This is a genomic window from Tamaricihabitans halophyticus (assembly GCF_004340875.1).
In the GTDB taxonomy this organism is placed as follows: domain Bacteria; phylum Actinomycetota; class Actinomycetes; order Mycobacteriales; family Pseudonocardiaceae; genus Tamaricihabitans; species Tamaricihabitans halophyticus.
On record NZ_SLXQ01000008.1, the window covers coordinates 170,907 to 228,577 of the forward strand.

General features: G+C 66.2%; 55 protein-coding genes (2 of these 55 cut by a window edge). 27 read left to right on the top strand and 28 right to left on the bottom strand.

The window, feature by feature from the left end; genetic code table 11:
* Positions 1–33 carry the final stretch of an enoyl-CoA hydratase-related protein gene (locus EV191_RS18660; RefSeq protein WP_132878383.1) on the top strand. Its footprint begins 873 nt before the window's first position, so only the last 33 of its 906 coding nucleotides appear in the window; the start codon falls outside the window, past its left edge; the stop codon is at positions 31–33.
* A 51-nt stretch (positions 34–84) separates the two neighbouring features.
* Here the strand turns inward: EV191_RS18660 and EV191_RS18665 are convergent, their stop codons facing one another.
* Both EV191_RS18665 and EV191_RS18670 read right to left on the bottom strand, forming a co-directional pair.
* Positions 85–858: an SDR family NAD(P)-dependent oxidoreductase gene (locus EV191_RS18665; protein ID WP_243659048.1), complete on the bottom strand. Its 774-nt coding sequence runs from the start codon at positions 856–858 to the stop codon at positions 85–87.
* Between the two features lie 49 nt (positions 859–907).
* On the bottom strand, positions 908–1,744 hold the full coding sequence (locus tag EV191_RS18670) for a crotonase/enoyl-CoA hydratase family protein (RefSeq protein WP_132878384.1): 837 nt from the start codon (positions 1,742–1,744) through the stop codon (positions 908–910).
* A 353-nt stretch (positions 1,745–2,097) separates the two neighbouring features.
* Between EV191_RS18670 and EV191_RS18675 the strand changes: the two genes are divergently transcribed.
* The 5 genes from EV191_RS18675 to EV191_RS18695 all read left to right on the top strand — a co-directional run bounded on the left by EV191_RS18675 (position 2,098) and on the right by EV191_RS18695 (position 7,712).
* Positions 2,098–2,742, top strand: coding sequence for a TetR/AcrR family transcriptional regulator (locus EV191_RS18675; RefSeq protein WP_132878385.1), 645 nt, complete (start codon positions 2,098–2,100; stop codon positions 2,740–2,742).
* 64 nt (positions 2,743–2,806) lie between these two features.
* Positions 2,807–4,564, top strand: a complete 1,758-nt coding sequence (locus tag EV191_RS18680; protein WP_207894577.1) for a class I adenylate-forming enzyme family protein — start codon at positions 2,807–2,809, stop codon at positions 4,562–4,564.
* The gene (locus EV191_RS18685; protein ID WP_132878386.1) at positions 4,554–5,597 is read left to right on the top strand and encodes a phosphotransferase family protein; all 1,044 of its coding nucleotides are present in this window, start codon (positions 4,554–4,556) and stop codon (positions 5,595–5,597) included. Before EV191_RS18680 ends, EV191_RS18685 begins: the two co-directional genes overlap by 11 nt.
* 20 nt (positions 5,598–5,617) lie before the next feature.
* Entirely contained in the window at positions 5,618–6,904 is a 1,287-nt protein-coding gene (locus EV191_RS18690; protein WP_132878387.1) for an acyl-CoA dehydrogenase family protein, read from the top strand.
* A 298-nt stretch (positions 6,905–7,202) separates the two neighbouring features.
* Positions 7,203–7,712, top strand: coding sequence for a tetratricopeptide repeat protein (locus EV191_RS18695; protein WP_132878388.1), 510 nt, complete (start codon positions 7,203–7,205; stop codon positions 7,710–7,712).
* A gap of 213 nt (positions 7,713–7,925) precedes the next feature.
* On the opposite strand, the gene EV191_RS18700 is transcribed toward EV191_RS18695, so the two are convergent.
* The 4 genes from EV191_RS18700 to EV191_RS18715 form a co-directional block, all read right to left on the bottom strand.
* On the bottom strand, positions 7,926–8,555 hold the full coding sequence (locus EV191_RS18700) for a TetR/AcrR family transcriptional regulator (RefSeq protein WP_243659049.1): 630 nt from the start codon (positions 8,553–8,555) through the stop codon (positions 7,926–7,928).
* A gap of 47 nt (positions 8,556–8,602) precedes the next feature.
* Complete coding sequence (eutH, locus tag EV191_RS18705) at positions 8,603–9,838, bottom strand: ethanolamine utilization protein EutH (protein ID WP_132878390.1); 1,236 nt, start codon at positions 9,836–9,838, stop codon at positions 8,603–8,605.
* Between the two features lie 234 nt (positions 9,839–10,072).
* The gene (locus tag EV191_RS18710; protein ID WP_132878391.1) at positions 10,073–10,561 is read right to left on the bottom strand and encodes a CHAP domain-containing protein; all 489 of its coding nucleotides are present in this window, start codon (positions 10,559–10,561) and stop codon (positions 10,073–10,075) included.
* A 191-nt stretch (positions 10,562–10,752) separates the two neighbouring features.
* On the bottom strand, positions 10,753–11,514 hold the full coding sequence (locus EV191_RS18715) for a TetR/AcrR family transcriptional regulator (protein WP_243659050.1): 762 nt from the start codon (positions 11,512–11,514) through the stop codon (positions 10,753–10,755).
* 75 nt (positions 11,515–11,589) lie between these two features.
* Here EV191_RS18715 and EV191_RS18720 point away from each other — a divergent pair, with 75 nt between their 5' ends.
* On the top strand, positions 11,590–12,999 hold the full coding sequence (locus tag EV191_RS18720) for an MFS transporter (protein WP_243659051.1): 1,410 nt from the start codon (positions 11,590–11,592) through the stop codon (positions 12,997–12,999).
* Between the two features lie 97 nt (positions 13,000–13,096).
* Positions 13,097–14,707, top strand: a complete 1,611-nt coding sequence (locus EV191_RS18725) for a hypothetical protein (protein WP_207894578.1) — start codon at positions 13,097–13,099, stop codon at positions 14,705–14,707.
* A 9-nt stretch (positions 14,708–14,716) separates the two neighbouring features.
* Here EV191_RS18725 and EV191_RS18730 read toward each other — a convergent pair whose 3' ends face one another.
* Genes EV191_RS18730 through EV191_RS18750 form a run of 5 tightly spaced genes read right to left on the bottom strand, consistent with a single transcriptional unit; the run spans position 14,717 to position 18,998 of the window.
* Positions 14,717–15,466: a sugar isomerase domain-containing protein gene (locus tag EV191_RS18730; protein WP_132878393.1), complete on the bottom strand. Its 750-nt coding sequence runs from the start codon at positions 15,464–15,466 to the stop codon at positions 14,717–14,719.
* Positions 15,459–15,896 (bottom strand): PTS sugar transporter subunit IIA, encoded by a 438-nt coding sequence (locus EV191_RS18735; protein ID WP_165913006.1) that lies wholly within the window; start codon positions 15,894–15,896, stop codon positions 15,459–15,461. The genes EV191_RS18730 and EV191_RS18735 overlap by 8 nt, the downstream gene beginning before the upstream one ends.
* Complete coding sequence (locus EV191_RS18740) at positions 15,893–16,195, bottom strand: PTS sugar transporter subunit IIB (RefSeq protein WP_165913007.1); 303 nt, start codon at positions 16,193–16,195, stop codon at positions 15,893–15,895. The genes EV191_RS18735 and EV191_RS18740 overlap by 4 nt, the downstream gene beginning before the upstream one ends.
* Before the next feature lie 5 nt (positions 16,196–16,200).
* Positions 16,201–17,610, bottom strand: a complete 1,410-nt coding sequence (locus tag EV191_RS18745) for a PTS ascorbate transporter subunit IIC (RefSeq protein WP_132878395.1) — start codon at positions 17,608–17,610, stop codon at positions 16,201–16,203.
* Between the two features lie 26 nt (positions 17,611–17,636).
* Positions 17,637–18,998 (bottom strand): hypothetical protein, encoded by a 1,362-nt coding sequence (locus EV191_RS18750; protein ID WP_132878396.1) that lies wholly within the window; start codon positions 18,996–18,998, stop codon positions 17,637–17,639.
* Positions 18,999–19,292: 294 nt separating this feature from the next.
* Between EV191_RS18750 and EV191_RS18755 the strand changes: the two genes are divergently transcribed.
* A complete protein-coding gene (locus EV191_RS18755; RefSeq protein ID WP_132878397.1) occupies positions 19,293–20,183 on the top strand; it encodes a TetR/AcrR family transcriptional regulator in 891 nt (296 codons plus the stop codon).
* Here EV191_RS18755 and EV191_RS18760 read toward each other — a convergent pair.
* Positions 20,152–20,925, bottom strand: a complete 774-nt coding sequence (locus EV191_RS18760) for a tyrosine-protein phosphatase (protein ID WP_132878398.1) — start codon at positions 20,923–20,925, stop codon at positions 20,152–20,154. The genes EV191_RS18755 and EV191_RS18760 overlap by 32 nt on opposite strands.
* A 129-nt stretch (positions 20,926–21,054) precedes the next feature.
* Here EV191_RS18760 and EV191_RS18765 point away from each other — a divergent pair, with 129 nt between their 5' ends.
* From EV191_RS18765 to EV191_RS18775, 3 genes are all read left to right on the top strand, one after another.
* Positions 21,055–22,293 carry an SCP2 sterol-binding domain-containing protein gene (locus tag EV191_RS18765; protein WP_132878399.1) on the top strand — a complete coding sequence of 413 codons (1,239 nt, stop codon included), beginning with the start codon at positions 21,055–21,057 and terminating at the stop codon, positions 22,291–22,293.
* Between the two features lie 5 nt (positions 22,294–22,298).
* Positions 22,299–23,216, top strand: coding sequence for an alpha/beta fold hydrolase (locus EV191_RS18770; protein WP_243659052.1), 918 nt, complete (start codon positions 22,299–22,301; stop codon positions 23,214–23,216).
* Between the two features lie 222 nt (positions 23,217–23,438).
* The gene (locus EV191_RS18775) at positions 23,439–24,953 is read left to right on the top strand and encodes a hypothetical protein (RefSeq protein ID WP_132878400.1); all 1,515 of its coding nucleotides are present in this window, start codon (positions 23,439–23,441) and stop codon (positions 24,951–24,953) included.
* Here EV191_RS18775 and EV191_RS18780 read toward each other — a convergent pair.
* Positions 24,950–25,333 carry an ArsR/SmtB family transcription factor gene (locus EV191_RS18780; protein WP_132878401.1) on the bottom strand — a complete coding sequence of 128 codons (384 nt, stop codon included), beginning with the start codon at positions 25,331–25,333 and terminating at the stop codon, positions 24,950–24,952. The genes EV191_RS18775 and EV191_RS18780 overlap by 4 nt on opposite strands.
* 199 nt (positions 25,334–25,532) lie before the next feature.
* Here EV191_RS18780 and EV191_RS18785 point away from each other — a divergent pair, with 199 nt between their 5' ends.
* Complete coding sequence (locus EV191_RS18785) at positions 25,533–25,904, top strand: hypothetical protein (RefSeq protein WP_132878402.1); 372 nt, start codon at positions 25,533–25,535, stop codon at positions 25,902–25,904.
* 78 nt (positions 25,905–25,982) lie between these two features.
* On the opposite strand, the gene EV191_RS18790 is transcribed toward EV191_RS18785, so the two are convergent.
* On the bottom strand, positions 25,983–27,023 hold the full coding sequence (locus EV191_RS18790) for an LLM class F420-dependent oxidoreductase (protein WP_132878403.1): 1,041 nt from the start codon (positions 27,021–27,023) through the stop codon (positions 25,983–25,985).
* A 27-nt stretch (positions 27,024–27,050) separates the two neighbouring features.
* The gene (locus tag EV191_RS18795; RefSeq protein ID WP_132878404.1) at positions 27,051–27,659 is read right to left on the bottom strand and encodes a TetR/AcrR family transcriptional regulator; all 609 of its coding nucleotides are present in this window, start codon (positions 27,657–27,659) and stop codon (positions 27,051–27,053) included.
* Positions 27,660–27,782: 123 nt separating this feature from the next.
* On the opposite strand from EV191_RS18795, the gene EV191_RS18800 reads away from it, so the two are divergent.
* Positions 27,783–28,571: an SDR family oxidoreductase gene (locus tag EV191_RS18800; protein ID WP_132878485.1), complete on the top strand. Its 789-nt coding sequence runs from the start codon at positions 27,783–27,785 to the stop codon at positions 28,569–28,571.
* 44 nt (positions 28,572–28,615) lie between these two features.
* Here the strand turns inward: EV191_RS18800 and EV191_RS18805 are convergent, their stop codons facing one another.
* From EV191_RS18805 to EV191_RS18825, 5 genes are read right to left on the bottom strand one after another with little or no spacing between them, the layout of a single operon-like run.
* Complete coding sequence (locus EV191_RS18805; RefSeq protein ID WP_132878405.1) at positions 28,616–29,731, bottom strand: acyl-CoA dehydrogenase family protein; 1,116 nt, start codon at positions 29,729–29,731, stop codon at positions 28,616–28,618.
* Complete coding sequence (locus tag EV191_RS18810; RefSeq protein ID WP_132878486.1) at positions 29,728–30,906, bottom strand: acyl-CoA dehydrogenase family protein; 1,179 nt, start codon at positions 30,904–30,906, stop codon at positions 29,728–29,730. Before EV191_RS18810 ends, EV191_RS18805 begins: the two co-directional genes overlap by 4 nt.
* Before the next feature lie 33 nt (positions 30,907–30,939).
* Positions 30,940–32,154, bottom strand: coding sequence for an acyl-CoA dehydrogenase family protein (locus tag EV191_RS18815; protein ID WP_132878406.1), 1,215 nt, complete (start codon positions 32,152–32,154; stop codon positions 30,940–30,942).
* On the bottom strand, positions 32,154–33,206 hold the full coding sequence (locus tag EV191_RS18820) for a phosphotransferase family protein (RefSeq protein ID WP_132878407.1): 1,053 nt from the start codon (positions 33,204–33,206) through the stop codon (positions 32,154–32,156). Before EV191_RS18820 ends, EV191_RS18815 begins: the two co-directional genes overlap by 1 nt.
* Before the next feature lie 24 nt (positions 33,207–33,230).
* Entirely contained in the window at positions 33,231–33,689 is a 459-nt protein-coding gene (locus EV191_RS18825) for a MaoC family dehydratase (RefSeq protein WP_132878408.1), read from the bottom strand.
* Positions 33,690–34,060: 371 nt separating this feature from the next.
* Between EV191_RS18825 and EV191_RS18830 the strand changes: the two genes are divergently transcribed.
* Complete coding sequence (locus EV191_RS18830; protein ID WP_132878409.1) at positions 34,061–35,293, top strand: IS110 family RNA-guided transposase; 1,233 nt, start codon at positions 34,061–34,063, stop codon at positions 35,291–35,293.
* A gap of 71 nt (positions 35,294–35,364) precedes the next feature.
* Here EV191_RS18830 and fabG read toward each other — a convergent pair whose 3' ends face one another.
* Positions 35,365–36,126 (bottom strand): 3-oxoacyl-ACP reductase FabG, encoded by a 762-nt coding sequence (gene fabG / locus EV191_RS18835; RefSeq protein ID WP_132878410.1) that lies wholly within the window; start codon positions 36,124–36,126, stop codon positions 35,365–35,367.
* Between the two features lie 228 nt (positions 36,127–36,354).
* Between fabG and EV191_RS18840 the strand changes: the two genes are divergently transcribed.
* Entirely contained in the window at positions 36,355–36,612 is a 258-nt protein-coding gene (locus EV191_RS18840; RefSeq protein ID WP_132878411.1) for a WhiB family transcriptional regulator, read from the top strand.
* A gap of 28 nt (positions 36,613–36,640) precedes the next feature.
* Here the strand turns inward: EV191_RS18840 and EV191_RS18845 are convergent, their stop codons facing one another.
* Positions 36,641–36,895 carry a hypothetical protein gene (locus EV191_RS18845; RefSeq protein WP_132878412.1) on the bottom strand — a complete coding sequence of 85 codons (255 nt, stop codon included), beginning with the start codon at positions 36,893–36,895 and terminating at the stop codon, positions 36,641–36,643.
* 183 nt (positions 36,896–37,078) lie between these two features.
* Here EV191_RS18845 and EV191_RS18850 point away from each other — a divergent pair, with 183 nt between their 5' ends.
* Together EV191_RS18850 and EV191_RS18855 are read left to right on the top strand one after the other, a co-directional pair.
* Positions 37,079–37,612 (top strand): GntR family transcriptional regulator, encoded by a 534-nt coding sequence (locus EV191_RS18850; protein ID WP_132878413.1) that lies wholly within the window; start codon positions 37,079–37,081, stop codon positions 37,610–37,612.
* A gap of 30 nt (positions 37,613–37,642) precedes the next feature.
* The gene (locus EV191_RS18855; RefSeq protein WP_132878414.1) at positions 37,643–38,371 is read left to right on the top strand and encodes a GntR family transcriptional regulator; all 729 of its coding nucleotides are present in this window, start codon (positions 37,643–37,645) and stop codon (positions 38,369–38,371) included.
* 15 nt (positions 38,372–38,386) lie between these two features.
* Here EV191_RS18855 and EV191_RS18860 read toward each other — a convergent pair whose 3' ends face one another.
* Together EV191_RS18860 and EV191_RS18865 are read right to left on the bottom strand one after the other, a co-directional pair.
* Positions 38,387–39,154, bottom strand: coding sequence for a SigB/SigF/SigG family RNA polymerase sigma factor (locus EV191_RS18860; RefSeq protein WP_132878487.1), 768 nt, complete (start codon positions 39,152–39,154; stop codon positions 38,387–38,389).
* A 62-nt stretch (positions 39,155–39,216) separates the two neighbouring features.
* On the bottom strand, positions 39,217–40,125 hold the full coding sequence (locus EV191_RS18865; RefSeq protein WP_132878415.1) for an STAS domain-containing protein: 909 nt from the start codon (positions 40,123–40,125) through the stop codon (positions 39,217–39,219).
* A gap of 281 nt (positions 40,126–40,406) precedes the next feature.
* Between EV191_RS18865 and EV191_RS18870 the strand changes: the two genes are divergently transcribed.
* Positions 40,407–40,700 (top strand): iron-sulfur cluster biosynthesis family protein, encoded by a 294-nt coding sequence (locus EV191_RS18870; protein WP_132878416.1) that lies wholly within the window; start codon positions 40,407–40,409, stop codon positions 40,698–40,700.
* On the opposite strand, the gene EV191_RS18875 is transcribed toward EV191_RS18870, so the two are convergent.
* Positions 40,697–41,350, bottom strand: a complete 654-nt coding sequence (locus EV191_RS18875) for a phosphoribosyltransferase (protein ID WP_132878488.1) — start codon at positions 41,348–41,350, stop codon at positions 40,697–40,699. The two genes, EV191_RS18870 and EV191_RS18875, sit on opposite strands and share 4 nt — an antisense overlap.
* 136 nt (positions 41,351–41,486) lie before the next feature.
* Here EV191_RS18875 and EV191_RS18880 point away from each other — a divergent pair, with 136 nt between their 5' ends.
* On the top strand, positions 41,487–43,112 hold the full coding sequence (locus EV191_RS18880) for a phytoene desaturase family protein (protein ID WP_132878417.1): 1,626 nt from the start codon (positions 41,487–41,489) through the stop codon (positions 43,110–43,112).
* A gap of 54 nt (positions 43,113–43,166) precedes the next feature.
* A complete protein-coding gene (gene hrpA, locus EV191_RS18885) occupies positions 43,167–47,078 on the top strand; it encodes an ATP-dependent RNA helicase HrpA (RefSeq protein ID WP_132878418.1) in 3,912 nt (1,303 codons plus the stop codon).
* 8 nt (positions 47,079–47,086) lie between these two features.
* Here hrpA and EV191_RS18890 read toward each other — a convergent pair whose 3' ends face one another.
* Both EV191_RS18890 and EV191_RS18895 read right to left on the bottom strand, forming a co-directional pair.
* A complete protein-coding gene (locus EV191_RS18890; protein WP_132878419.1) occupies positions 47,087–47,719 on the bottom strand; it encodes a potassium channel family protein in 633 nt (210 codons plus the stop codon).
* A 31-nt stretch (positions 47,720–47,750) separates the two neighbouring features.
* Complete coding sequence (locus EV191_RS18895) at positions 47,751–49,133, bottom strand: TrkH family potassium uptake protein (protein ID WP_424565482.1); 1,383 nt, start codon at positions 49,131–49,133, stop codon at positions 47,751–47,753.
* Positions 49,134–49,370: 237 nt separating this feature from the next.
* Here EV191_RS18895 and EV191_RS18900 point away from each other — a divergent pair, with 237 nt between their 5' ends.
* Both EV191_RS18900 and EV191_RS18905 read left to right on the top strand, forming a co-directional pair.
* Positions 49,371–50,654: an acyl-CoA dehydrogenase family protein gene (locus EV191_RS18900; protein ID WP_132878420.1), complete on the top strand. Its 1,284-nt coding sequence runs from the start codon at positions 49,371–49,373 to the stop codon at positions 50,652–50,654.
* A gap of 37 nt (positions 50,655–50,691) precedes the next feature.
* On the top strand, positions 50,692–51,345 hold the full coding sequence (locus EV191_RS18905) for a TetR/AcrR family transcriptional regulator (RefSeq protein ID WP_132878421.1): 654 nt from the start codon (positions 50,692–50,694) through the stop codon (positions 51,343–51,345).
* Here EV191_RS18905 and EV191_RS18910 read toward each other — a convergent pair.
* Entirely contained in the window at positions 51,342–52,148 is an 807-nt protein-coding gene (locus tag EV191_RS18910; RefSeq protein ID WP_243659053.1) for a ribosomal RNA small subunit methyltransferase A, read from the bottom strand. The genes EV191_RS18905 and EV191_RS18910 overlap by 4 nt on opposite strands.
* 366 nt (positions 52,149–52,514) lie before the next feature.
* On the opposite strand from EV191_RS18910, the gene EV191_RS18915 reads away from it, so the two are divergent.
* From EV191_RS18915 to serB, 4 genes are all read left to right on the top strand, one after another.
* On the top strand, positions 52,515–53,261 hold the full coding sequence (locus EV191_RS18915; protein WP_132878422.1) for a M50 family metallopeptidase: 747 nt from the start codon (positions 52,515–52,517) through the stop codon (positions 53,259–53,261).
* A gap of 109 nt (positions 53,262–53,370) precedes the next feature.
* Complete coding sequence (locus tag EV191_RS18920; RefSeq protein ID WP_424565483.1) at positions 53,371–54,618, top strand: aldehyde dehydrogenase family protein; 1,248 nt, start codon at positions 53,371–53,373, stop codon at positions 54,616–54,618.
* Between the two features lie 314 nt (positions 54,619–54,932).
* Entirely contained in the window at positions 54,933–56,717 is a 1,785-nt protein-coding gene (gene ctaD / locus EV191_RS18925; protein ID WP_132878424.1) for an aa3-type cytochrome oxidase subunit I, read from the top strand.
* Positions 56,718–56,731: 14 nt separating this feature from the next.
* Positions 56,732–57,671, top strand: the 5' portion of a protein-coding gene (serB, locus tag EV191_RS18930) for a phosphoserine phosphatase SerB (protein ID WP_132878425.1). 287 nt of this gene lie beyond the right edge of the window; only the first 940 of its 1,227 coding nucleotides appear in the window; it begins with the start codon at positions 56,732–56,734; its stop codon lies beyond the right edge, outside the window.

Sequence of the window (57,671 nt, forward strand, 5' to 3'; positions counted from 1 at the left end):
CCACGGTGGCCGGCACGGCCCAGTGACTGGTAGCCCCAGTGACTGGTAGTCCACATCGGAAGCGGGGCCGGATTCAGCACTTGGCTAGAACATGACATAACCGCCGTCGATGGTGAGGCTGTCCCCGGTGTGGAACGCGCTGGCCGGGCTGGCGAGATAGACGGCGATCGTCCGGAAATCCGTGGGATCACCCCAACGGCGCACGGGCATCCTTGGCAAGACCCTGCGCTGGAACCCCTCGGACTCCAGGGCAGGGTCGGCCAGGGGTGTGCTCACCCAACCGGGCAGGATCGAGTTCGCCCGGATCTTGTGTTTGGCGAGTTCGACGGCAATTGCCTGCATCATGGCCACCAGGCCGGCCTTGCTCGCGGCGTACGCCTGCCCACGGGGCTGGCCCTGCCGCGCGGCGAGACTCGCCGTACCGACCAGACTTCCGCCCGTGCCCTGTGCCACCATCTGGGCAGCCGCGGCCTGTAGGGTGAGAAACGCGCCATCCAGGTTCACTCGGGTCACCCGACGGAACTCGCTGAGCTCGGTGTTCAGGAACGGTTTCCCGGCACTGCCCACGCCGGCGTTGGCGAAACAGGAATCCACTCGGCCGAACTCCTCGATGGTGCGCGCCATGGCCCGTTCAACCTGATCGGGTTCACCCACATCGCATTGCACGGCCTGTGCCGTGCCGTACTCGCGCAATCGCGTAACCGCGCGATCGTTGCGTTCCGCGTTCGTTCCCCAGATACATACCTTCGCGCCGGCGGCGGCAAGACCCTCCGCCATGCCAAGCCCAATACCCGAGTTTCCCCCGGTTACCAGGCTCACGTGGTCAGTCAGGTCAAAGGGGCTGGGCACATTCGGCACGATTACTCCCTGTCGGTCGGTTCGCCGTCGACAATGTGCACGATGGCGGCTAGTCCGCTGGTGGATCGACGAATGTCGGGGTTTCCTTGGCCAGGTTGGCGCGGACCGCCTCGATTTGGTTCGGGCTCCCGATCAGGGCACCGATCTCGCGCTGTTCGGCGGCGAAGCCTTCCTCGAGGCCGGCACAGCCGGCCATGTCCAGTAGGCGCTTCGCGCCGCGTATGGCATGTGGGTTCTTCCCGGCGATCTCACCAGCCAGCTGGTGTGCCGCGCCGAAGGCGTCCTCGGCCAACCTGGTTGCCAGTCCAATCTGGACGGCCTCATGGCCGTCGAACACCCGGGCGGTGAAGGTGAGTTCCTTGGCGACATCGCGACCGACGAGCTCGGGTAGCAGCTGGGTGCCGGTCATGTCCGGAACCAAGCCCCAATGCAGTTCCATTACGGATAGTTTCGCGTCCGGGGCGACGATCCGGATATCCGCGCCAAGAGCGATCTGTAATCCGCCGCCCAGCGCATGGCCGTGTACCGCGGCGATCACCGGAACCGGAAGCTGGGCCCAGACGTGTGCGGCTTGCTGGCCGAGAGCGCGCGCCGGACCGACCGCGGCAGGGGTGGCACCGCTCGGCGCGGTGCGGCTGCCATCAGCCATCGCGCGGAAGCTGTCGAAGTCCAAGCCAGCGCAGAATCCGCGTCCGATGCCGGAGAGCACCACGGCGCGAACGGTCGGCTCCGCGGCGAGTCGTAGCCCGGTGTGTACGAGCGCTTCGAACATGGCCTGGTCGAGAGCGTTGATCTTCTCGGGTCGATTCAACCGAACGTCGGCAACGCCTTCGGTGATCTCGCAGGTAACCCGGTCGGTAGCCGTTTCAGGGCCCTGTTCGGTCACGGGACACTTCCTTTGCGACGGCACGGTTCCTCAATCGGACGCTAGAGCTCCGACACCGAAGGAGTCAATACTGACCGTATTGGAAGTGCGCGGTTTCGTTCGGCGACTTCGGGGTGAGCACTTGTGCTTAGCGCGCCGGTCATGCTGCAATCGTAACTGAACAACTGTTAAGGAGCTCGCGAAGGGGGAGATCGGAGTTTTCCGTGTCCGAAATCCTCCATTGTGGACCACGAAGGGCGCCAGTCGAGGGTGTGCTGGCTTCGGGCGGGTTAGCTGAAGTGCGTCGCCGATGAGTACACGTTGGATGCGGCAGCGGACCTCGGTAGCCGCCTGGGGGAGAGGTTACCTGCGTGATGAGTGCAGCCGAACAGGAAGCGGGACGGCGTCGCAGGGGCAGGCGTACCGTGAACAGCGAGCTTGGCCCCGCGGGAGTCGATACGTTGCTCGCCGCGAGCATCGAAGTGATGTCCGAGCATGGCTATCACGGCACCTCGGTACGCGATATCGCCCATCGGGCAGGGGTCAGTCCTGCCGCGCTGTACCACCACTTCCCTTCCAAGCACGATGTGCTGGTCACGATCATGGACCGGGGTATCGAGGAGCTGCTGGAGCGCACTGGCGAGGCGTTGTCCGCCGCCGGTCCGCGCGCGATCGACCAGCTGTGCGGGATCGTCGACGTACACGTGCGGTTCCATTTGGAGGATCAGCACGGCACGATGCTCGGTACCAGCGAAGTACGTGCCCTCGCCGAACCCTTCCGCGGCGAACATCTGGCGAAACGCCGCAAACAGCAACGATTCTTCGATCGCGTACTGCTCGGCGGTACCCGGGAAGGCGTGTTTCACACGGCATATCCGCGCGATGCGGCGCGCGCGATCGTGGTGATGTGCACCGGAGTGGCCAGCTGGTATCGCCCGGAGGGGCCGCATTCACGCACCGAAATCGCTCGTCGCTACCAGGAACTGGCCCTGGATCTTGCCGGCCGACGGATCGGCTGAGCATCGTTCGGCGGCTTCCGGCGGCGATAACCATACGGGTACGCCGAACGCGCAAGGAGGCACTGTGGCCGGACTCAGCGAACCGCGCGACCTGGACGCTCCTGTCGACACCGGCGTACGTGACCCGGTCGTTGCCCGGCTGACCGCGAACGGCGGGCAGTTCGAGATCGTGCCCGCCGAGATACGCGGTATTCCGATGCGGGTGTATTCCGGCGGGCCACAGACGTTACGCGAGGTCGCGATAGCCAGCCGGGAGTTCGGCGATCGGGACTTCCTCGTATACGCGGACCTACGATGGAGCTTCGCCGAACATTACCGAATCGCCGTGGGGCTGGCTCAGTTGCTGCGCCAGGACTACGGTCTGCGCCCCGGTGATCGGGTGGCCATCGCGATGCGGAACTACCCGGAATGGGGCCCGGTGTTCTGGGCGACACAACTGGCTGGGCTGATCGCCGTACCGCTGAACGCATGGTGGCTTGCCGAGGAACTGGTCTTCGCGTTGCGGGACAGCGGCGCCACGCTGCTCGTCGCCGACGCGGAACGCATCCGGCTGCTCGCCAGCCGGCGCGCCGACCTCGACGGCCTGGCGATGATCGAGGTGCGTGGGGAAGGGGATACCGGCGCGCGGAACTGGCGTGACGTACTGGGCGCGCTCGATCTGGACGCGCCGCTCCCGGACGTAGGCGTGCAACCCGAAGACGATGCGACCATTCTGTACACCTCGGGTACCACCGGGCGTCCGAAAGGCGCGATCGGTAGCCATCGCAACCATTGCACCAACATCCAGAACACGCTGCTCGGCCACACGGTGAACGCGATTGTCAACAACGGTGGCGCACCGCCGGAGCCGGCGGGCCCGGAGGCGGTGCAACCCGGAGCACTGCTGACCTTCCCGATCTTCCACATCGCGGGCATTACTGGGCTCTGCTTCGCCACCTTCAGCGGCACCAAACTGGTCACCATGTATCGCTGGGACTCGCGCCTGGCGCTCGACCTGGTCGTTCGAGAACGACTGAGCGGGGTCAACGGGGTGCCCACGGTGATCCGCGAGCTCCTCGCCGAGGCGGCCGGGCGGCGCGCGGGGTTGGATGTCCTCGGTGGACTCGCGATGGGCGGCGCACCGATTCCGCCTGACCTGGTCCGACGGATCGACGGGATGTTCGCGACTACCGTGGCGCCCTCGAACGGGTATGGGCTCACCGAAACCACCTCGGCGGTGGTGAGCAATTCCGCCGCGGACTATGTGTCGCATCCGGACAGTGTGGGCCGGTGCATGCCCGGCGCGGACCTGCGGGTGGTGGATCCCGCGACCGAGCGGGATGTGCCGGAGGAGACCGTGGGCGAGCTGTGGTTTCGCGGCCCCAATGTGGTGCGTGGTTACTGGAACAACCCGGATGCTTCCGCCGCTGCTTTCGTCGACGGTTGGTTTCGTACCGGCGATCTGGGTTACCAGCGCGGAGGTTGGGTCTATGTCGTGGACCGGCTCAAGGACGTGGTGGTGCGCGGTGGCGAGAACGTCTACTGTGCCGAAGTCGAGGCGGTGTTGTTCGAGCATCCCGCGGTCGCGGACGTCGCGATCGTCGGCATCCCCGATGACCGGCTCGGCGAGGAGGTGGCCGCGGTGATCCGACTCGAGGCAGGGCGGGAGCTGAGCGAGGACGCCGTGCGGGAGTACGTGGCAGGCCAGCTCGCCAGCTTCAAAGTGCCGAGCACGGTGCTGTTCTGGACGAACCCGCTGCCCCGAACACCGACCGGCAAGGTACTCAAACGCGATCTGCGTACCGAGATCACCGTTCGTCGAGAGGCCGGCCATGTCGGATGACACGGCGCCGGCCGGAATCGACAGCGCGGCCGTGAACGCCTGGTTGGCCGAGCACGTCCCAGGTTTGCGAGCGCCGGTGACATTCGAGCTGATCGCGGGTGGACGGTCCAATCTCACCTATCGGGTGACCGACGCCGACGGTGTGGCGCGTGCCCTGCGGCGCCCACCCACCGGCGGAGTGCTTGCCACGGCACACGATATGAGCAGGGAATGGCGGTTCATCAGCGCGGTATCCGGCACCGACGTGCCCGTGCCCGAGCCACTCGCGTACTGCGCGGACAGCACGGTCACCGGGGCGGAGTTCTACGTCATGGGCTACGTCGCCGGGCTGGTGCTCGCTGATCGGGATGCGGCCGGTGAACTCGACGAGTTGGCGCGCAGGCGCGCGGCGGAACAGACGATCGACGTCCTCGCCGCATTGCACCAGATCGAGCCGCGTGCGGTTGGTCTCGCCGGTACGGCGAAGCAGGATGGCTATCTGGCCAGGCAGCTGCGTCGCTGGCAGCGGCAGGTGCACCAATCCGGTGCTCCCGACCTCGCCTTGCTCGACGAGGTGCACGACGCACTGGTCGCGCATATTCCGGAGCAGCGGGACGGGATCGTGCACGGAGACTACCGGCCCGGCAATATCGCGTACGGCCCCGATGGGCACGTCCTCGCCGTCTTCGATTGGGAGCTCGCTACCCTCGGCGATTCGCTGGCCGACCTCGGCTGGCTGCTGTCCACATGGGAGCAGGAAGGCGATGTGGTGCCGCCGGCGACGCCCGGGCCCACCGCGGCGCCGGGGTTTCCTGGCCGAACCGAGGTTGCCGAACGGTACGCGCGGCTGACCGCGACGGAGGTGTCCGACCTGCCGTACTACGTGGCCTTCGCCCGGTGGCGTTCAGCGTGCATCGGCGCCGGCGTGTACGCGCGCTATCGCGCCGGCGTGATGGGCGACGATGGCTATCTCGCGCAGGCAAGGGAACAGAGCGTGCGTAGTCAGGGCGAAGCGGCGCGGGACGCGGTGCGGGAGCTGGGTCTACTGAGGTGACGTGACTGTGGAGGTGCCCGATGGCATGGGATTTCTCGACCGAACCGGAGTTCGAGGAGAAGTTGGCGTGGATGCGCGAGTTCGTGCGAACCGAGATCATCCCGCTGGAGACCGTCGAACTGGGACCCGAGGCCTTCGCGGAGGCGACCAGGCCGCTGTCCGAGGAGGTTAAGCGCCAGGGTTTGTGGGCGGCGCATCTCCCACCGGAACTCGGCGGTGGCGGGTTCGGCCAGGTCAAACTGGGCCTGATGCACGAGATTCTTGGCCAGTGTGGCTACGCGCCAGCGATCTTCGGGAACAACGCGCCGGATTCCGGTAATGCCGAGCTACTTGCGGTCGGCGGCGACGAGGAGCAGCGCGCGAAGTGGATGCGGCCCTTGCTGGACGGCGATCTGCGCAGCGCTTTCTCCATGACCGAACCGGGAGCCGGCGCCGACCCGACACTGCTGACGACGCGCGCCGTGCGCGATGGTGATCAGTGGGTGATCAACGGGCACAAATGGTTCACCTCCAACGCTTCGGTTGCTGATTTCCTGATTGTCATGGCGGTCACCGATCCGGATGCCGAACCACACCGGCGCGCTTCGATGATCATCGTGCCGACGGACACGCCGGGCGTGCGGATACTGCGGGACGTCCCGACGATGGCCGAACCGCACCGGCGAGCCGGCCTGCCGGGCGGCCATGCGGAGGTTCGCTACGACGACGTTCGGGTGCCCGCGGAGTATCTTGTCGGTGGTGCGGGCGAAGGCTTCGCACTGGCCCAGAAACGCCTTGGCCCTGGCCGGATTCACCACTGCATGCGCTGGCTGGGACAGTCCAAACGCGCCTTCGATATGCTCTGCGAGCGAGCGGTGAGCCGGTACACGCATGGATCGGTACTGGCGGACAAGCAGCTCGTGCAGGACTGGGTGGCAAGCTCGGCGGCCGAGATGCACGCCGCGCGGCTGATGACGTTGCACGCGGCGTGGAAAATGGATACCGAAGGGGTCGCCGCGGCTCGTACGGATATCGCGATGATCAAGTTCTGGGGCGCTTCGGTGCTGTACAACGTGATCGACCGAGCGATCCAGGCGCATGGCTCACTTGGCTTCACCACCGACCTACCGTTGGAGTCGATGTACCGCAACGCGCGTGCGGCGCGGATCTATGACGGGCCAGACGAAGTGCACAAGGTCAGCGTTGCCCGGCGGATCCTGCGCGGCTACCAGCCGAGGGAGGTCCCCACCGAGCATGTGCCAACCAGAACGGCGGCCGCGCGCGAGAAATTCGCGGAGCTGCTCGATGGCGCGGCGACAAACTCCTAGCCTCCCGAACCGCGATCTTCAGGGGATCGTGCGGTCGCTGTCAGTCGCTCCGCGTATCCAGCCTTAGCCGGCAGCCGAATGAGTTGACGGTGTGCGCGGCCGCTAACGCCGTGAAACTGCCTCGGCACCAGCAAGTCGGTCGACATGCGCGATGTCATCATGCGTGGCGAACTGGGCCGAGGCATGCAACTGCCGTCTACTGTGCAGCTGGTCGAGCGATACGATTCAGTACGTTGCTCGAGGCAGGGGTTGAGCAACGTCAGCGATCCGTACGCTAGGGCCACACCAAGGAGGACTCATGACCATCGATACCGACCTGGAAGCTGAACTTGCCAGAATCTTTAGCGCCAGGGATCGGGAGGACATGGCACCGACGATTGAAGCTCTTCATGGGATCCTTGAACAACATCCGGATAACGCTCGTGTCCTTTATGATGTTGGCGGAGCATACGACACTGCTGGCCAAGAAGAAGTCGCCGCAGGCTACTACGAACGAGCCATTGAGGCCGGTCTGGACGGGAGGTGGCTTCGGCAGTGCTTGCTGCAATACGGAAGCACTCTCCGTAATCTCGACCGTATCGGTGACAGTCTGGCTGTCTTCGACTGCGGATTGAAGCAGTTTCCGGAATCCGAGTCACTCGGAATATTCCGGGCACTGACGCTCCACGCCGCAGGCCGATCGCATGCTGCACTTGGATCGGTCCTCAATCTCATAGCCGATCGATTCCGCACCGACGAAGTGTTGCGGTACGAGGCTGCGATCCGTGGCAATGGGTCGTATTTGGAGTCGCTCGACGCCAACGTTTAGTGGGTGAGGTCGGTTCGGCTCACCCATACAGTGAAGACGGTGTTAGCGTGTTCGTCGAGCCAGATGTGGGCAGCGGTCGGCTGCCTATGTCGGCACCGCACGTTGTCGCCCTGCCGAGGCTAGCGCGGTCTACCAGCACAGTCCGATTGGTGACATACCCGTGGTCGGGGAGTGTCAGGAACAGCGGACAGTCCCGGTTTAGGGCAACTGCGGTTATTGGACGTTGCGGGTGTAGCCGACCAGGCGCAGCGCGATATCGGCATAGCGGTCGGCGAGCTGGTCCGCGGTAATCTCGCCTGCAGGGTCGTACCAATCCGCGATCGCATTGCAGGCCGCTTCCAGCGACCGCCGCGAATCATCCGGATGCTCGCAGTCGAATACGCCCTGCCTGATTCCATCGGCGATGACATCCCGAAACAGATCAGTGGCCGCCCGGCGTAGCTCAACCAACCGGTTGGCTTGCGCCGGTTCCAGATTGAGGATCTCGCGGGTGGCGATGATGCTCTCCAGCCGTCGACGTACCCGGTAGTCCACGGTGGCCTGGACGAGCACCCGCAGCCGATCCTGGGGAGTGTCGGCTGCCTCCCGCAGTGCGGCATCGCAAGTTTCGAAGTAATCCTGCACGCTGTCCTCGAGGAGCGCGGCGAACAGTTCCTGCTTGCTCGCGTACCAGTAATACAGCGCGGACAGGCTCAGCCCAGCACGTTTGGCGATATCCCTGATCGACGCGCCGTGATAGCCGCGTTCGGCGAAAACCTCCCGCGCTGCCTCGCGAAGCGCCGCACCGCCTGCGCCGCGCTGAATGGGTGCGAGCGATCCAGCCTTCTCGAACGCGGTTGCCACCAGGACAGCATACGTCCGCGTCGATCGCGCCGCAGACTGGACGCGGGTCAGACGCGTATGTACTCATCTTCGGCGATCACCCAGGAGGCTCTGTCCTGGGCTTCCAGGCGGCGCGCCGTGGGTACGGCAATCCAGCTGGCCAGTGCGATACCGAGGATGCCCGCGGTGAGTTTGCCGAGCAACAACGCCAGGATCATGTTCGGCTGGAAGTTCGCGGTAAAGGCCAGATGGTCGCCAAGCAGGAATGCGGAACACACCGCGAAGGCGATGCAGCGCACCTTGTCCTTCGGTGGAATGTTCTTCACCAGATGGAACAGGGCCAGCACATTGGCGGCCGCGGCGAGAATCCCCGCCGAGCCCGCCGGGCTGATGCCGACCAGCCCGCCGATCTTGCTCAACGGTTTGGCCAGGTAGGTTCTGATCGCATAGACCATCGGGAACGCGCCGGCGAGCATAATCCCTATGTAGCCCGCGATCTCGAGCGCACGGAACTGGTCATCCGCGTCGGCGATAATCGGATCGAACCCCCACGCGCCGAATACTTTCGTGAACACGCCAGTAAAGTATTCTACAATGGACAAAGCAAGGACGATTTTGAGCACGGCGTCAAGTACCTTGCCCAGCCAGATGAACGCGGTGACCATCAGCTTGGGCACGAACCGCAGGCCAAGCGCGATGAGGACTACCACGATCGTCAACGGGACCAGGTTCAGCAGGATTGTCGACCATGGCAACGAGAATCGATAGCTGGCCGCCGCATCGGTGGACACCTCGGCGCGCAGCGCGGTCTGGTTCGCCGCGAGGATCGCGGTGGTGACGAAGACGCCGATCGGAATGGTCAGTACACCGGACATCACGCCGAGCGCCATGTACTTGTGGTCTCGCGCCTGCAACATGGCAAGGCCGACCGGGATGCTGAAGACGATCGTGGCGCCGGCCATGTATCCGGTTACCGCCGCCATCAACCAGTTTCCCGGGTCCGCGGCCACGGATTCGGCCAGCTGGTAGCCGCCCATATCGACCGCGATAAAGGTGGTCGCGGCCATCGCAGGGTCGGCGCCGAGCAGGTTGAAGAGTGGGCCGATCGCCCATTCGGTGAACTGCGACAGGTATGGAATAGACGCCATGATTCCGGCGACCGGAAGGAAGATCGGCCCGATCGAATGGAGGCCCTCGGTGAACTCCTTGCCGATCCCCTTACCGCTGTCCCGGATCGCGGCGATCGCGCCGACCAGCACGAAGACCATGATGATGCCAATAACCACGTTGCCGACGACGGCCATCGCAGCCTCCTCGCCTTCTCGCCGCGGGTGATGCTCCGGTTGCCGGGCTCTGGTGCGCCAACGGCGTTGTGCGGATCGCGTCCGCACGAGCTTCGCGACTGCAGCGATGGTAGAGGGCCGATCGCAAACGGTCTAGACCGAAAAATTCGTGGCGAGATGGTGTGGCTGGGAAGCGGTGCCGTAGAGACGACTACGGGCCCACCGATCGGCGGGCCCGTAGTCGCGAGCTGACGTTCAGCTACCTGGAACTTTCCCTTCGCTCCAGCCGAGGTAGTTGCTGAAATAGGACAGATCGTCGCCATGTCCGATCGCGCCGTTGACGCTGGTGGAGTAGAAGCCACCCTCGCCGTCGGCAATGCCGACGTGGCCGTACTGGCTGGTGTTCCAGAAGACGAACGCGCCACGTGGTGGGTTCGTGTCGCCCTCGTGCGCGTTGCCGGAGTCCTTCTCGTTCTGCCAGTGCGCGATGGCCGACGGCCAGATCCCGGTGGTGCCCCAGGCGTTCTCCACGGCCTTTTCGCAGAGTCCCTCGTAGGAGGTATCGCCGTCCTTGCTTTCGAACCATTCAATGGCACCGTCGATGGTGCCGTCCGCGGCGTCCGCGATGCGAACCTGCTCGGTGCCCGCGGCGGGTGCCGGTTCGGCGATGGCCGTTGTGGACAGCGCGAGTGGGGCCATAGCGAGTACCGAGGCGATCCCGGTCGCCGCCACGGCGCGGGCCATTTTGCTTCGTGATAGCTGCACAGTGCCCTCCAGTGGAAACTAATTTTCCAACTTGCAGAGGTTAACGTTGCATACTGTCTCGTGTGGTGGCTAGCCCATTGCGCTGAAAGGAGTAGCGCGTCGAAGGGCGGTTCATGCATTCGCTTGAGCGGTTGTGGCTGTCCTTGCGCACATTTCGCCGGGCTGGGGCTTCACGCCGATTCGGCCGCGAGTCCACGCAGGATGTACCCCAGTCCCTGATCGAAGGTCGTTTCCCAGGATCCGGATAGCGGCGGGTCGATGGCCAGGGCGGGATAGGCATCCGGTGCGGACGCGATGCGCGCCCGCACCGCCGCGCGCGCGGTCTCGGCATCGTGCAACTGCCAGGCGGCTTCCATCATCGTGCTCCCGATCACGAAGTTCGCCAGGCAGTACGCCGCGCTCTGCAGCTGGGTCGCTGGGATGCCGGCGCGGGCGAGTGCGCGGTACAGCGACTCTTGCCGAGTGAGCACATTCGGGCCGAGTAGCGGGCGGCCGAGGATGGCCGCCGACCACGGATGCCCGAGCAGCGCCGCCCGCCAGCGCTGGAGTAGCGCACGAATTCGTGCCCAGTCGGCGGCGTGGTCGCCACCCCCATCGCCCCCGTCGTGCTGATCGGCTGGGCACGCCGGGTGCTCGAGATCCTGTTCGGCCAGGTCGACCTCACCGAACACCGCGTCCAGGGCGAGGTCAAGCACGTCGTCCTTGGTTCGCACATGCCAGTACAGCGTCGTGGTGCCCGCGTCCAGATGGTCAGCGAGCCGACGCATCGTCAGTTTGCCGACGCCGTGCTCGTCCAGTAGCTCGATGGCCGCTTGGACGATCCGGTCTCGGGTCAGTGGTGGGTTTTCCCGCGAGGTTGCCGGTTGGTCGCGCAGCCAGATCTGTCCGGCGACACCCTTTGCCCTGCTGGCATCCGAATCACGTGCGGTCACGGCGACCACTATAGTACGGTGGTCCATCTCTAGAACATTGTTCGAGTAACTAGATCGTGGGTCGAGAGGTGTGCCGTGATACAAGGTCAGCTGACCGCGCGACGCTGGGGCGCGCTCGCCGTTTTGGGCATGGCCCAGCTGATGGTGGTGCTGGACGCGACGATCGTGAACATCGCGCTGCCTTCGGCGCAGCGCGGACTCGGTATGTCCGACGCGGACCGGCAGTGGGTCATCACCGCGTACGCGCTTGCGTTCGGCGGTCTACTGCTGCTCGGCGGTCGGGTATGCGACCTGCTTGGTCGGCGTCAGGCATTGGTGATCGCATTGCTCGGGTTCGCGGCCGCCTCGGTCGTTGGCGGCGCGGCCGCCAGCGGTGGCGTACTTGTGGCCGCCCGCGCTCTGCAGGGGGTCTTTGCCGCACTGCTCGCGCCGGCCGCGCTCGCACTGCTGAACACCATATTTTCCCGGCCCGACGAGCGGGCGCTGGCTTTCGGCGTGTACGGCGCACTCTCCGGCGCGGGTGCGACGGTCGGCCTGCTTGCCGGCGGGGTGTTGACCGAATTTCTCAGCTGGCGCTGGTGTCTGTACGTGAACGTGCCGATTGCCGTGCTTGCCCTGCTCGCCGCGCGGTGGACGATGCCGAAGGTGGTGCGGGACCCGAAGGTACGTATCGATTCGCTTGGTGCCGTCCTTGGCTGCGGTGGGCTGGTGCTGCTTGTCTACGCCCTCGGTATCGCCGAACACGGCGACTGGCTGAACCCGTGGCTGCTGTTCCTGTTCGGCTTGGGCGTGGTGTTGTTGGGTCTGTTCGGGTGGCGGCAGCGGCTGGCTGCGAACCCGTTGCTCCCGCCGCGCATCCTCGCTGACCGGGACCGTGCTGGTGCGTTGCTCGCCGTCCTGCTGTCCAATGTGGCGCAGTTCGGGTTCTTCCTGTTCGTCACGTACTACGTGCAGGACGTGCTTGGCTATTCACCGGTTGTCGCCGGCTTGTCCTTTCTGCCGCTTGCCGGCGGTATCGTGATCGGCTCCAGCGTGCTCGCCCGCCGGCTGTTGCCCAGGATCGGCGCGCGGGGAGTACTGGTTCCCGGGCTACTCAGCACCGCGCTGGGGATGGGCTGGTTGGTGACCCTGCAACCGGAAAGTGGCTATCTGGTGCCGCTGCTTCCCGCGCAGATCCTGATCGGGGTCGGTCTTGGTTGCGCGATGATGTCCGCGATGAGCACCGCGACCGCGCGGGTAGCCGAGGAGGACGCCGGTGTGGCAGCCGCAAGCGTGAATGCCGCGCAGCAGATCGGCGGCTCGATGGGTACGGCGCTGCTGAACTCGATCGCGATCAGTGTGGCCGCCGCCGGCACCGGTCCGGACGCCGTGGTTCACGGTTACACCACGGCGATCGCGGTGGCCGCGGGAATCCTGGTACTCGCGGCGCTGGTGGTCGCCGGCATGCTCCCCCGCACACGTGCGGCGGAGCATGTTGCCGGGTAGCTGACTGCCGCGCGCGATGAGGCATCTCCAGTGCGGCCTGACCCGAATGGGGGACACCCCGATATGCTGCGGGGCGTTCAGCTGACCCAGAATCGGAGTGACCACAGTGGCGCGGACGCGGCGTGCGCAACCCGACGACCCGACGGCGCGTACCTACCGTGTCGCGGTACTTGGCAGTAGCGGCGGCAATCTGCGCAGTCATGGCGGCGACGACCCGGCCACGTTGCTCGGCGAGGTGCACCGGCAGTTGACCGCTGCTGGGATCGAGTTGACCGCGATCCAGTTCGTCGCCGCGGCCGGCTCGATGGATTCGACCGAGGAGAGCGCACCGGCCACGCTCTGGGAACTGGTTGACGGGGTACCGCTGCCGGTCCAGCACGGCTCACTCGCGGAGATCAACGAGCTCGCGGCTCGTCGCGACGCCGAACTCGCCGAGGCGGTGCATGCCGGTCGACTGGACGGCTTGGTCCTGATCAGCGCTGATCCAGCGGGGACCAACCAGCGGGTCGTGCGGGCAGCGGCGGCAGGCCAGCTCCCGGCAAGCGGTACCGGCGGCACGTCGATCGCGACGGCACAGTCGATGGGTCTGCGGTTGGTCTCGGCTTCGGGCACCACCGGTACGACAAACGCGACTCGCGCGGTTGCCTACACCTCGGGACTGGCGCGGCACTGGGACCTGCGGTACCGGCCGGTACTTGGCGCTTCGAACACGGTCGCCAAGGGCAGCCCGTGGCGCCGGATCAGCGTACGCGGGATCATGGTGAGCAGCATCCCGGCCTTCATCGCGATGGCTCTGCTGTTGGCGATCAGCAAGATCCCCGGTCTGGACGTCGTGTCCGAGGTCTTCGACACGCTGATCGACGGACTGCCGATCGTCGTCGCGGCGATGGCGGCACGCAAAGTGTCTGGTTTGGACGAGGTCGGTGTTGTCGCGGGCGCGATAGCCGGAATCCTCTCGGTTCCCGGTGGCATCGTCGGTGGATTCGTGGGCGGCGTGCTGGCTGGCGTGCTGGCCAGCTATCTCCTCGCGTGGACGCTGGCGCACCGGTTTCCCGCTACGACGGCGAATATCGCGGCCGGCGGAATCGCCGGACTAGTACCCGGGCTGCTGGTGTACTACGCGCTGGCGCCCTTGACCAGCGCGCTCGGCGGCGGTGTCAAGGACGGCGTGACACAGCTACTCGAGTTCAGTCCGTTGCTCGCTGGCGCTGCCGCCGGCCTGGTGATCTGGCCGGCCATTATGGCCGGCGTCTACCACTCGGTGATCCTGCCGCTTGTACTGCTCGAGATGGGGGAGAAGGGACACAGCTTCTTCGGCGCGATCGACCTGGTCGCGCTGGTGATGGTCAGCCTTGGCATCACGACGGCGAATCTGGTGGCGCCACGGGCTTCCGGGGAGCGAGCCCTCGCCGCTTCGGGTGCCGCGGTGAACTTTGGGTTTGGCACCTTCGTGGAGGCCTCCTATCCGTTCATGCTGGCGGACAAGAAGGTATTCGCGGGCGCGCTGCTCAGCGCGGGACTCGGCGGACTCGTCGTCGGTGCGGTAGGTGCCGAAGCCACCGCGTACGTGCCGAGCCTGGTAGCGCCGTTCGTCTCGACGAACGCGGTGGGCATCGTGCTGGCAATGCTCACCGCCGCGGCGGCCGCGTTCACCTGCACCCTGCTGATCAACCTCCGGGCACGGCGACGCGCGGCCGCCACCAGCTGATACCGCCGGTTACTCCCTGGTGCCGCTCAGTTCGGGCACCCGGCCGGCATACCGCGCGAACAGTCGAGCGTTCGCCTCGTCACCGCCGGGCAGGTTCGCGCTGGTCCAGCGTGGCAGCGTGCTGCCCTGCCGGGCGGCAAGGTCGTCCACTTCGGCCAGCAGCCGTCCCCACACATAGCTAGCAAGGATGGTGGATACCGCCGCGGTGTGTGGCGCGCCAGCCGGATACACCACATCGCCCGCGGGCACCGCGGTGTCCAGGACGACCGTGGCCCGTTCGGCGAGGGTGCTCGCCGAACGGGCGGAAGCGCCCGCGCTGGCGGCGCGCGAGGTGACCGCGATCACCGGCAGTCCGCGGGCGGCACCGAGTTCCGCGATCTCCACCGGGTAGGGATTGCGTCCGCTGGTGGAAAAGACCACGAGCGCATCCGGTGGCGCGGGTTCGGCGGCGGTGAGTACCGCCTCGGCCAGCCCGCTGCGTCGCTCGGCCACGCTGCTGTGCCGGGCGTCGTTCAGCGGCAACAGCTCCGGGTGCCACAGTGGACGGACGGCCGCAAGGCCGCCAGCACGGTAGAAGGTTTCGCAGACCATCGCCAGGGAATGCCCCGCGCCGGCCACATGTAGTACGCCACCGGCGTCCACGGCACTCACGACCAGCTGGGCCGCGTCGGCGAGCGCGGGTCCGCAGGCGTGATCCGCCTCGGTCAGCAAGGTTCGCACCGAGGCGCCGAATTCGGTGTGGATCTCAGGTTCAGACACTGGGTAGCGCTTCCCGTAGGGTCGTCGTCAACTCGTCGTCGTTCGTGGCGGCCCGTAGCCGCTCGGCGAGCCCGCTGGCCAGTGCCTTGGCCACTGTGGACAGCGCCGCGATATGGGCGTCCGAATCAGGGGTGCAGAAGGCGATCAACAGGTCGACCGGATCGTTGTCCGGATGCCCGAAGGCGACCGGGGTGGTCAGCGTGACCGCCGCGACCCCAACCTTGTTTCCGCCGTCCTCCGGTCGCGCGTGGACCAGCGCCAGTCCGGGGCCGAGCACGATGTATGGCCCGTGCTCGGTCACCATCCGCACGCAGGCCTCGGGATAATCCGCGCTCGCCGCCCCTGCCGCGACGAGCGCTTCCGCGGCCTGGCGAACGGCGGCGCGCCAATCCGTCGCGTCCTTGCCGGCGTGGGCGGCGATCGTCGTCACGGCAGCCACCCCTGCGCGGTGAACTTCTCCCGCAGCGCGGTTTCCAGGCCGGCCGCGTCCAGAAAGTCGCTGATCGTGACGGTCACCGGCGCGAGGTCGGGCAGTTCGCTCGTGTGCATGTCCTGGCCGATCACCACGTCCGGTTGCTTGCCTCGGGCGGTGGACACGTCAGTGCACTCCACCCGGGCATCCACACCGAGTGCCTGCAAGGCCTGCTCGGCGGTCATCTTCAGCATCAGGCTCGATCCCATGCCCACTCCGCAGACGGTGAGCACTTCGAGCGGTCGGTCCAGGCCCATGCGCCTCAGCTTTCCTCAGTCGTTGAAACGGATTCCTTGGTGCGGTCCCGCCTACCCACTAGTACCAGGGATACGACGGTAATCAGCAGCGCGATAACGGGCACCAGCCATACCGCCACCGTGCCACCGACCGCTTCCAGTGGCTTCATCAGCCAGATGATCACGTACCAGTCCGGGTCGGCGAGTGTCGCCAACTCCGGTGCGCTGCCCTCGAGTGCGCTCCAGCTGATCGCCTGGCCCGCGGCCAGCACGAGTCCGCTGAGCACACCGCCAAGTAGCGCGCCACGCCAGCCGGCTACCGCGTTGCCGAACACCGCCGAGGCGCCGCCCACGAAGAACAACATGATCATGGGTGGCACCAGCGTGAACCAGCCGGCCGCCGCGAAGATGCCAAGACAGGCGAGGAATACGGCGGTCGCGGACACGAAGCCGAGCATGACCGCGGTGGTGGCGACCGGGAAGATCGTCGGAGCGTCCAGCGCTGGCCGGGCACCCGGGATGACCTTGTCGGAAAGACCCTTGAAGGCGGGCACGATCTCGGTCAGGAACATCCGGACGCCGTAGAGCAGGATCGCGATGCCGCCGGCGAACCGCAGCCCGACCAGTAGGCCCCATACCCACGGCGAGAGGTTCTCGTCCATCGACGCGGCTTCCGCGCGGACCACCTCCGAATCGGCGAAGGCGACCGCGAGCAACAGGATCACCGAGATGATCAGCGCCGTACTGACGTTGACATCCTTGAAGAAGGACAGCTGGCGCGGCAGTTTGAGCTTCTCCGTGTCGTGCTTTTCCTTGCTGCCGAGTGGTTTCGCGGCGACGCCGGTAAGCAGGCAGGTGATCGAGCTGGTGTGCCCGAAGCCGAAGCGATCCTCCGGCATCACCTTGCGCATCAGTGGCCGCATCCACAGTGGCTGTAGCGTCCAGTAGGCGGCGACGAATCCGGAACCACACAGCACCAGGGTGAGCTGGTCGGCGTCCGGCGCGATCAGCGTCAGCATCGCGACGGTAACCGTGCTCACCCAGAACATCAGGTGACCGGTCAGGTACAGGTACTGCGCGGCCGGAAACACCCGCACCAGCAGTACGTGTAGCGCGAACGCCACGGTGATGACCAACGCGACGCTGCCACCGTGCTCGGTCAGGAAGCCGGACAGCGTGTGCTCCGAACTCGGTGGCGTGGTGCCCATGGCGTCAGCGAGTACGGTCTGGAAACTGGTCAGGCCGCCGGTGAACACGTCCACCCCGATGAACAGGATGACCACGCCGATCGTGGCACGTAGCGCGCCGCCGATGGTGTCCTCGAGTCGCTTGCGCTGCAGCAGCAGCCCGACGAGGGTGATCAGTCCGATGAGGATCGGAACCTGGCCGAAGATGTTGTCCGCGAAGAAGCTCAGGATGTCGGTGATGACGTCCATGGAATGCCGCCTAGTTGGTGCTGGGATCAGGTTGTTGGGACGTACAGCCGGATATCGCCGACTACGGCTGAACCTTCGTAGAAGTTCAGGTGTGGGTCGCCGATGATGAACGTATCCGGATACGCGGACCCCTCGGGCCAGGTGTCCCTTGTGGTGTGTGTGCCAGTCGGTCCGGTGTGGGTCAGCTGCTGGTTGAAGCGGCCGTCATACTCCTCGGGACGTTGATTGTAATGCCAGATTGGCCGACCGTCCTCAACGAACTCGTGCCGGAACCGCAGAGTGGTCTCGCCGACATAGCGGAATGGTCCGCTCATCTCGATGGTGTAACCGGACTTGTCCCGCTCGACCGCGAAGGTATAGCTGGCATCTGGTAGCAGTTCCGGCTGTAGCTCGGCACTGGTGAGGATACCGCCATAGTTTCCTCCGGGATCGAATGGCTTCGTGCCGTCGAACTCACCACAGGCGGTCTTGAAGTAGTACTCGTTGCTGATGTTGTTGTTCCGGAACTTGTCGCCCATGGCAAAGATCGCGTTGACGCCGTTGGCATTGCTTTCCGGGGTCGGGTAGATCTCGCCCGTCTTGGGGTTACACGTCGCGTAGTTGTTCTCGGTCGCGGTGTAGTAGCCATCCATGATGATCTTGCGCCGGTAGTGGATTCCCGGGTTGCCGTGTGGCGCCGGGTTGGCGTGATCAAGGATGGTCAGGTAGTAGAAGCCGTTGAAGTTGGTGACGTCTGGATAGTCACACCGCTCGGTGTCCGGGAGAGCGCCTTCGAAGGTCCACGGATAGCTGGTCTTGCAGCCTTCCGGGGTGTAGCCGTTGAACTTGCCGTCGTACTCGAACGAACCATCCCGCTTGCCGCCGAAGTCGATACCGCGCAAGGTCATTTCCACCCGATACTCGGCGGGTAGCGGTTTGCTCGGGCGGACCAGGACACCAGCGTCCCAGCTTGGCTGGGAGATCAGGCCGCCACGGGTACCGTCTGGTAGGGACACCGTCGACAAACCGGGTTCGGAGTCAGGCCGGCCGTCCTTGTTCTTGTCCACGGCGGCGACCTCGGCAGTGAGCCAGTCGGAATCCCCGAAACTCACCTGCTTGCGGTACACGTCCAAGCTCTTCAGCTGCTTGCTGAAAGCCGGGTCGCTCATCTCCTTGAAGGCGCGGCCATCGTCGTCGAAGGCGTCCACGGCCCATGGGCTGTCCGGGCCCATCGGATCACGGACCCATGGCTGCCCGTCCACGTCGGGGTCGGCGCTGAAGTCTTCCGCGTAGGCGAGCTGCCAGCGCGCGTCACGCTCGGCCGGTGTGCCCTCGTCCGCGCTACCTACCGGCGCGAACGCGGCGAGCAGGACCATGGACAGCGTGCCAAGTATCCAGCGTCGTCGCACGACTGACTCTCCCGTCACGATTGCCGGCCACAGGTGACGGACCGGTCCGATGAGTGGACGGTATTGAGGCTCGCCCAATTGGTCAAGACCAATTTTGATAACTATCTACATAGGACTAATAGTGCGAAGGCAACGGCGTCGACGGTCCGTGTCCGACGGGTTACCCGCCGGCGGGATGGCCGACCCGGCTGGCTGGTCGGCTGGTGGTGGGCGTCGCATGCGCGCACAACGGGTAGCCCTGCGCACACGTGCCGGGTTTGCGATTCGCGCAAGCGACGGATACCGTCGTGGTCCATGGGCGAGCAAGATGAGTTGCGTGAGCGAGTGCGCGAACTCATTCGTGCGCTTCCTGGCGCGCAGCGGGATTTCGCCGCCGCGATCGAGCTCGACGAGACCAAGCTGTCCAAGTCGCTGCGCGGTATTCGTAAGTTCTCGCCACACGAGCTGGTGCGAATCGCCGAACACTGTGGTGTGACGGTGAACTGGTTACTAAATGGTAGCGACGAGGCGAGTACCGTCACCGCGATTCCGGCGCCCGCCGCCCGCTCCGACAGTCCGGCGCGCAGCCGTTCGCACGGGGATACCCGCAGGCGGATCGTGGAGACCGCATGGCAGCTGATCGCGGATCAGGGCTACGCCAGGGTGCGCATCGCCGATATCGCGCAAGCCTGCGGCACCAGTACCGCGAGTATCCATTACTACTTCGCCACCAGGGAGGAAGTGCTCAACGAGGCGTTGCGGCGAAACGTCAAGTTGGCATTCGACCGGCAGGTGGCGGAGTTGCACGCCACGGACAACGCGCGGGAACGGTTGCTACGGCTGATCGAGTTGCAGTTACCTTCGGGTGAGCTGTTGCGCTCCGAATGGTCGGTATGGCTCCAGGTGTGGAACGAGAGCGCGTTGAACCCGAAGATGCGTTCGCTGTACTGGGATTCCTACGACCGCTGGTTTCGCACCATCGCGATGACCATCGAGGACGGTCAGCGGCAAGGGGCTTTCCGGGAGTGCGATGCCAATCTGGTCACGGCGCAGCTCACCGCCATGATCGACGGACTCGGAATCCAGGTGCTCACCGCGCGGCCGGGTAGTTCCGTGGCCAGGATGCGCGAGCAGGTGCTGGATTTCGTCGAGCGAAACATCGCGGCCGAGGCGGTCACCGGCGCAGCTTCGCCCGGAGTTCACTGACCTCGTCCGCGCCGAATCCATGGTTGGTCAGCCAGCTGAAGACACCGCCATGGCTTTCGTCGAGCTGCTCGAAGAACGCCGCCATGGTCTGCCGTTGTGGCGCGTGCTCAGCCGCGGGACGCCGGCTGACGTCCGCCGCGTAGGTCGGCGAGGCGCGCAGGCGCGCGAGAATCGCCTCGATCCGGTCGGCGGTCGCTACGTAGTCGGCGATCACCTCGGTGCGGGGCACTCCCGCCACGGTGAGCGCGAGCGCGGTGAGCACACCGGTGCGGTCCTTGCCGGCGGCGCAGTGCACGATGGCGGGCCCCGGAGACGCGGTGATCGCGCGGAGCGCGGCGACCACACTGTCCGGGCGTCGTTCCAGGTAACCGAGGTAATGGACGGAGAGCGTATCGCCGGCGTAGCGCTTGCTGGCCGCGCGCTGGCGGACCAGCAACGCGTCCGCCACGGCATCGGTCGACGAGTCGGTAGCCTCGGGTAGCAGCGACAGGTGCTGGTGGGCAAGGCTGGGTAGTCCGGTCAGTGGTCCGGGGCCTTCCGAGCTCACTTCGTTTGTCGTGCGCAGATCGACAATGGTGCGCACGCCGATCTGCTCGACAAGTATCCGCACGTCGGCGGCGGAGAGATTCTGCAGATTATCGGCTCGGATCAGCGCGCCGCCGAGTGTGTGGTTACCGTCTTCGGTCGGCATCCCACCGATATCGCGGACGTTGACCGCCCCATCCAGTTTGATCCAGCGCACCCTTCTTCTCTAGCAGATGCTCGCGCCAGGCTGGCAAGTCGTGCTGGTCACCGGCCTTCGAACCTGGCACTATCTACTGGCGAGTAGATATCCAGTGGTGTTACGGCGCCGGACGGTCGGAGGCGATCGTTGTCCGAAATCGGGGTACCTCAACCCGGCAAGTCCGCCTCGGCTGGACCGCTGCACCAGTTGTCGGAGGTGGTTGACCAACCGGGAGCCGCCGTCTTCGCCGGCACCGTGCGCTGGGAGCTCGCCGAGGCGCGGCAGCTCACCCGGTACGACGCGGTGGCCCTCGACGGGCGCCTCGTGGTCGGGCCGGCCAAGGCCAGGTCGCCCCGCGTGCGGATACGGTGCACCCCGGCCGATGCCGAGCGGTTGATCAGTGGTTCGGCGCACCCCGCGACGTTGATGCTGGCCGGCCGGCTGACCGTACGCGGCGACCAGGCCGCGGCGACGGAGCTGCTCGACTGGCTGCGCGGCCGTTCGGCTGACCTCGACATGGCCGAGCTCGCCAGGGTGATCGGCAGCGCTGGCCCTCGTGATGTGCGCGCGCGGCTCATCGAACCAGCGCGGGCGCTCGTGGTCGCCGAGGTGATGCGGTTGCTGCCGCATTACCTGGATGCCGGTGCCGCGGCCGGACTGCGGGCGACGGTTGGGTGGGAGGTCACCGGGCCAGCTGGCCGGGCCGAGCGGTTCGGGCTGACGATCGATGACGGTGTCGCCACGGTCCGCGCGGGTCAGCCGGAAGCGCCGAGGGTGACGCTTCGGCTCAGCGCGGTGGATCTGCTGGGCATGGTGACGGGTAACGGCGATCCGGCGATCATGGTGCTTGGCGGTGAGCTCGAGCTGCTCGGGGACGCGAGTTTCGCGTTGCGGCTGATCCGGCTGTTCCGGGTGCCCGGTGCCGCCGGGCCGGTTCAGCTCGGTGGCCCGGACCAGGTCGATATCGGTGCCGTCGTGCGGCTGGTTGGGCGGAGCAGTGAACGGCAGCTGCGCGAGCGGTTGTCTGGTGCGGTCAGGGAGATCCTGCTCGACGAGATCTTTACCAGGATGCCGGAGTATCTGGATGCCGATCGTTCGCGCGGCCTCGCCGCGGAGGTCCGCTGGCAGATCACCGGGCGCCAGGACGGCGGTTACGACAGTTATCACAGCAAGATCGCCGGCGGCCACTGCGTCGTGGAGCGGAACCCGGTCGAGACGGGAGCCCGACCGCGCGTATCGATCCGGGTCGACCCGGCCACCTTTCTGAAGCTGGTCACCAGCAACGCGAATCCGGTGGCCGCGTTTCTGGCCGGCAAGGTCTCGGTGCGCGGGGACCTTGCGCTCGCGACCAAGTTGCCGGCGATCTTCCGGTTGCCGAAGGGGTGAGGGAATTGGGCGAGCAGCCGGAAGCCGTCGTGCCCCGAACAGAATGGCTCACCACGTCCGACGGCGTCACGCTACGGGTACGCCGGTTCGGGCAACCCTTCGCGCCGACGGTGGTGTGCGTGCATGGCTTCCCGGACAACTCCGACCTCTGGAATCGCGTGGTACCGCTGCTCGCGGATCGCTTCCAGGTCGTCACCTACGACGTGCGGGGAGCGGGGGAGTCGACCGCGCCGCCGCGGCGAGCCGGCTACCTGATTGATCAACTGGTTGCGGACCTGGCCGCGGTGGTCGAGCTGGTCGGCGCGGATCGGCCCGTCCATCTGCTCGGCCATGACTGGGGCTCGATCCAGTGCTGGCACGGCGTCACTGATGATCGGCTGCAGGGCAGAATCGCGTCGTTCACGTCGATCTCCGGTCCGAATCTGGACCACGCCGGCTACTGGATGCGCTCTCAACTGCGGCCCAACCTGGCCGCGCTTGGCCAGTTCCTCCGGCAGGCCTCCTCGTCGCTCTACATTGGATTTTTCGTGCTCCCTGTGCTGCCGGAGTTGGCGGTGCGCAAGGGAATTCTCGGCCGGATTATCGGCAGGTTGGTGCGCGCGGAGTATGCGCCGGATGGTCCTGCCGAGCGGTTTCGGGTCGAGGCGGCCGATGCGGTGCACGGTTTGGGGCTCTACCGGGCGAATATGCTCTCCCGGCTGGGTCGGCCGAAACCGCGCTGTACCGACGTGCCGGTACAGGTGATCGCGCCGGACGCGGATCGGTTCGTCGGTACGCCGCTGCAGACCGAGGTGTCTCGCTGGGCGCCACGGCTGCGCGTGCGGCGGTTGCGGGGCGGTCACTGGCTACCCCGGTCGCGGCCGGCCGTGGTGGCCGAAGTCGCGGGGGAGTTCTTCGAGGAGGTCGACGGAGCTCTGAAGTGACCTAAGGCACAAGTGTTGGCGTTGCCCGTCCGTCCTCCTGCGGTTCGGCGGTAGTGCTGGACACTTCGATGCCCGGTGCCCACCGGCCGGTACGCCGCTGGGTAGGGTGCCCGGGACGTTGTCGGATAGCCTGAACTGGTAAGCGCCTCAAACACAGTGAGCACTTCGATCCACATGGGACAGCACGGTCCGGACGACCCCGCGAACGACGATACGATCGAGATGCCACGAGCGTCCGAAAGATCCGCGAGATCCGCTTCCCACTGGCTGTCGCCACGTCTGCATTGGCTGTTCGGCATCCTGCTGCTCGGTGGCATCGTGCTGCGGGTTCTGGTGTCCATCGCCTACGCGCCGGCATTGCTCTACATCGATTCGTTCCGGTACCTGGACAATCTGCGCGATCTGGATCCAACCCAGCTGAACCCGGTCGGATACCAGCTTTTCCTGCTGAAACCGGCGTTGTTCGTGACCAAGTCACTACAGTCAGTCGTGATCATCCAGCACCTGCTTGGTCTGGCCCTCGCGGTGGCGATCTACGTCGTTCTGCTGCGGCGGGGCGCCCGCGCCTGGGTCGCCGCGCTGGCCACCGCCCCGGTGCTGCTGGATGCCTACCAGGTGCAGATCGAGCACAACATCATGTCCGATCTGCTCTTCCAGGTGCTGCTGATCGCCGCGGTACTGCTGCTGATCTGGCAGGGCGCGCCGAGGGTGCCCGCCGCGGTGTTCGCCGGTCTCTTGCTCGCCGCGGCGGTGATCACCAGGTCCGTGGCGATTCCGCTGATCGTGCCGGCGGCGGTGTACGTGCTGCTCGTCGCGCGACGCAGGGGCGAACCGGAACCACGGCGGTTCGCGCAACGCTTGGGCGTTACGGCCGCGCTTGTCGGTGCCTTTGCACTCGGCGTGTTCTCGTACGCGACGTACTACCACTCCTATTCGGGCAGCTGGGGTGTGGCTGGTTCGAGTTCCAAGGTGCTCTACGGGCGAACCGCGACGGTGGCGGACTGTTCGAAACTGGATTTGAACCCCGCGGAGGAACCGCTGTGTCCGAAGGAACCGCTGGGGGAGCGTTATGGCGTGGATGTCTACACCCATGGTTTGAAGGGGTGGGATCCGCGTGCGTTGGAACTCGCCGATGAATACGGCGGTCTGGACGCGACAACCAGGTCGTTCGCGAACAAGGTGCTCGCCGCGCAACCGCTGGACGTCGCGGGGGCGATCCTGCTCGATTTCCTGAAGAACTTCTCCCTTACCAAGGAAACCGCACCGAACGACGTGCCGGTCGAGCGCTGGCACTTCCAGACCGAGTACCCGCGCTGGGGGTTGGACGCGGAGGCCGCCGTTCGAGACTTCGGCGGGCCGCCGATCTCGGTCAACACCGAGATCGCGAGTTTCCTGCGCAACTACCAGCTCAGCGTCGGTTACCTGCCGGGCGCGGTGCTCGGCGGTACCTTGCTGCTGTCCGTGGCGGGGATGGTCGGTCTCGGCCGCGCCCGTCGGTCCGATCTGCGGTCCGCCTGCCTGCTGGTGGGCGGACTTGGCGCCGCGATCCTGGTTACCTCGGCGGCCTTCGAGTTCTCCTGGCGCTACCAGGTACCGGCACTGGTGTTGCTCCCGCTGGCTGGTGCCCTCGGCTGGACGGCGTTGACCAGGGGGAGCGCCACCAAGGAACCGACCGCGTCCGGTGATGACCGGGAAGGGCGGCTGGAGAGCGGCTCGGGGAACTCCTCGGGAGGCTAGGCGTGCTCGCGCCGCGCCCGCGGGTCCTCGGTCGGCCCTTCGCGGCGCCGTGCGCCCCGCCGTTCGCGCTGGCCTCGGACAAGTTCGGTGGCCAGTGCATCAAGGCGCTGTGGCCAGAACCCACGAAACTGCTCCAGCCAGCCTTCGATCTCGCGCAGCGGAGCGGTGTCGATGGCATACATCCGTCGGGTGCCGTCCGGCCGCACCGTGGTGAACCCGTTCTCGCGTAGTACGCGCAGGTGCTGGGACACACCTGGCTGGGAGATGCCGAACTCCTCCTGGATGATCGCGGTGATCGCGCCCGAGGTCCGCTCGCCACCGGCGAGCAGTTCCAGTATCCGGCGCCGTACCGGATCACCAAGGACGTCGAAGGCGTGCATCCGATGATTGTATCGCTGAACTCTTATATAAGCACGAACTGTGTTCGGTATGGCGATATGCCGCTGGTGTCCGTTGTGGCGCCGGGGCCGCCACCGGGGCGCTACGGCCTCGATACCGCGGATCTCGATCGTATGGTCGGCGTCGGGTTGACCGGCGCCAGCGAAACGGGATACCGACATCGATCTGGGAGGAATCCGAATGAAGGTACGTGCGGCTTTGCTCGCCATGGGGATCAGCGCCGTCGGGCTACTTGGTGGCGCCGGTCAGGCCGCTGCCGAGGTCAGCCCGAAGGCGAGCTGTCACGGTGGCACCTCGACGGGCGCCGAGTACTGCTTCCACGCCAAGGGCGACAAGATCTCGATCACGAACTTCAATACCGGCTACACCTACAAGGTGAACTGGAAGACCAACTATGGCCGCAAAGGGAAATGCACCAACAGCGGTGGGCACAACCACCGGGTGGTCTGCAACTACAACATGAAGGAAGGAAAGAAGATCACCTTCCGGCTCGAGGAGTACCACAACGGCAAGATGCGTAGTGCCTGGGACTGGCGATCGGCCACGATCTAGCGGCTCGGCAGCACGTTCTTTAGGAATCTTGCGGTTCGGGGGTGTGCGCTGGTCGAGCGCACACCCCCAGGGGATCCATTAGCCGGCTATGTCCTTGATCTGCTCGACCAGCCGTACGCGCTCGGCGTGCGTGGCGGCGATCGGGGTGACCTTCAGGGTGCTGGCACCCGCGGCCGCCAGTTCGGCGACATGCTCGCGAACCCAGCCCGGTGAACCGATCAGCGAGACCGCCCGGACCAGCTCGTCGGGCACCGCCGCGGCGGCCTCCTCCTTCTTGCCGTCCAGGTACAGATCCTGGATCCGCTTTGCCTCGGCTTCGTAGCCGTACCGGCAGGCGAGATCGTTGTAGAAGTTCTTTCCGCGCGCGCCCATGCCGCCGATGTAGAGCGCGAGACCCGGACGTACCGCGTCCAGCAGGTGATCAGTGTCCTCGCCGATGGCGAGCGTCGCGGACACCTCGATGTCCAGCTCGCCGAGCTCCGGGGCGCGTTTTGCCTTGCCCTCGGCGAGGGCGTCCCCCCAGACATCCTTGGCGCGGCCGGGGTGGAAGAAGATCGGTTGCCAGCCTTCGGCGATCTCGGCGGTCAGTGCCACGTTCTTCGGGCCGATGGACGCGATCGAGATCGGGATGCGACTCCGGACCGGGTGGTTGATCAGCTTGAGTGGCTTGCCGAGTCCGGTGCCCTGTTCCGGCGGCAGCGGGATCTGGTAATGCTTGCCCGCGTGCTGTACCCGCTCACGGCGCCATACCTGCCGGCAGATCTCCACCAGTTCCCGAGTTCTACCGAGCGGCGCATGATAGGGCACGCCGTGGAATCCTTCGATCACTTGTGGACCGGAAGCGCCGATACCGAGCTCGAAGCGCCCGTTCGACACGTAGTCCAGCCCGGCCGCGGTCATCGCGGTCAGTGTTGGAGTCCGGCTGTAAATCTGCAGGATGCCGGAGGCGATGTGCAGCGTTTCGGTTCGTGCGGCGAGGAAGCCGAGCTGGCTGATCGCGTCGAAGCTGTATGCCTCTGGCACGGTGACCAGATCCAGGCCGGCCTTCTCATAGTCGGCTAGTTCGGTCACCGTCTCATTGAATCCGCCGCTGTACGACAGCTGCATGCCAATGCGCATTCGATTGCCTTTCTCTGTCGGTTCCGGCTACCCGGCTCGAAGCATTCGGAGGACCAGCTCGGCGTACTCATCGCCGAGTTGTTCCGGGGTCTTGGGGTGTTTCTCGCTGTACCAGCGCGCCACGTCAACACCGAGGGACAGCACCACGGTCGCCGCGGTGTGCAGATCCGGTACGTCGAACTCGCCGTGTTCGACGCCCGAGCCGAGCAGGGCGCGTACCCCTGCCTCGATGTTCCGCCGTAGCCCGCGCACCACCTGGTACTCCTTGGCTGGCAGCGAGCGCAGTTCGTACTGCACGACGCGGGCGATCGTATGCCTACGGGCGTGCCAGGCGACGAAGATCCGGACGAAGTAGCGCATCTTGTCCGTGGTGCTGCCCGCATGGGCGAGCGATTGCTCAACCAGGCCAAGGGTTTTCTGGTGGCCATCCCTGCTGATCTCGAACAACAACGCGGCCTTGGATGGGAAGTACACATACAGTGCCGCTGGGCTCATTCCCGCCGCGGTGGCTACATCACGGGTGGTGGTCGCGTGATAGCCGCGCTCAGCGAATGAATCGAGACCAGCCCGCAGTAGTCTGCGCGCGGCGTCCGGCTGGATATCCGGCCAGAGATCGCTGTCCGTGGGAGCACTCATGTGCTACGACTTTCTTGTTCGGTGTCTGATCGACTTTTCGGCGGGCGGAATGTGATGATGGCTTGGCCACCCCGTTCGGGGTGACGGAGATGCTCGCTGGCAACGAATCGAGGGCGATTGGCAGTGTCTGAGGGCGGCATTCAACTGGACGGGCTCGGTGTGGTGATCACTGGGGCAGGGCGCGGGATCGGTGCGGCGCTGGCGCGAAAGTTCGCCGCCGCGGGCGCGCGGTTGGTGGTCAACGACATGGACGCGGACGCGGTCCGCGCGGTCGGTGCGGAACTCGGGGTAGCCGCCGTGGTGGGTGATGCGGCCAGCGCGGAAGGTATCGCGAAGCTGCTGGACACCGCGCGCGCCGAGCTCGGTGCCGTCGACATGTACTGCGCGAACGCTGGCGTGGCACCGGGTGGCGGCCCGGAAGCCGATGAAGACTCCTGGGAACTGGCGTGGGAAGTCAACGTACTGGCGCATGTGCGGGCGGTGCGGGCACTGTTGCCCGACTGGTTGGCGCGCGGTCGCGGGCACTTCCTGGCGACGGTATCGGCCGCGGGGCTGCTTTCCATGCTTGGCAGCGCACCGTACTCGGTGACCAAACACGCCGCGCTCGCCCATGCCGAGTGGCTGGCCGCTACCTACCGACATCGCGGCATCACCGTGCACGCGCTCTGCCCGCAGGGGGTTCGCACGGATATGCTCGGCGCCAGTGGCACGGCCGGCAAGGTAGTGTTGGCCGATTCGGCGATCGAACCGTCCACAGTGGCCGATATGGTCGCCGACGGTCTGGCCGAAGGGCGTTTTCTGCTGTTGCCGCACCCCGAGGTCGCCGAGTTCTATGTGGCGCGGGCGACGGATACCGATCGCTGGCTCGGTGGGATGAACAAGCTGCAGCGCAGGATCGAGTCCGCCGGCTGACCGGGTCGAGCCTCGGTCAGCCGGCAGGTCGTACAGTGGTGCGGTCAGCACGTCGGCAGGTCCACGAGCTCGCTGAGCGTCCTACGGTGCTCGCCGGGCCTGCCGAGGGCGAGCTGATCACTTTTCGCTCGCTTGAGGAAAAGGTGTGCGGGGTGTTCCCAGGTCATCCCGATTCCGCCGTGCAGTTGGATGCATTCTTCGGCCGCATGTACCGCGACCTCGGCGCAATATGACTGCGCGGTGGCGACCGCGATCGACGCGTCCTCGGCGTCCGCGCCGATCCGGTCGGCCGCGTACCGTGCGACGGCCCGCGCCGAAATGATCTCCAGCCAGAGGTCAGCGAGCCGGTGCTTGAGCGCTTGGAAGGACCCGATCGGCCGGCCGAACTGGTGTCGCTGGGAGACGTAGCGCACCGTCTCGTCCAAACACCACTGGGCGATACCGAGTTGCTCCGAGGCGAGTATCGCGGCGCCGGTGCGCAGTGCCGTGTTCAGTGCCTCGGCGGCCGCCGCGCCCGTCGCCAACTGCTCGCCGGAGGCACCGGACAGCGCGATCTCGGCGATACCCCTGGTGAGATCCAGCGCCGTACTCGGGGTGATCGTCGCAGCGCTCGCCGGTACCGCGTACAGCTCAGGGCCAGCCGCGCCGAGCGCGGGCACGATCAGCGTATCGGCAACAGCGGCGTCGACCACCGACGACACCGTGCCGTGTAGGCCGCCGTCCGCGGAAACCCGGATCGCGGTGGGAAACTCGCCAGCTGGCCCGCTGGTCAGTGGCGCCACGAGCGCGCCAGTCGCGGTCCCCGCGGCCAATCGCTCGAGCAGGGTTGCCGCCGCCGAGCCCGGAACACCGAGCAACGCGCTCGTGCACAGCACGGTGCTACCAAGGAACGGAACCGGTGCGACGGATCGCCCCAGTTCCTCGGCGATCACCGCGGTCTCCCGCAGCGTGCCACCCTGGCCGCCCTGCCGTTCGGGGACATGTAGGCCAGCAACACCGAGTTCGACGGCTAGTTTGCGCCACAGTTCAAGGAAATACGGCTGCCCGGATTCCCGGGTGGCCAGCACGTCGGTTGGGTCGCAGTGCGTGCTGAGCAGGTCGCGCACGCTGGCCCGTAGATCGTCCTCGACGTCGGTGTAAAGCAGGTTCGCCGATGTCATCGCGGTAGGTCCTTCCACGGGATGTCTTTGTCCACACGAGGTTCGGACGGTAGGCCGAGTACTCGTTCGGCGATCACGTTGCGCAGCACCTCGGAGGTACCGCCTTCGATCGAGTTACCCTTCGCGCGCAGATAGCGATACCCGGCGTCCTTACCGAAAAAGTCGACGGTCTCCGGCCGCCGCATGGTCCAGTCCGAATAGTGCAGTCCCTGCTCGCCCATCAGCTCGACTTCGAGGCCGGAGATTGCCTGGTTGAGCGTGGCGAAGGCCAGCTTTGCGCCGGAACCTTCCGGGCCGGGCACTCCGGCCGCGAGCTGTTGGCGCAGGCGTTCGCCCACGAGCCGGGTGGCTTCGGCGCTGACCCACAGTCGCATGAGCCGGTCGTGCAGGTCCGGCGCGCGCAGTTCCGGGTTGTTCCGCCATTGTTCGGCCAGCCGACCGATCATGCCGCCTTCCCGGGGTAGCGCGCCGCCGCCGATCGCGACGCGCTCGTTCATCAGTGTGGTCCTGGCGACCTGCCAGCCTTGCCCTATCTCGCCCAACCGCTGACTGTCCGGGATCCGTACGTCAGTCAGGAAGACCTCGTTGAACTCGGCCTCACCGGTTATCTGCCGCAGGGGCCGGACCTCGACTCCTGGCGCGGTCATATCCAGGACGAAGTAGCTCATTCCTTCGTGCTTCGGCACATCCGGATCGGTGCGCAACACGATGATCGCCCAGCTGGCGGTATGCGCACTGGACGTCCATACCTTCTGGCCGTTCACGATCCAGTCAGAACCGTCCCGGACCGCCCTTGTCGCCAGCGACGCGAGGTCCGATCCGGCGCCGGGCTCACTGAACAGCTGGCACCACACTTCCTCGCCAGTCCACAGCGGACGGAGAAAGCGGGCTTTGTGCTCCTCGGTGCCGAACGCGAGGATGGTTGGTGCGGCCATCCCGAGTCCGATACCGATCTTGCGCGGCTGGTTGTCGGGTGCACCGGCCCTGGCCAGCTCACTGTCCACGACGGACTGGAGGGCGCGCGGTGCGTCCAGTCCGCCGAGACCAACGGGGAAGTGCACCCAGGCGAGCCCCGCGTCGAACCTGGCGCGCAGAAAATCCAGCCGATCGGTTCGGGCTGGGTCGTGTTCGGCGAGTAGCGTGGCGACGTGTTCGCGCAGCTGCTCGGCCGTGATCTCGGTATCCGATTGCTTAGTCACCTTCGCACCTCACTGCTGCCGGTACTTCTTGAGTTCTCGCCTGGCCAACGAACGTTTGTGCACCTCGTCCGGGCCGTCCGCCATTCGCAACATCCGCGCCTGGGCCCAGAGCCCGGCTAGCGGGAAGTCCTGGCTGAAGCCACCCGCACCGTGCGCCTGGATGGCCTTGTCGATGATCCACTCGACCGTACTCGGCGTCGTGATCTTGATGGATTGGATCTCGGTATGCGCGCCTCGGTTGCCCACGGTGTCCATCAGCCACGCCGTCTTGAGCACGAGCAGGCGCACCTGTTCGATCCGCACTCGTGCTTCGGCGATCCAGTCCTGCACCACGCCCTGCTCGGCGATCGGTTTACCGAAGGCGACCCGCTGCGTGGTCCGGCGGCACAGCAACTCAAGCGCTCGTTCGGCCATCCCGATCAACCGCATGCAGTGGTGGATTCGCCCGGGGCCGAGTCGTGCCTGCGCGATCGCGAAGCCCGAGCCTTCCTCGCTCAGCAGGTTGTCCGCGGGGACTCGCACATCGCGAAACTCCACTTCGGCATGCCCGCCGTGACTGCTGTCGTCGAAGCCGAACAGCTGCATACCCCGCTTGATATGTACTCCAGGGGTGTCCCTGGGGACCAACACCATGCTCTGCTGCCGGTGCGTGTCCGCGTCCGGGTCGGACTTGCCCATCACGATCATGATGCGGCAGTTCGGGTTCATCGCGCCGGAGATGTACCACTTACGGCCGTTGATCACGTACTCATCGCCGTCGCGTTCGATCCGGGTCTCGATATTCGTCGCGTCGGAGGAGGCGACGTCGGGTTCGGTCATCGCGAACGCGGAGCGGATTTCCCCGTCTAGCAGTGGACGCAGCCACTGTTTCCGCTGTTGCTCAGTACCAAACATGGCAAGAACTTCCATGTTTCCGGTGTCCGGCGCGGCACAGTTCAGCGCGACCGGAGCGAGCTCGGGGCTGCGCCCGGTGAGCTCGGCCAGCGGCGCGTACTGCAGGTTGGTGAGCCCAGCGCCGTGCTCGCCTGGCAGGAAGAAGTTCCACAACCCGCGTTCGCGGGCCGCGGCCTTGAGCTCGTCCACGATTGGCGGCACGGCCCACGGGTCGGCGCGGTTGGCGAGCTGTTCGTGAAAAACGGGCTCTGCCGGATAGATCGTGGTTTCCAGGAAATCGGTGAGCTGTTCGCGTAGTTGCTCGGTGCGCGCGTCATATGCGAAATCCATCAGTTCTCCTTGAGCGTTGCCAGGCCATCCGCGACCAGTGGCGCGACTAGTTCACCGATATGTTCGAACCCGCTGCCCACGGTCTGGCCGTGGGTGTGCCGGTAGTAGATACCCTCGATGATGACGGCGAGCTTGAAGTAGCCGAAGGCGATGTACCAGTCCAGTTGGGACAGATCGCGACCGGACCGTGCCGCATAACGTTCGATCTGTTCACCGGTTGTGGGGTAACCGGGCGCGTCTCCCGTGGTACTGATGGGATTGGCGCCGTCCAGACCGCCGAGGGCGTCGTACACGACAAGCAGTCCGAGGTCGGTGTTCGGGTCGCCCAATGTCGACATTTCCCAGTCGAGTACCGCGGTGACCCGGTCGTTGGCATCCAGCAGCATATTGTCCAGCCGGAAGTCGCCATGCACGATCGTGCCGTCGGGCGAGGCGGGCAGTCGCTGGCCAAGTTTCTCGTGTAGTCGATCGATTCCGGGGATGTCTCTGCTGTACGAGCCGGCCAGTTGCTTACCCCAGCGCCGCACCTGACGCTCCAGGAATCCTTCTGGCCGGCCGAAATCGGCCAGCCCCACGGATTCGGGCTGGACGGCGTGCAGATCGGCAAGCGTGTCCACCACCGCCATCCCGATCGCGTTCGTGCGCTCGGCACCGAGGGTCGTGAGCTGATCAACCGTGCGATAGGGCGTGCCAGACACGTGCCGCATGAGGTAGAACGGCGCGCCGAGCACGTCGGTATCGGTGCACAGCAGAATGGTTTCCGGCACCGGTACCGGCGTGTCCGCCAGCGCGCTGATCACCCGGTACTCGCGACCCATATCGTGTGCCGTGGCCAGCACATGTCCAAGCGGTGGCCGGCGAAGCACCCAGCTGTGCGTGTTCTCCCCGGTCGGATCCGTGCCAGCCGCCCGGTCATGGAGCACGTAGGTGAGGTTCGATCGGCCGCCGGCGATGAGTTCGGCGGTGAGCTCACCCCGCAGCAGCCCGGGCCGTTCGGCCGCCAGGTAGTCGGTCACCCGTGCCAGGTCGAGACCGGGGAGTTGGGTGGTCATCGAGCTCCTTTCGATGCGCGCGGATCAGTCGGCCGGCACGAGAACGACCACGGTTTCGGCGATGCAGGCTGGTTTCTCCTTGCCTTCGATCTCGATCGTGTAGGTGCAGGAGAACCGCTTGCCCTTGCCGCTATCGGCCACCTCGGCGAGTTGCATGCCCGCGCGAACTCGGGCGCCGACCGGCACGGGCTGCGGGAAGCGAACCTTGTTCGTGCCGTAGTTGATGCCGAGCGCGATCCCGTCTACTCGGTAGATCTCCTTGCCAAGTGTGGGGATCAGGGACAGCGTCAGGTACCCGTGCGCGATGGTCGTACCGAAGGGGCCGGTCCTGGCCCGTTCCGGGTCGACGTGGATCCACTGGTGATCGCCGGTGGCTTCGGCGAACTGGTCGACTTGCGGCTGGGTGATCTCGTGCCATTCGCTGTAGCCGAGGTGTTCCCCGACGGCCGCCGCGAACTCGTCCACTCCGTTGAAGACGCGCATTCGCGCTCCTAATCAGTTAGTAGGGATGGGATGTCCGTGGTGTTGGTGGCCACGGGTTCGTGTTCCTGGTCTGGTCTGTCGTCGGGTGATGCCTGGTTGCTCCCGGTGTTCGATGCCTTGAGAAAGAACGGCGCGCCTGGCGGCGGATCAGGTGGTGTGGTGGTGGGATGCCGTTGCTCGAGCCCGCCGCAGGGTTGATCCTCCGATGGATGTTCCCGAGCCGTGGAGCTCTTCGACAGCACGAGGTCCTGCGGTGCGCTGGAGTCACGGATGGCTAGTGAGATGTCGGACCTTTCAGTCCTGTGATTAGGGTGCCGCGTGACCCCGCCGAGGCTCGTGACCAGTGGAAACACCGAAAGGGTGGTGGAGGGTTGAACCTGTACTGCGGAGCCGACTGGGCCGAGGGGCATCACGACGTCGCCATCATCGACGACGCTGGGGCGGTGGTGTCGCGCGCGAGGATCGGCAACGACGCGGCCGGGTTCGCGCAGCTGCTGGGTCTGCTGGCCGACGCCGGTGACACACTCGAGAATCCGGTGCCGGTGGCGATCGAGACCGACCGTGGCCTGTTGGTCAGCGCGTTGCGGGTGACCGGGCGGGCGATCTATCCGATCAACCCGCTCTCGGTCTCCCGGTATCGCAGCCGGCACCAGGTCGCGGGCGCTAAATCCGATGCCGCCGACGCGGTGCTGTTGGCCAACATCCTGCGCACCGACGCCGCCGCGCACCGGCCGTTGCCCGACGATACCGAGCTGGCGCAGGCGATCCGGGTGCTGGCCCGTGCCCAGCAAGACGCGGTGTGGGCGCGTCAGCGGCTGGGCAACCAGGTCTGTGCTCTGCTGAAGGACTTCTACCCCGCTGCGCTGGAGGCCTTCGCCGGCCTGCCCGAGGGCGCTCTGGCACGCCGTGATGCCCGCATCATCCTGGCCGCCGCACCGACACCCGCCCAGGCGGCGCGACTGTCCCCGGCCCGGCTGCGGGGTCTTTTGGCCAAGGCCGGACGCCGCCGCAACATCGACCGTGACATCGAGCGGCTGCGCGGCATCTTCGGCGCCGAGTACCTGCACCAGCCACCGCAGGTCGAGGCCGCGATGGGCCTCCAGCTGGCCGCGTTGCTGCGCCAGTTCGACGCCGCCTGCACCGCCGCCGACGAGCTGACCGAGGCGGCAACCGCCCATTTTGAGCGGCACCCGGACGCCGAGATCATCACCAGCTTCCCCGGCCTGGGTAAGCTGACCGGTGCCCGGGTGCTCGCCGAGATCGGAGACGACCGGACCCGCTTCAGCGACGCCCGTGGGCTCAAGGCCTACGCCGGATCGGCGCCCATCACCCGCACCAGCGGCAAAAAAACCGTTGTCCTGCACCGACATATCAAAAACCGGCGCCTGGCCGCCGTCGGCCCGATCTGGGCCATCTCCTCGCTGCGAGCCTCGCCCGGCGCCCGCCGCCACTTCGACGCCCGCCGCGCCACCGGCGACTGGAACCACCAAGCCCAACGCCACCTGTTCAACAAGTTCCTCGGTCAACTCCACCACTGCCTGCACACCGGCCGCCCCTACGACGAACACCACGCGTTTCCACCTCCCCTCGCCCTCACGGCTTGACAGTTAACTTCGTGAGATGTCTTTCTCGTCGATCGAGAGTCGGTCGAGAGCTGGTCGAGCATTGGTCGAGATCAGTCCCGGGGGCCGCCCGCCACGTAGATCACCTGACCGGATACGAACCCGGACTCCGCGCTGGTCAGGAAGGAGGCGGTGCTCGCGATGTCTTCGGGCTGACCTGGCCGACCCACCGGGATCTGCGCCACGGCGCCCTTGCTGAAGTCCTCGAACGAGACGCCAACCCGCTCGGCGGTCGCCTTGGTCATATCGGTCACGATGAAACCGGGCGCGATCGCGTTGGCCGTGACCCCGAACTTGCCGAGCTCGATGGCAAGCGTTTTGGTGAACCCCTGCATGCCCGCTTTGGCCGCGGAGTAGTTGACCTGCCCGCGGTTACCGAGGGCCGAGGTGGAGGAGAGGTTGACGATGCGGCCCCATTTCGCCTCGGTCATGTGCTTCTGGGCTGCCCTGCTCATCAGGAAAGCGCCGCGCAGGTGGACCGAAAGTACCGTGTCCCAGTCGTCCTCGGACATCTTGAACAGCAGGTTGTCGCGGAGTACGCCGGCGTTGTTGACCAGTACGGTGGGCGCGCCGAGTTCCTCGGCCGTTCGGTTGACCGCTGCTTCCACCTGTGCGGCGTCGCTGACATCCGCGCCGATCGCGATGGCCCGCCCGCCGGCTTCTTCGATCGCGCGCGCGGTTTTGGCGCTTGCTTGTTCGTCGAGGTCGATCACGGCAACCGCGCGACCATCGGCCGCCTGCCTGGTGGCGATCGCGGCTCCGATACCACGGGCGGCGCCAGTCACGATGGCCACGCGGGTACTTGGCTCGGTCACATTCTCCTCCTGCTTCGTTGCGGGCGACAGGCGCGCGTTCGCGGCCGCTGCGTTGGCCAGCGCGCGTTAGTAAGCGAACGCTTAGAAAGTACCGGAGCCAAGCCACTCGCTGCTGTGTCTTGGGTCACATGTGGTGAGTGAAGCGGCGGATGTGTCAACAGCGGCCGTTGCGGGTAGCCGATTCCACGTAATCGAGTTCAGTGGGCAGCTCGGTGGGAGGAGGATCGCGTGGCTGAGACGAGCCGACTACCCAGTCCGGTGGCCGACGCATGGGACTGGCAGCGGTATGGCGCCTGCCGGGGAATGGACAGCGAGCTGTTCTTTCATCCGGACGCCGAGCGTGGGTACGCCCGGGACCGGCGGATCGCTCAGGCCAAGCAGATCTGCCGGCGATGTCCGGTGCAACCGGAATGCCGGAACCATGCCCTGACCGTGCGCGAACCTTTCGGGATCTGGGGAGGATTGGACGAGTCCGAACGGCGGTAGGCCAGCGTGACCGCGACGACCGCGTTCGCTACGGATCTTGCGGTCGTGGACTACCTGCGACTGCGCGGTGATCGGACAGGTCGTAGTGATCGAATGACACCACCAAGGTGCTTCCCACGGCGAACTCGGCCCGTAGCCGGTGGCTCGTTTCGAGTGCCCATGCCGCCAGCTCCCCGGGAGTATCGCTGCCTTGGTCAAGTCGGAGATGGAGCCGCCCATCCGCCGGTGCTCGCACCACGCAAGCGGTCTTGACGTGGATATGGGTCGGCGGTTCGTGCACCATCCATCTCTCCTGCTCGTAACTGTGAATCGGCGCCGATCGAGGCTAAAGTCGCGTGGAGTAACCTTACTGCATTATCCGAAAAGTATCATGAAATATTGGTGAGTGTCGAGCGTGACCTTGCTGCTTTACGACTAAAGTCAACGATGGGAGCATCGCCAACCGCGAGACACGAGGAGGCGAGCGATGACTGGCTCCGGTCCCTGGACGAGCGTGTCGATGCCGTACGTGAGTGGCCGCGCCAGCGATGCCTGGGGTGCCGAGGCAGCAGAACATGGCGGTAGGGGAACGCAGAAACTGCTCAGCGTGGAAGAGGTGGCCGCGTCCGCGATGGTGGCCGACATGCTTGGCTTGGTCGCGGGTGAGCCGGTGATCGCACGGTGCCGTCTTATGCTGTTCAACGATCACCCGGTCGAACTCGTCGAGTCGTACTATCCCGCAGGCATCGCGCGTGGAACCAGATTGGCCGAGGCCCGCAAGATCCCCGGTGGTGCCGTCGCGTTCCTCGCCGACCTCGGACATCCGCCTCGGCGCGTCCGCGAAGACGTCAGCGCGCGTCTGGCCACAGCGCACGAACGGACTACGTTGATGCTGGACGACCCGTCCTGCGTATTGCTGCTTGCCCGTGCGCTCGTCACCGAGAACGATCGGCCCATCGAAGCCAGCGTTATGACGATGGTGGCTGAGGGGCGACGCCTCCGATACGAGCTAACGCCGTGACCGCTCTGACGACGGCTCAAGGAGTATGCCGTGCCTCGCGTCCGTGACACTCGCCCCCGGCACCAGCAAATCGCGGCCGAACTGCGCGATCTCATCATGCGTGGCGAACTTGGCCCAGGCATGCAACTGCCGTCCACCGCGCAGCTGGTCGAGCGATACGGCACCGCAAACGCCACCATTCAACATGCACTCAAGGCACTGAAAGACGAAGGCTTCCTCGATAGCCGCGCCGGCAAAGGTGTCTATGTCCGCGACCGGCAACCGTTCGTCATTGACGCCTCCACCTATATCACGCCTGAACCAGGCCGATTCCACTACCGATTGCTCAGTGTCGACAGCGTCGCCCCGCCGGTCGACGTCGTTGATGCACTACAGCTGGAACCGGGAGCTACGGCGATCGTCCGTGCAAGAATCCTGCTGCACAACGACCAGCCCGTGGAACTGTCCGCGTCGTACTATCCCACCGAGATCGCCGCCGACACTGGCCTGGCCAAGGCCGCAAAGATCCGTGGTGGCGCACCTCAAGCCCTCGCGGACCTGGGATTTGCCCAACAGGCCTTCACTGACCGGATTTCGGCGCGGCCCCCGACGGTGCAGGAAGCCGAAGAGTTGGAACTCCCCGAAGGGACTCCAGTTATCCGGCAGTTACGCGTCATCTACAGCCATAACGATCGCCCCGTCGAAGCCTCGGTCCTCATCAAAGGGGCACACCTGTATGAGCTGCTATACCACCAAACTGTCAGGAACGAGTCGGACTAGCGGTGACCGCGTTCTCTAGGGTTCTTGCGATAGTTCGGCGCGCAACCGCGTGAGCGTGCGGGTCAGTAGTCGCGATACGTGCATTTGCGATATCCCGATTCGCTCGGCGATCTGGGTTTGGCTGAGGTTGCCGAAGAATCGAAGCAGCACGATCGCACGTTCCCGTTCCGGTAGGGCGTTCAGGGCCGGTTCGAGCGCTTCCCGGTTCTCCACCTGGCGTAGCTCGTCGTCGTAGTCACTGATGGCCAGCTCAGGTTGCCCAGTCGGCTGCGCATCGTCGATCGATACGGAGCGGTATACGTTGCTCGCGGCGAGGCCCTGATGCACCTCGTCAGTGCCCAGCCCAAGGTCGGCGGCGAGTTCGCGCGGCGTTGGCGCGCGACCAAGCGTCTGGGCGAGCCGGGCGCTCGCCGAGCTGATTGCCAGATGAAGTTCCTTGAGGCGACGCGGTACGCGCACCGCCCAGCCGGTGTCCCGGAAATGCCGGCGTACCTCGCCCATGACCGTGGGCACGGCGAAGGACAGGAAATCGGTGCCACGATTGGGGTCATACCGATCTACCGCGTTGATCAGCCCAATGGTGGCGACCTGCACGAGGTCGTCCGGGGCCTGGCCACGGTTGGCGAACCGGCGGGCGACATGCTTGGCGATTGGCAGGTGCTCGGTGACGAGCCGGTCTCGCAGGGCGGCGTGCTCGGGTTCGGCCGGATTGAGCGTGCCCAGGTTCCGGAACAGCGGTAGCAGGTGCGCGTACTCGTTCGGTCGCTGGGATGTCGACGTCAGCGTTGTGGATTCATGGGGCGCCGTCGATTCAGGGCGCACCGATCGCGATTGGGATGCGCTTGTCACGGCGGCGCGTCCTTTCGCTTCACGAAACGCACGTTCGCGCGGGGCCTGTCCTCGTGGGGTTCGCCGTCCACCCGACCGATTCCCTTCCCTTGCGCGTCCAGCCAGGACTCGGTGGCGTCGGTAAGGGCGGCAAGTACCTTCCCATCGAAACTGTCCGGGCCGGGCAGTTCGGTCGTGGTCACCGGGGCACTGGCGTGTACCGCTACCCAGTCCTGGCCAACGTCGAACCGGCACACCAGGCGTGCCTGCGGCCAGGACCTGGCGATGAGCACCGAGCAGATCTCGTCCATGGCCAGGGTGAAGTCCGCGATCATGTCCAGATCGAAGTCTTGGTTGACCGCAAGGCTGTTTGCCAGCGATCGGACCAATGACAGATGCGTCGGATCCGCACGAACCGCCAACTCGAGGTCGCCGGATACTCGATGCTCGGCCGAACCAGTGGACTCTGGCTGGCGGGGATACACCACGACGTTCTCCCAACGTCTACCGACAAGGCATACCGGCCGGCATACCACGGCGCGGAGAACCGTCCGCTGGCTACCGGGTAGCGATCGCATGGAATGCGTCCGGCACATTCGGGTACACGGCAGACTAGTAGCTAGACCGGCGACCCGGAGCGGACGGAGGACCGCGCGGTGCCGGCCGGCTAGTGCCCAGCGTCGCTGGTTGCGACGTGCCCGCGCGTCGGTTTCGGCAAGTACGGATAGCCCGGCGGAACCGAGGAAGTCGACGCCGCCCAGATCCACGATGAGATCACCCTGTGTATCCAGCGTCCGTTCCAGGCAGGCTCGAACGTCCGAGGCGGTGTTCAGGTCGAGGTCGCCGCTGACTCGCGCTACGTGGATGCCGGGACTGAGCACGTCTACCTGGACATCGCTGGACAGCGTAGCCAGATTCTCTCGCATGGTCTGCTCCGTTGCTGCGGGTAGTTGTCGCGGAACGGGCCGGGCGCGAGTCGTCGAGCGCGAGCCCGCGCACCGGATACCCGGCGCGGCTTGCTCTTTCACCGCTCAACCCCACGGTAGGCGGTGTGCCCCGTATCCCACAACTGGGTGAAGGTGGCCGAGAGGGTCGGTGGACCGTCCGATGTGGTCGCTTAGGGCGCGGCGGCGCCCCGCTGAGCGGGTGCGGTAAGCGGTCCGTACGGTGTGGGGGATCGCGTAGCAGACAACAGGAAGGTCCCACCATGCTCGCCTTGACCGACGCCGCGGCTGACGCGATCACCGCGCTGACGACACAAGAAGGACAGCAGGACAACGGTGGTTTGCGGTTCTCCGTGCAGGAGGACGAACAGTCCGGCGCCGCGCTCGCGCTTACCCTTGCGGAGCAACCGGAATCCGGTGACGAAGTAGTCAAGGCAGAGGACGGCGCTCGCGTCTTTCTCGAAGCACAGGCGGCCGAACTCCTCTCGGACAAGGTGCTCGACGTGCAGCCGGACGACGAGGGACAGCTGAACTTCGCTATCCGAGACCAGGACTAGCCACCTTCGGGGCGCAACCAGCGGCGCACCTGGTTATCGGACACCTGGTCGAAATCCCGATACCATTCGCCAACCGCCCGGAAATTCGCTGGCCTGGCAAGGCAATACACGGCGTCGGCCTCGGTAAGCCGGGCTAGCGCGGCTGGTGCGCCGACCGGTGCGGCCACAATGACGTGTGCCGCACCGGTTTTCCGGACAGCCCGGACGGCGACCGCCGCGGTGATGCCGGTAGCCAGCCCGTCATCGACGATCAACACATCGCACCCGTGCACCTCGGGCGGCCCGTTGCGTCCTTTGTAGACCTGGGCGCGCCGGCGCGCTTCGAGCTGTTCCCGGTCATGGATCGGTCGCAGGTCCTCTTCGGTGAGACCGAGCGCGCGCAGTGCTGCGGTGTCGTACTGGCAAACACCGTCGGCGGTGACCGCGCCAAGCCCGTATTCCGGTTGCCGCGGCGCGCCGATCTTCCGAACCACCAGTACGTCAAGCTTGGCGCCCAATGCTTCCGCGATCGGCGCCGCCACCGGCACGCCGCCTCGGGCGAGGCCGAGCACGACGGGGCTCGACCAGGCGCGGTTCGTGAGTACGACGGCGAGCGCGGCGCCCGCTTCGGTCCGGTTGTCGAACCGGAAATTCTTCCTGTCTCGGCGCATCGTCACCTCGCGGGACGGTAACCCCTACGGCGGAGATTGCTCCCTGCTGCCAAGGATAAGGATATCGGCGCGTGTCGAGCGGGGTCTGGCTACGCTGCGACGAGGATCCGATACTCGCCGGCGAGGAGGCGTATTCGTGTGGACAAGCCCGCCGCGCCCGCCCGCGGTCGAACCGGCCGAGACGGCGGACGCCGTGGTGATCGGGGCCGGCCCCAACGGGCTGGTCGCCGCGAACCTGCTGGTCGATGCCGGCTGGGACGTCCTGCTGGTGGAGGCGCAACCGGAACCGGGCGGCGCGGTTCGCACGGTGCGGCCGTTCGGTCCCGACTACCAGTTCGACCTGGCCAGCGCGTTCTATCCGCTCGCCGCGGTATCGCCGGCCATGCGGGACCTGCGCCTGGCCGAGTACGGCCTGCGGTGGTGTCACGCGCCAGCCGCGCTCGGCCATGTGTTGCCGGATGATCGCTGTGCGCTGCTGTTCAGGGACATCGAGGCGACCGCGGCTTCGCTGGATACCTTCGCGCCGGGTGACGGGGCGCGCTGGCGGACCCAGGCCCGACGCTGGCAAACGGTGCGTGCGGACCTACTGCGCGCGCTGCTCACCCCCTTCCCCCCGGTGCGTGCCGGGCTCGGCCTTGCCGCCACGCTTGGTGTGGGGGACGGGCTACGGTTCGCGCAGCAGGCGTTGCTGTCCGCCCGCGCGCTCGGGGAACGCGATTTCGCGGGCCAAGGGGCGCGATTGCTGCTCGCGGGCAGCGCGTTGCATACCGATCTCGGCCCCGAGCAAGCCGGCAGCGGGCTGTTCGGCTGGCTGCTGTGCATGCTTGCCCAGGACACCGGATTCCCGGCGCCGTACGGTGGCGCGGGCGCGCTGACGACGGCCCTGGTGCGGCGGTTCACCGCCAAGGGCGGCCGGCTGAACTGCGGCCGTGCGATCACGGGAGTGCTCACCGCGCGGGGGCGCGCGGTAGGCGTACGGGATGCCGCCGGCCAGCTGGTCCGCGCCCGCCAGGCGGTACTCGCGGATGTCTCGGCGCCAGCGCTGTATCTGGACCTCGTGGGGCCCGCGGCGTTGCCCCCGGCGTTCGTCGCGGACCTGCACGGGTTTCGCTGGGACGACGCGACGGTCAAGGTCAACTGGGCGCTGTCCGGCCCGATTCCCTGGCGAAATCCGGACGCCGCGCTTGCCGGCACCGTGCATCTCGACGGTGACCTCGATGATCTGTCCGGATTCAGTACCGACCTGGCGTGCGCCAGACAGCCAGCACGCCCGTTCGTCCTGCTCGGGCAGATGAGCACCACGGACCCTTCGCGTTCGCCGGCCGGTACCGAGACGGTGTGGGCGTATACCCACGTGCCGCGTGGTGTCATCTGGACCACCGATCGGCTGCGGCGGTACGCGGACCGGATCCAGGCCATCGTCGAGGCACACGCCAGCGGGTTCGGCACGCGCGTGCGTGATCGGTGGATACAGGGACCTGGTGAACTCGAGGCGAGCGACGCGAACCTGGCCGACGGCGCGATCAACGGTGGTACCGCGGCGCCGCACCAGCAACTGGTCTTCCGCCCCGTGCCAGGGCTGGGCAGAGCGGACACGCCTATCGACCGGTTGTTCCTGGCCAGCGCTTCGGCCCATCCGGGCGGTGCGGTACACGGTGCCCCTGGAGCCAATGCGGCGCGTGCGGCGCTGGCCCGCGCCGGGGTAGCCGGACCGGTCTACGCGGCGATGATGCGCCGGACGCGGCGCGCCCTGTACGGCTGAACGTCCGGTCTGCGGCGAAATGCGTTAGCCGGGTTCACTATCCTGGGACGAAGTATGTCCACCTCCGCCACGCCACCCGCGCCAGCCGAACTCCGCACCCAGCTCGCCGATGTGATGCTGCGCGATCAGCGGCGGCTCCGCCGCCGGCTGGATGGCATCGCCAAGATCAAGGACGCCGAGCGTCGCTCCGCCGCGCTCGGCGAGATCGCGACCGCGGTGGCCAGCGCACGGGACAGGGTGGCGCAGCGCCGCGCAGCCATCCCGGCAATCACGTACCCGGAGCAACTGCCGGTCAGCGCCCGTAAGGACGATATCGCCGCGGCCATCCGCGACCACCAGGTCGTCATCGTGGCAGGGGAGACCGGCTCGGGTAAGACCACCCAGCTGCCCAAGATCTGCCTCGAACAGGGCAGAGGGGTGCTGGGCAGTATCGGGCACACCCAGCCGCGCCGGATCGCGGCGCGCACGGTGGCCGAGCGTGTCGCCGAAGAGCTGGACCGGCCACTGGGTTCCACGGTCGGCTGGAAGGTGCGGTTCACCGACAACGTCGGGGCGGACACGCTGGTCAAGGTGATGACCGATGGCATTCTGCTTGCCGAGATCCAGCACGACCGGATGCTGCGCCAGTACGACACACTGATCATCGATGAGGCACACGAACGCAGCCTGAATATCGATTTCATCCTCGGCTACCTGAAGCAGCTGTTGCCCCGGCGGCCGGACCTGAAGGTGATCATCACCTCGGCCACGATTGACCCGGAGCGGTTCGCCGAGCATTTCGGCGGGGCGCCGATCGTCGAGGTGTCCGGGCGCACCTATCCCGTCGAGGTTCGCTACCGGCCAGTCATTGACCCTGCCGATCCGGATGCGGACCCGGACAGGGACCAGCTGCGGGCGATCAACGATGCGGTGGACGAACTCTGCGCGCACGGCCCAGGAGACATCCTGGTGTTCCTTTCCGGCGAGCGGGAGATCCGGGACGCCACCGAATCGCTGCGCAGCCGGCAGCTGCGCGGGGTGGATGTGCTGCCGCTGTACGGCCGACTGTCCGCGGCCGAACAGCATCGGGTGTTCCAACCGCACACCGGCCGACATATCGTGCTTGCCACCAACGTGGCCGAAACCTCGTTGACCGTGCCCGGGATCAAATACGTCATCGACCCTGGCACCGCGCGAATCTCGCGCTACAGCTACCGGACCAAGGTGCAGCGGCTGCCGATCGAACCGATCTCGCAGGCATCGGCGAACCAGCGCAAGGGACGGTGCGGGCGGGTTTCCGACGGCGTATGCATCCGGCTGTACGCGGAGGACGATTTCCTGGCACGGCCCGAGTTCACCGACCCGGAGATCCTGCGGACGAATCTGGCCTCCGTCATCTTGCAGATGATCGCGGCCAACCTCGGTGAGATCGGCTCGTTCCCGTTCCTCGACGCGCCCGACAAGCGCAATATCACCGCCGGTATGCAGTTGCTGCACGAGCTGCACGCGCTCACCACGGAGAACGCAACCGGACAACAGCAACCGCGACTGACCGAAACCGGCAGGAAACTCGCCCAGCTCCCGGTCGATCCCCGACTGGGACGGATGGTGCTCGAGGCGGCCAATCACGGCTGCGTCCGGGAAGTCATGGTGATCGCCGCCGCATTGTCCATTCAGGACCCTCGGGAGCGTCCGGCGGAAGCGAAACAAGCGGCCGATCAACAACACGCGCGCTTCACCGACAAGGGCTCCGACTTCCTGAGCTATCTGAACCTCTGGGAATACCTGACGGAGCAACAGAAACAACTCTCCGGAAACCAGTTCCGCAAACTGTGCCGCGCGGAGTACCTGAACTACCTGCGGGTCAGGGAATGGCAGGACGTCTTCGGTCAGTTGCGGCAGCTAGCCAGGGGACTGGACCTCACCGTGCCGCCTGGCCCTCGGGAGACCGCGATCGATCCCCGACATGTGCACACCGCCATTCTCGCCGGCCTGCTTTCGCACGTTGGTGTGAAGGATGGCGAGAAGAAGGAGTATCTCGGCGCGCGCGGGACGCGGTTCGCGATCTTTCCCGGCTCGGCCCTGTTCAAGAACCAGCCACGCTGGGTGGTCGCTGCCGAACTGGTGGAAACGTCCCGGCTGTGGGCGCGAACCAACGCCGCCGTGGAACCGGATCAGCTGGAGCGACTGGCCGAACACCTGGTCAAACGTTCCTATTCGGAGCCACACTGGGAGCGCAACCGGGGCGCCGTGGTGGCTTACGAGAAGGTCACGCTCTACGGTGTGCCGATCGTGCCGCGCCGCAAGGTGAACTACGCGCCGGTCGATCCGGAACTGTGCCGCGAGTTGTTCATCCGGCACGCGCTTGTCGACGGTGACTGGCGCAGTTCGCACCAGTTCCTGCGAGCGAACCGGGCATTGCTGGACGAGGTCGCCGACCTGGAGCAGCGTGCGCGCCGGCGGGACATTCTGGTCGACGACGAAACGCTGTTCGCCTTCTATGACGAGCGTATCCCCGCCGAAGTCGTCTCGGCGCGGCATTTCGACAGCTGGTGGAAGAAGGCCAAACGAGACAAGCCGGAGCTGCTCACCTTCGATCCGGCGATGCTGCGCAACGACGGCGCGGCCGGGGTGGACGGGGCCGAGTATCCCGACCAGTGGTCGTCCGGCGAGCTGGCCTTGCCGCTTGCCTACGAGTTCGAACCGGGTAGCGCCACCGACGGGGTGACCGTCGATATCCCGCTCGCCGCGCTGAACCAGGTCTCCGCGGCTGACTTCTCCTGGCAGGTGCCGGGATTGCGGGAGGAACTCGTGGTCGCGCTGATCAAGTCGCTACCCAAACAGCTGCGTAGACAGTTCGTCCCCGCGCCGGATTTCGCCAAGGCCGCGATCGCGCGGATGTCCGGTTCGGACGCGTCGCTGCTCGACGAGCTGGCGCGGGCACTCGGTCGGCTGACCGGAGTGACGATCCCGCCGGAATCCTGGCAGCTGGACCGGGTGCCGGACCATTTGCGACTGACCTACCGGATTCTGGATGAGCAGGGTCGCACGGTGGACCAGGGCAAGGATCTCGCCGTTGTCAAGGAACGGATGCGGCCCAAGATGCGCGCCGCGATCGCGGCCACGGCTGGGGATATCGAGCGGACCGGCCTGGTTGCCTGGGAGATCGGTGAGCTGCCCCGGACCCACGAGCAGCGCGCCGATGGATACCCGGTGACCGCCTTTCCCGCACTGGTCGACGAGGGCACCAGCGTCGCCGTCCGGCTGCAGGAAACGCCGGAGCAACAGGAAACGGAGCACTGGCGGGGCACGCGGCGGCTACTCCGTCTGGTGCTACCCAGCCCGAACAAGGCGATCCAGCGCGGTCTGGACAACGCGGCGAAACTGACGCTCGCGCATAATCCGCACGGCGGCGTCGGCGCGCTACTCGAAGACTGCATTGATTGTGCGGTGGATGCGCTACTCGCCGATGCCGGCGGTCCGGTCTGGGACGAACCGAGTTTCACGCGGCTACGCGACAGGGCCGCGCCGAGGCTGAACGCGACGGTGCTCGCGGTGCTTGGCGACGTACGCGACGCATTGGCCGCGGCGCGGGAAGTGGAGGCCGCGCTCGCGGATGCGCGGTTCGCGCCGCCGCCGGCGGTCGCCGATATTCGCCGGCAGCTGGCCGGGTTGATCTACCCGGGCTTCGTGACCGGCGTCGGGTTCGGACAGCTGCCCGAGTTGCCGCGCTATCTGCGGGCGATGGAACGCAGGTTGGCCAAACTCGCCCAGCAGCCGGATCGCGATGCCGAACTGATGCGCTCGATCGCCGAGCTCAGCGGCGAGTACGAGGAACTCGCCAAGCGTGGCGATACCGCGCCGGCGGTGCGCGAGGTTCGCTGGATGATTGAGGAACTGCGGGTGAGTTTCTTCGCGCAGGAGCTCAAAACGGCGTACCCGATTTCGGTGAAGCGGGTGCGCCGCGCACTGGCCGAACTCGGCTAGCACCGGGTTCAGGTCAGATCGGCGAACTTCTCCACGTCTCCGGATCGCCCGGAGACGATCAGGATGTCGTTGCGGTGCAGCACCGTTTCGGGTGTCGCGTAGGTGAAGCCCTCACCGGGCCGTTTGATACCCACGACGGTGATGCCGTACTTCACCCGGAGGTTGCTCTCCGAAAGCGGCAGGTTCGCGGCCTCGGCGGGGGCCAGTGTCTTGACGATCGCGTAGTCGTCCTCGAACTCGATGTAGTCCAGCATTCGCCCGGTGACCAGGTGCGCCACCCGCTCGCCCATATCGTGCTCGGGCTGTACCACGTGGTGGGCACCAATGCGACGCAGGATCCGCGCGTGCTCGGCGCTCACCGCCTTGGCCCAGATATGTGGTACCTCGAAGTCCACGAGCAGCGAGGTGGTCAGGATGCTGGCCTCCAGATCGCCGATCGCCACCACCGCGCGGTGGAAATCCGGCACGCCGAGCTGCCGCAGTGTTTCCACATCCGTGGTGTCCGCGATCGCCGTGTACGTGAGGTCATCGGCGTACTGCTGGACCAGTCGGGAGTCCGCGTCGAGCGCGAGTACTTCGGAGCCGCGTTCGGCGAGTTCGAGGGCCAGCGCGCCACCGAACCGGCCCAGCCCGATCACCACGACGCGGGATGATTTGGGGGTTGTGTTGTTCTTAGCCAACGATCGGTCGCTCCTCGGGTAGTTCGTACCGGCGTGCCCGCTCACGCAGGGCAAGTGCTGAAGCCAGGGTGATGGGTCCCAGTCTGCCGATAAACATCAGCAGCACGATGATGAGTTGTCCCGCTGGCGGCAGATCGGCGGTGATGCCGGTGGACAGCCCGACGGTGCCGAACGCGGATACCGATTCGAACAGCACCTGGTCAAGCGTGAACGGGGTCAACACCAGCAGGGCCGCGGTCGCCGCCATCACGACCCCGACACCGAGCAGCGCCACGGTCAGTGCCTGCCGCTGCAGTGCACTTGGCAGCCTGCGGCCCATCACGTGCACGGTCGGCTCACCGCGGATCTCCGCGATGATCACGAAGGCCAGTAGGGCGAACGTGGTGACCTTGATACCGCCCGCGGTGCCCGCGCTGCCGCCGCCGATGAACATCAGGATGTCGTTGACCAGCAGGGTGGCCGAATTGAACTCGCCGACATCCAGCGCGTTGAACCCGGCGGTACGCGGGGTGATGCCATGGAACAGTCCGGCGAGGAGCTTGTCGCCGACGCTGAGCGGTCCCAAGGTCGCGGGATTGCGCCACTCCAACATGGTGACCGCGATCGAGCCAGCTACCAGCAGCGAACCGTAGGTCAGCAGGGTGATCTTCACATGCAGCGACCAGCGGCCAAGCCGGCCACGCAGCCAGCGGCCCACCTGGAACAGCACCGGGAAGCCGATCCCGCCAAGTACCACCGCGGTCATGATGGGCACGAGCACGCCCGCGTCGGTCACGAACGGCATCAGATTGTCCGACCACAAGGCGAAACCCGCGTTGTTGAACGACGAAATCGCATGGAACACGCCCAGGTAGATCGCGCGTCCCCACTCGTAGCCCAGTCCGATGAACCGGGTGGCCAGCGCTATGGTGACCACCAGTTCGATCACGAGGGCGAGCAGGATGATGCGCACCACCACCCTGCGGACCTCACCGAACTCGAGGCTCTTCGTCTCGGACTGGGCGGTGCGTTGCATTCGCAAGCCGAGTGTGCGGGCGACGAGCATGCCGATCAGCGAGGCGAAGGTCATGATGCCGAAGCCGCCGATCTGGATCAGCCCGAGCAGTACGACCTCGCCGAAGGCAGACCAGTGCGAGCCGGTGTCCACGACGATATGCCCGGTGACGCACACCGCGGAGGTCGCGGTGAACAGCGCCGTCAGCACCTCGGTCGGCTGGCCGTTCGCCGAGGAGATCGGCAGGGAAAGCAGCAGCGTGCCGAGGGCGGTCACCCCAGCGAAACCCCAGACCACCATCTGCGGCGGCTTCCGCGAGTTCGGCAGCAGCCGCCGCAGCGCCTCCTTCGCGGACCGCCATGCCGACACCGGTGCCGTCACACCCGTCTCCTCCGCCTGGTCAGGAAGGTCTCGGTCGACCGTTTCCGCCGAGTCGACCTCGCAGCGATCTCCGCGCTCGAGGCATCAGCACGCCGAACTCTAATCGCCCCTCCGGGTGGTTGCTGGGCACCCCGCCGAGGGCGCACGGCGGAACCTTGACCAGATACATGCAGGCTGACATGTTTGTATCGTGCCCAGTTCCTACTGGCGGGTCAGGTTCTACCGGAGGGATGCGCGGTGCTCGAGTGGTCCGATACCGAAGCGCTAGTTCAGCGAACGATCAGGGAGTTCGTGGACAAGGAGATTCGTCCGCAGGTCGATGCGCTCGAGCACGGTGAGTTGGCGCCCTACGAGGTACTCCGGAAGCTGTTCAGTTCCTTCGGACTCGATGTGGCGGCGCGGGAGGCCACCGAGGCCAGCATCGCCAGCCAGCGGGAACGCGAAGCCGCCGGAGCCGCGGCTGAGGCCACCTCGGACGCGGGAGCGTCGACGTCGAGCCAGGAGAAGCCCGTCAAAGGCGGCCTGTTCGGTCCGGCAGGGGCTGGGCAGGAAGCGATGGGTCTGATCGCGGTCACCGAACTGTGCCGGGTATGCCCGGGATTGGTCGCTGCGCTCGGAGTGAGCCTCGGGTTGGCCGCCGGCACCGTCAACGCGCGGGGCACCGCGGCGCAACGGGCTCGCTGGGGCGCGGAACTGGCCACACTGGACAAGATCGGCGCGTGGGCGATAACCGAGCCGGACTCGGGGTCGGACGCCTTCGGTGGCATGCAGACCACCGTGCGCAAACAAGGCGATGGATATGTCCTCAATGGACAAAAGACGTTCATCACCAACGGGCCTTTTGCGGATATCGTGGTGGTATACGCCAAATTGGATGATGGAACCACCGATCGGCGCAGGCGCCCGGTACTGACCTTCGTGCTTGATTCCGGGATGCCTGGCTTCACCCAGTCGCGTCCGTTGCGCAAGATGGGCATTCACTCGTCACCGACCGGTGAGCTCTTCTTCGACGACGTCTATCTCGAGCCCGAACGGCTACTGGGCTCGGCAACGGCTGGCGCCGAGGGTAAGGACAGTGCCAGGAGCAATTTCGCGACCGAACGGGTCGGTGTGGCGGCGATGGCCCTGGGCATCATCGAGGAGTGCCTGGCGCGCTGCGTGGACTACGCGAACAACCGCAAGCTGTGGGGGCAGCCGATCGCTGATTTCCAGCTGGTTCAGCTCAAACTGGCCAAAATGGAGGTGGCCAGGATGAACGTGCAGAACCTGGTGTACCGGGTGGTGGAGACGATGCGCGCGGAGCGTACGTCCTCGCTCGCCGAGGCGTCGGCGATGAAGCTCTACTCCTCCCAGGCGGCAACGGAAGTGGCGCTCGAGGCGGTGCAGCTGTTCGGAGGAAACGGATACATGGCGGAATACCGGGTGGAGCAGCTGGCAAGGGACGCCAAATCGCTGGAGATCTACGCCGGTAGCAACGAGATCCAGGTAACCCATATCGCCAGGGGCCTGCTCGCGAACTAGCCACGATCCGCTCGGCGGCGGCTAGACTGCCGGCACGATGATCGAACCGCCCGCATTGCTGGACCGGGTACTGGCCAGTGTCGAGCCGGATGACCCCGGCACGCGCGCGATCCTGGATTGTGCACTGACCGCGTTCACCGCCTCCGGGGTACGCCGTAGCACCATGGGCGAGATCGCCGAGCGGGCTGGGCTCGGCGTGGCCACCCTGTACCGCCGGTTTCCCCGGAAAGAGCAGCTAGTCGAGGCGGTCGTGCTGCGCGAGGTGCGCCGGTTCATCGAGCATGTGGACGCCCGGATCCAGCGGGTCTCCGGGATGCCTGCCCAGGTGGTTGAGGGCTTTGTCGCGTTCGCGGTCGGGGTTCGGGAGCATCCGCTGCTTGGCACGCTGCTGAGCAGCGAGCCGGATACCGTGCTGCCAGCCTGCACTGTTGCGGGTGGTCCGATGTTGGCGCTGGCCAGGACCTATCTGACCGAGCAGATTCAGCGGTTGCAAAACACCGGGGAGCTGCCGATGTTCGATCCGGAACCGGCCGCGGAGATCATCGCGCGATTGACGCATTCGCTGATGCTCACCCCAGACGGCCGGATTCCGATCGGTGACGACGAGCGGACCAGGGCGTTCGCGCGGGACCACATCATCCCGTTGCTCGCCGGACCGCCCGCGTCTGGCGGATCCGAAACGGCGCGTTAGGCCCACAGCCGGGGTGGCAACCTCGGCCATTCGCCCGCCCGTTCGGCGGCGATCCGCTCGGCGAGTTCCGCCCACTGTGCGGGGGTCAACCGCTGGGCCGGCGTGCCTGGGTGGACGATCGGGCGCAGCGGGCGCAACCAGCGATGGGGCTTATCGCCGGTGATCGCCCGAAGCATGCCACCGATGTGCTGACTGGGCGTCCGGTAGGCGGTGGACAGCAGTAGCCAGAGCACTCGCTGGTTGCCTGGTCGCGTGCCCGCTCTGGGGCGGATCAGCAGATGCGCCGCGTTGACCCGTGGCTGTGGCGAGAAGGCGGCAGCTGGTACCTGGTTGACCAGGGTGAGCTCGAAGCGCGCTCGCCACCAGGCGGTCGTCAGATCACGCGGTCGAGCGGCCGTGAGTCGTTTGGCGAATCCCCATTCGACAAGCAGGCTGGCGCCGCGCAACCCGCTGTTCGGCGGGTCGAGCAACCGGCGCAGCAGTACCGTGGACAGTCCGAACGGGATGTTCGCTACCGCGGTGAATCCCTTGCGTGGCAACGTGAATTCCCGAATGTCGGCCTGCCGTAGGCGTAGCCCGGGGGAGTTGGCGAAGCGGTGGCGGAGTTGGCGTACGAATCGCTCGTCTCGTTCGATGGCGAGTACGGTCGCGCCGGTGCGCAGCAGTGGTGCGGTGATGGCGCCGCTGCCGGGGCCGAACTCGACCACCAGATCGCCGGCGCCAACTCGAGCGGCGCGCACGAGCGCGGTCGCCGTCCGCGGCGAGGTGAGAAAGTGCACGCCGGCGGAGTCGGACTCGCGCATGGCCGACGTGGTTGTGCGTAGGTTGGGTTTCTTGCGGTGCGGGGTATGCGGCATTGCCTGCTCCGAGAATCGCTGCGGATCGGGACATGCGCGGCTACAACCGAGTGGAAATCGGGAGCCTGCGCCTCTGTCACGCAGCGGTAAGCGGTCGTGCGTCACCGCTTCTTGGAGTGAATAGCTACCCAGCCGGGAGGTTCACCCCGGGAAACTGACGTCAGGAAGTTCCGGAACCGCCGCGTTCAGCGCTGACGGGTCCGGATCATGAAAAATGCGCACATGCGTTCCATGATAGGGGACGGGTGGTGTCAACGCGCGGCCAGGTGCGGGGCTACGCCGAGCACACCGCCGATGTGATGATCTGGCGCCGTGGAACAGGTCACGAATCTGTGGTCGCGGATCATCGAGGGGCAGGCGCCGCCGCCGAGCTGGGTCGTCATCGGCACCGGTGTGCTGGCCCTGCTGATCGTGCTCACCGGCGGGCCATGGCGGCTGGCGCGTGGGGTGGTCACGATCGTGCACGAGGCCGGCCACGCGCTGGTCGCGGTGCTCGTCGGACGGAAACTGAGCGGTATCCGACTGCACTCGGACACCTCGGGCGTGACGGTCTCCAAGGGCAAGCCGACGGGGCCGGGCATGGTGGCCACCGCCTTCGCCGGGTACCCGGCGCCATCCTTGCTTGGCCTGCTGTTCGCGGTCCTGCTTGGCAACGGCCGGATCGCCGCGCTGCTGACGGTCGCGGCGCTCTTGCTGCTCGGCGTGCTGGTGATGGTGCGCAACGCCTACGGCGTGCTATCCGTACTCGGCGCTGGCGCGGTCCTGGTGGGCATCGCCTGGCTCGCGCCGACGGCGGTGCAGGCCGCGTTCGCCTACCTGATCACCTGGCTGCTGCTGATCGCCGGCCTGCGGCCGCTGGTCGAGCTGCAGAGAAAACGACGCCGTGGCCGCGCGCCCGACTCCGATGCCGACCAGCTCGCGCGGTTGACCGGAGTGCCCGGCGCGCTCTGGTTGCTGATCTTCGCTGTCATGGCATTGACCTGCGTTGTGGTCGGCGGCACCACCCTGCTCGCCGAAGTGCTGCCGAACGGGCTCCTGCCCACCGGTTCGGCCAGCTGATTCGGCCAGCTGAGCAGCACCGCCCTGCGCGGCTCCACGGATGGGCGTGCGGCACACTGAGGCCCGCGAGGCTCGCTCGACAAGGTGCGGTAGAAGGGATTGAGTACTGGTGGCGCAGCAGGTGTACGACGTGGTCGCGCGGTGTGCGGCGGAAGCCAAACGGGCGGCGCCGAGCCTGGCCACAGCCAGCGCGGCCGCGGTGGACGCGGCACTGGTGGCGATGGCCGACCGGCTGACCGTCGCTCGAGACCGGGTACTCGCCGCGAACGCCGAGGACATCCGGGCGGCCGAACAGGACGGCATGAGTGCTGGACTCCTGGACCGCCTGCGGATCACCGAAGAGCGGCTGTCCGGGATGGCTGAGCAACTGCGCCTGCTCGCCGCGGCCGATCACCCGGAGCGGGAGGTCCCGGTCGCCGAACTCGATGGCGGGTTGCGCCTGGTTGAGCGGCGGCGTCCGGTCGGGGTGCTCGGCGCGAACTACGAGGCACGGCCGAACGTGACCGTGGACGTCGCCTCCCAGCTGGTGAAATCCCGCAACGCGGGAGTACTGCGCACCGGTTCCGCCGCCCTGGGCTCGGCCACGGCGCTGCTCGACGAGGTGATCGCGCCAGGGCTGCGGGCCGCGGGGCTCGACCCGGCGTTGATCCAGCTGGTGCCCAGTGCCGATCGCCAGGCGGCCAGCGCACTGGTCGCGCTCCCGGACCTGGTGCCGCTGGTGATTCTGCGTGGCAGCGGGGAGAGCACCAGGGAGCTGAGCCGGCTCGCCGCTGGACACGGGGTGCGCACTTTGGCGCATGCCGACGGTGGTGGCGTGCTGTACATCGACCCGGCCGCGGACCAGGACAAGGCGTACGAGCTGATCGCGGCCGGCCTTGACCGGCTCGGCGTGTGCAACCGGCTGAACCTGCTGTTGCTGCCCGAGTCGAGCTTCGCCGAATGGCTTCCTGGGGTGCGTGCGGTGCTGGACAAGGCGGGCGTAACAGCCTCGCTTCCGCCGCATGACCACCCGATCGGTTACGAGTGGGCGCTGGACGCCGACCAGGAAGCGACCGTGACGATCGCCCCGGTGGAGAACGCGGCGCGGGCGGCCGAGCTGGCCAACGAGGAGACCTCGGGGCTGGCCGCGGGCATCGTCACCGAGGACGCCGAGGCTGCCGAGGCCTTCCTGGCCGGCTACACCGGCACGGGGGTCTTCTGGAACGCGACCACGCGGTTGCTTGACGGCTTCAAGCTGCTCGGAGTGCCGGAGACGGGAATCAATATCGACCGAGTGCCGGGACCACGCGGTCCGGTCACCTACGGCGACCTCTGCCTGCGGCAATACGCGGTGCTGCCGGCCGACCGGCTCGACTGACGTGGTTGCGCGCGGCAGCAGTGCGATGTGATCTTGCCAACCCGCCGTGCCCGCGTAGGCGTTATGGACAAAGTGCGCTTTTGTGACACTGTTCAGTTAGCGGTATGCGGGCACAATGGCTGGTTGGGCGGTAGCCACGCCGAAGGAGGCCCTGGCGGGGCCGAACTTCGGCGGGCGGTTTACGATCCAGGACAACGGCCACCGTTGTGTGACCGTCCCGAACGACAAAGAATCTGATTCGGAAACCGACCTCGATCGAGGTTCGACCTGGTCGACCGACCAGCATCCGGGTCTGAAGAGTGCAGGAGGCAGGAGTGACGGCCGTAGCGCCACAGCCGATCGCCACGCGACCCTATCCGGCTCATCAAGCGCCGAAGGGCTCGTTCCTGCTCCGGGCGATGCGTACGACGGATCCGAAGCAGATCGGCATCCTCTACATGGTCACGGCGTTCGCCTTCTTCATGGTGGGCGGCGCGATGGCCATGCTCATCCGTACCGAGCTGGCGGTGCCCGGGCAGCAGTTCCTCTCCCAGGAGCAGTACAACCAGCTGTTCACCATGCACGGCACCATCATGTTGTTGCTGTACGCGACGCCTATTCTGTTCGGTTTCGCGAACTACATCCTGCCGCTGCAGATTGGTGCGCCCGATGTGGCGTTCCCTCGGCTGAACGCCTTCTCGTACTGGCTCTTCCTGTTCGGTGGTATCACCGTCGTCGCGGGCTTCCTGACGCCGGGCGGCGCGGCCGACTTCGGCTGGTTCGCCTACACGCCGCTGTCCAACGCGATCCACTCGCCTGGTGTGGGCGCTGACCTCTGGATCATCGGCCTCGCGGTGAGTGGTCTCGGCACCATCCTGGGCGCGGTCAACATGATCACCACGGTGGCCTGCCTGCGCGCGCCAGGGATGACGATGTTCCGGATGCCGATCTTCACCTGGAACATCCTGGTGACCAGCATCCTGATCCTGCTCGCCTTCCCGATCCTCACCGCGGCCCTGTTCGGCCTGTTCGCCGATCGGCACTTCGGCGCGCACGTCTTCGATCCCGCCAACGGTGGCGTGATCCTCTGGCAGCACCTGTTCTGGTTCTTCGGGCACCCCGAGGTCTATATCGTCGCGCTGCCGTTCTTCGGCATCGTCTCGGAAATCTTCCCGGTCTTCTCCCGTAAGCCGGTGTTCGGCTACAAGGGGCTGATCTACGCGACTCTGGGAATCGCGGCGCTGTCCGTCGCGGTGTGGGCGCACCACATGTATGCCACCGGCGCCGTGCTGCTGCCGTTCTTCTCGTTGATGACCTTCCTGATCGCCGTGCCAACCGGCATCAAGTTCTTCAACTGGATCGGCACGATGTGGAAGGGGCAGTTGACCTTCGAGACGCCGATGCTGTTCAGCGTCGGTTTCATCGTGACGTTCCTGTTCGGTGGTCTCACCGGTGTGCTGCTCGCCGCGCCGGCGATCGACTTCCATGTGTCCGACAGTTACTTCGTCGTCGCGCATTTCCACTACGTGCTCTACGGAACGATCGCGTTCGCGACCTTCGCCGGGATCTACTTCTGGTTCCCGAAGATGACCGGTCGCATGATGGACGAGCGGCTTGGCAAGCTGCACTTCTGGACGACGTTCATCGGTTTCCACCTCACCTTCCTTGTGCAGCACTGGCTGGGTGCCGAAGGTATGCCGCGCCGGTACGCGGACTACCTGGAAACCGACGGGTTCACCACGCTGAACACCATCTCCACGATCGGTGCCTACGTGCTCGGTGCCTCGACACTGCCGTTCATCTGGAACGTGTTCAAGAGCTACCGGTACGGCCAGGTGGTCAAGGTGGACGACCCGTGGGGCTACGGTAACTCGCTGGAATGGGCCACATCCTGCCCGCCGCCTCGGCACAACTTCACCGAGCTGCCCAGGATCAGGTCCGAGCGTCCCGCGTTCGAGCTGCACTACCCGCATATGGTCAAACGGATCAGGGATGAGGGGCATGTGACGCTCACCGGTAAGGCGATTCCACACGAGGACGCCACGCCCGCGCCGTCCGAGAAGCTCACCGCGACTCTCACCAAGGACGACGGGGAAGAGCCCGACCCGAAAGAGAAGTGAGCGGCCCGCCGATTATGAGTAGGCCACATACGACCCCGGTCCTGATCACGGTCACGGGGGCGGACAAGCCCGGTGTCTCTTCGGTACTCTTCGCCGTGCTGACCAGGCACGGCGTGGAGATACTGGATGTCGAGCAGGTCGTCATTCGCGGCCAGCTGGTGCTCGGTGTGCTGGTGAGCGCCGATGAGGACCCCGAAGGCCTGCAGGAAGCCGTCGAGCAAGCCATGGCGACGGTGTCCATGCGGGTCGAGGTCGAGCTGGGCGATGAGGTATCGACCACCCCGCAGGCTGGCTCCAGCCATGTGGTGGTCGTCCTCGGCCGTCCGGTGACCGCCCGTGGCTTCACCGAGGTCGCCCGCTGTCTCGCCGCGCTGGATACGAACATCGATTCGATCCGCAGGGTCGCCGACTATCCGGTTACTGGCCTCGAGCTACAGGTTTCCGTCCAGCAGGACACGCCGACCGCCGATGCCGCGCTACGCTCGGCGCTGGTCGATGTCGCGGCGCGGTCCGGTTTGGATGTCGCGGTGGAGCGAGCCGGCCTTGCCAGGCGGGCGAAACGGTTGATCGTGTTCGATGTGGACTCGACCCTGATTCAGGGCGAGGTCATCGAGATGCTTGCCGCCAAGGCGGGCTGCGAGGGCGAGATCAGGCGGATCACCGATTCGGCCATGCGCGGCGAGTTGGACTTCACCGAATCGCTGCGGCGCAGGGTGGCGGCGTTGGAAGGGCTACCCGAATCGGTACTCGACGAGGTGTCCGGGCAGCTGTCCTTGACCCCGGGGGCGCGTACCACGATTCGCACGCTGAAGCGGCTCGGCTTTCGATGTGGCGTTGTCTCCGGCGGGTTCACCAGGGTGATCCAGCGGATGGTGGATGAGCTCGGTCTCGACTTCTGCGCGGCCAACGATCTGGAAATCGCGGACGGCAAACTCACCGGCAAGGTGGTCGGTG

What these genes read in the sequence shown, in the direction of transcription:
- EV191_RS18675 (WP_132878385.1), top strand. Translation starts at nt 2,098, where the DNA reads ATGAGTGCAGCCGAACAGGAAGCGGGACGGCGTCGCAGGGGCAGGCGT.
- EV191_RS18685 (WP_132878386.1), top strand. Translation starts at nt 4,554, where the DNA reads ATGTCGGATGACACGGCGCCGGCCGGAATCGACAGCGCGGCCGTGAAC.
- EV191_RS18690 (WP_132878387.1), top strand. Translation starts at nt 5,618, where the DNA reads ATGGCATGGGATTTCTCGACCGAACCGGAGTTCGAGGAGAAGTTGGCG.
- EV191_RS18695 (WP_132878388.1), top strand. Translation starts at nt 7,203, where the DNA reads ATGACCATCGATACCGACCTGGAAGCTGAACTTGCCAGAATCTTTAGC.
- eutH (WP_132878390.1), bottom strand. Translation starts at nt 9,838, where the DNA reads ATGGCCGTCGTCGGCAACGTGGTTATTGGCATCATCATGGTCTTCGTG.
- EV191_RS18710 (WP_132878391.1), bottom strand. Translation starts at nt 10,561, where the DNA reads ATGGCCCGCGCCGTGGCGGCGACCGGGATCGCCTCGGTACTCGCTATG.
- EV191_RS18740 (WP_165913007.1), bottom strand. Translation starts at nt 16,195, where the DNA reads ATGGGCCTGGACCGACCGCTCGAAGTGCTCACCGTCTGCGGAGTGGGC.
- EV191_RS18745 (WP_132878395.1), bottom strand. Translation starts at nt 17,610, where the DNA reads ATGGACGTCATCACCGACATCCTGAGCTTCTTCGCGGACAACATCTTC.
- EV191_RS18755 (WP_132878397.1), top strand. Translation starts at nt 19,293, where the DNA reads ATGGGCGAGCAAGATGAGTTGCGTGAGCGAGTGCGCGAACTCATTCGT.
- EV191_RS18775 (WP_132878400.1), top strand. Translation starts at nt 23,439, where the DNA reads ATGCCACGAGCGTCCGAAAGATCCGCGAGATCCGCTTCCCACTGGCTG.
- EV191_RS18780 (WP_132878401.1), bottom strand. Translation starts at nt 25,333, where the DNA reads ATGCACGCCTTCGACGTCCTTGGTGATCCGGTACGGCGCCGGATACTG.
- EV191_RS18785 (WP_132878402.1), top strand. Translation starts at nt 25,533, where the DNA reads ATGAAGGTACGTGCGGCTTTGCTCGCCATGGGGATCAGCGCCGTCGGG.
- EV191_RS18790 (WP_132878403.1), bottom strand. Translation starts at nt 27,023, where the DNA reads ATGCGCATTGGCATGCAGCTGTCGTACAGCGGCGGATTCAATGAGACG.
- EV191_RS18795 (WP_132878404.1), bottom strand. Translation starts at nt 27,659, where the DNA reads ATGAGTGCTCCCACGGACAGCGATCTCTGGCCGGATATCCAGCCGGAC.
- EV191_RS18805 (WP_132878405.1), bottom strand. Translation starts at nt 29,731, where the DNA reads ATGACATCGGCGAACCTGCTTTACACCGACGTCGAGGACGATCTACGG.
- EV191_RS18815 (WP_132878406.1), bottom strand. Translation starts at nt 32,154, where the DNA reads ATGGATTTCGCATATGACGCGCGCACCGAGCAACTACGCGAACAGCTC.
- EV191_RS18820 (WP_132878407.1), bottom strand. Translation starts at nt 33,206, where the DNA reads ATGACCACCCAACTCCCCGGTCTCGACCTGGCACGGGTGACCGACTAC.
- EV191_RS18825 (WP_132878408.1), bottom strand. Translation starts at nt 33,689, where the DNA reads ATGCGCGTCTTCAACGGAGTGGACGAGTTCGCGGCGGCCGTCGGGGAA.
- EV191_RS18845 (WP_132878412.1), bottom strand. Translation starts at nt 36,895, where the DNA reads ATGGTGCACGAACCGCCGACCCATATCCACGTCAAGACCGCTTGCGTG.
- EV191_RS18850 (WP_132878413.1), top strand. Translation starts at nt 37,079, where the DNA reads ATGACTGGCTCCGGTCCCTGGACGAGCGTGTCGATGCCGTACGTGAGT.
- EV191_RS18865 (WP_132878415.1), bottom strand. Translation starts at nt 40,125, where the DNA reads ATGCGAGAGAATCTGGCTACGCTGTCCAGCGATGTCCAGGTAGACGTG.
- EV191_RS18870 (WP_132878416.1), top strand. Translation starts at nt 40,407, where the DNA reads ATGCTCGCCTTGACCGACGCCGCGGCTGACGCGATCACCGCGCTGACG.
- EV191_RS18875 (WP_132878488.1), bottom strand. Translation starts at nt 41,350, where the DNA reads ATGCGCCGAGACAGGAAGAATTTCCGGTTCGACAACCGGACCGAAGCG.
- hrpA (WP_132878418.1), top strand. Translation starts at nt 43,167, where the DNA reads ATGTCCACCTCCGCCACGCCACCCGCGCCAGCCGAACTCCGCACCCAG.
- EV191_RS18905 (WP_132878421.1), top strand. Translation starts at nt 50,692, where the DNA reads ATGATCGAACCGCCCGCATTGCTGGACCGGGTACTGGCCAGTGTCGAG.
- EV191_RS18910 (WP_243659053.1), bottom strand. Translation starts at nt 52,148, where the DNA reads ATGCGCGAGTCCGACTCCGCCGGCGTGCACTTTCTCACCTCGCCGCGG.